At 60.4% G+C, this 41,621-nt stretch carries 41 protein-coding genes, 1 tRNA gene and 2 pseudogenes; 26 read left to right on the forward strand and 18 right to left on the reverse strand.

The features are described from left to right. Window positions 1-505: 505 nt before the first annotated feature. Both AC0L25_RS26455 and AC0L25_RS26460 read left to right on the forward strand, forming a co-directional pair. Window positions 506-1,093, forward strand: coding sequence for a recombinase family protein (locus AC0L25_RS26455; protein WP_473598208.1), 588 nt, complete (start codon window positions 506-508; stop codon window positions 1,091-1,093). Next, window positions 1,024-1,191, forward strand: coding sequence for a recombinase family protein (locus AC0L25_RS26460; RefSeq protein WP_473598209.1), 168 nt, complete (start codon window positions 1,024-1,026; stop codon window positions 1,189-1,191). The genes AC0L25_RS26455 and AC0L25_RS26460 overlap by 70 nt, the downstream gene beginning before the upstream one ends. Window positions 1,192-1,239: 48 nt before the next feature. On the opposite strand, the gene AC0L25_RS26465 is transcribed toward AC0L25_RS26460, so the two are convergent. Continuing rightward, entirely contained in the window at window positions 1,240-1,914 is a 675-nt protein-coding gene (locus AC0L25_RS26465; protein ID WP_473598210.1) for an adenylate/guanylate cyclase domain-containing protein, read from the reverse strand. Between the two features lie 487 nt (window positions 1,915-2,401). Between AC0L25_RS26465 and AC0L25_RS26470 the strand changes: the two genes are divergently transcribed. From AC0L25_RS26470 to AC0L25_RS26480, 3 genes are all read left to right on the forward strand, one after another. Further along, the gene (locus tag AC0L25_RS26470) at window positions 2,402-2,650 is read left to right on the forward strand and encodes a DUF982 domain-containing protein (RefSeq protein ID WP_292184361.1); all 249 of its coding nucleotides are present in this window, start codon (window positions 2,402-2,404) and stop codon (window positions 2,648-2,650) included. Window positions 2,651-3,326: 676 nt separating this feature from the next. Continuing rightward, the gene (locus AC0L25_RS26475) at window positions 3,327-3,713 is read left to right on the forward strand and encodes a hypothetical protein (RefSeq protein ID WP_473598211.1); all 387 of its coding nucleotides are present in this window, start codon (window positions 3,327-3,329) and stop codon (window positions 3,711-3,713) included. Between the two features lie 371 nt (window positions 3,714-4,084). Further along, entirely contained in the window at window positions 4,085-4,267 is a 183-nt protein-coding gene (locus AC0L25_RS26480; RefSeq protein ID WP_473598212.1) for a DUF3606 domain-containing protein, read from the forward strand. 91 nt (window positions 4,268-4,358) lie between these two features. On the opposite strand, the gene AC0L25_RS26485 is transcribed toward AC0L25_RS26480, so the two are convergent. Beyond that, window positions 4,359-4,724, reverse strand: coding sequence for a low affinity iron permease family protein (locus AC0L25_RS26485; protein ID WP_473598213.1), 366 nt, complete (start codon window positions 4,722-4,724; stop codon window positions 4,359-4,361). 198 nt (window positions 4,725-4,922) lie between these two features. On the opposite strand from AC0L25_RS26485, the gene AC0L25_RS26490 reads away from it, so the two are divergent. Further along, complete coding sequence (locus AC0L25_RS26490) at window positions 4,923-5,159, forward strand: pyridoxamine 5'-phosphate oxidase family protein (protein ID WP_473598214.1); 237 nt, start codon at window positions 4,923-4,925, stop codon at window positions 5,157-5,159. 562 nt (window positions 5,160-5,721) lie between these two features. Here the strand turns inward: AC0L25_RS26490 and AC0L25_RS26495 are convergent. The 5 genes from AC0L25_RS26495 to AC0L25_RS26515 all read right to left on the reverse strand — a co-directional run bounded on the left by AC0L25_RS26495 (window position 5,722) and on the right by AC0L25_RS26515 (window position 11,068). After that, window positions 5,722-6,393, reverse strand: coding sequence for a hypothetical protein (locus tag AC0L25_RS26495; RefSeq protein ID WP_473598215.1), 672 nt, complete (start codon window positions 6,391-6,393; stop codon window positions 5,722-5,724). A 286-nt stretch (window positions 6,394-6,679) separates the two neighbouring features. After that, a complete protein-coding gene (locus AC0L25_RS26500) occupies window positions 6,680-7,258 on the reverse strand; it encodes a hypothetical protein (protein WP_473598216.1) in 579 nt (192 codons plus the stop codon). A 205-nt stretch (window positions 7,259-7,463) separates the two neighbouring features. Continuing rightward, complete coding sequence (locus AC0L25_RS26505; RefSeq protein WP_473598217.1) at window positions 7,464-9,647, reverse strand: hypothetical protein; 2,184 nt, start codon at window positions 9,645-9,647, stop codon at window positions 7,464-7,466. Further along, window positions 9,644-10,387, reverse strand: coding sequence for a PP2C family serine/threonine-protein phosphatase (locus tag AC0L25_RS26510; RefSeq protein ID WP_473598218.1), 744 nt, complete (start codon window positions 10,385-10,387; stop codon window positions 9,644-9,646). Before AC0L25_RS26510 ends, AC0L25_RS26505 begins: the two co-directional genes overlap by 4 nt. Window positions 10,388-10,390: 3 nt before the next feature. Further along, window positions 10,391-11,068 (reverse strand): vWA domain-containing protein, encoded by a 678-nt coding sequence (locus AC0L25_RS26515; RefSeq protein ID WP_473598219.1) that lies wholly within the window; start codon window positions 11,066-11,068, stop codon window positions 10,391-10,393. A 327-nt stretch (window positions 11,069-11,395) separates the two neighbouring features. Between AC0L25_RS26515 and AC0L25_RS26520 the strand changes: the two are divergent. The 5 genes and pseudogenes from AC0L25_RS26520 to AC0L25_RS26540 form a co-directional block, all read left to right on the forward strand. Further along, a pseudogene (locus AC0L25_RS26520) lies at window positions 11,396-11,554 on the forward strand (DUF4236 domain-containing protein); the annotation flags it as partial. Window positions 11,555-11,941: 387 nt separating this feature from the next. Beyond that, entirely contained in the window at window positions 11,942-12,733 is a 792-nt protein-coding gene (locus AC0L25_RS26525) for a thermonuclease family protein (RefSeq protein WP_473598244.1), read from the forward strand. Between the two features lie 211 nt (window positions 12,734-12,944). Beyond that, window positions 12,945-14,798 carry a UvrD-helicase domain-containing protein gene (locus AC0L25_RS26530; protein WP_473598220.1) on the forward strand — a complete coding sequence of 618 codons (1,854 nt, stop codon included), beginning with the start codon at window positions 12,945-12,947 and terminating at the stop codon, window positions 14,796-14,798. 273 nt (window positions 14,799-15,071) lie between these two features. Further along, window positions 15,072-15,980, forward strand: coding sequence for a tyrosine-type recombinase/integrase (locus tag AC0L25_RS26535; protein ID WP_473598221.1), 909 nt, complete (start codon window positions 15,072-15,074; stop codon window positions 15,978-15,980). A 3-nt stretch (window positions 15,981-15,983) separates the two neighbouring features. After that, window positions 15,984-17,175, forward strand: a pseudogene (locus AC0L25_RS26540) (IS91 family transposase). A gap of 541 nt (window positions 17,176-17,716) precedes the next feature. Here AC0L25_RS26540 and AC0L25_RS26545 read toward each other — a convergent pair. Next, on the reverse strand, window positions 17,717-18,460 hold the full coding sequence (locus tag AC0L25_RS26545) for a hypothetical protein (RefSeq protein ID WP_473598222.1): 744 nt from the start codon (window positions 18,458-18,460) through the stop codon (window positions 17,717-17,719). Between AC0L25_RS26545 and AC0L25_RS26550 the strand changes: the two genes are divergently transcribed. The 7 genes from AC0L25_RS26550 (at window position 18,452) to AC0L25_RS26580 (ending at window position 27,865) form a co-directional block, all read left to right on the forward strand. Continuing rightward, on the forward strand, window positions 18,452-19,474 hold the full coding sequence (locus AC0L25_RS26550; RefSeq protein WP_473598223.1) for a hypothetical protein: 1,023 nt from the start codon (window positions 18,452-18,454) through the stop codon (window positions 19,472-19,474). The genes AC0L25_RS26545 and AC0L25_RS26550 overlap by 9 nt on opposite strands. A gap of 2 nt (window positions 19,475-19,476) precedes the next feature. Beyond that, window positions 19,477-20,400: a RecB family exonuclease gene (locus AC0L25_RS26555; RefSeq protein WP_473598224.1), complete on the forward strand. Its 924-nt coding sequence runs from the start codon at window positions 19,477-19,479 to the stop codon at window positions 20,398-20,400. Continuing rightward, window positions 20,400-23,702 (forward strand): UvrD-helicase domain-containing protein, encoded by a 3,303-nt coding sequence (locus tag AC0L25_RS26560; protein WP_473598225.1) that lies wholly within the window; start codon window positions 20,400-20,402, stop codon window positions 23,700-23,702. The genes AC0L25_RS26555 and AC0L25_RS26560 overlap by 1 nt, the downstream gene beginning before the upstream one ends. Window positions 23,703-24,195: 493 nt before the next feature. After that, complete coding sequence (gene ligD, locus AC0L25_RS26565) at window positions 24,196-25,254, forward strand: non-homologous end-joining DNA ligase (RefSeq protein WP_473598226.1); 1,059 nt, start codon at window positions 24,196-24,198, stop codon at window positions 25,252-25,254. Next, window positions 25,205-25,693, forward strand: a complete 489-nt coding sequence (gene ligD, locus AC0L25_RS26570; protein WP_473598227.1) for a non-homologous end-joining DNA ligase LigD — start codon at window positions 25,205-25,207, stop codon at window positions 25,691-25,693. The genes ligD (AC0L25_RS26565) and ligD (AC0L25_RS26570) overlap by 50 nt, the downstream gene beginning before the upstream one ends. 10 nt (window positions 25,694-25,703) lie before the next feature. Beyond that, window positions 25,704-26,096, forward strand: a complete 393-nt coding sequence (gene ligD / locus AC0L25_RS26575) for a non-homologous end-joining DNA ligase LigD (protein WP_473598228.1) — start codon at window positions 25,704-25,706, stop codon at window positions 26,094-26,096. Window positions 26,097-26,203: 107 nt separating this feature from the next. Then, window positions 26,204-27,865, forward strand: coding sequence for a PHP domain-containing protein (locus AC0L25_RS26580; protein WP_473598245.1), 1,662 nt, complete (start codon window positions 26,204-26,206; stop codon window positions 27,863-27,865). A 21-nt stretch (window positions 27,866-27,886) separates the two neighbouring features. Here the strand turns inward: AC0L25_RS26580 and AC0L25_RS26585 are convergent, their stop codons facing one another. From AC0L25_RS26585 to AC0L25_RS26595, 3 genes are all read right to left on the reverse strand, one after another. Further along, window positions 27,887-28,525 (reverse strand): hypothetical protein, encoded by a 639-nt coding sequence (locus tag AC0L25_RS26585; RefSeq protein ID WP_128176613.1) that lies wholly within the window; start codon window positions 28,523-28,525, stop codon window positions 27,887-27,889. Window positions 28,526-28,969: 444 nt separating this feature from the next. Continuing rightward, window positions 28,970-29,443 (reverse strand): SRPBCC family protein, encoded by a 474-nt coding sequence (locus AC0L25_RS26590; RefSeq protein WP_473598229.1) that lies wholly within the window; start codon window positions 29,441-29,443, stop codon window positions 28,970-28,972. A 38-nt stretch (window positions 29,444-29,481) separates the two neighbouring features. After that, the gene (locus AC0L25_RS26595) at window positions 29,482-30,345 is read right to left on the reverse strand and encodes an SDR family oxidoreductase (RefSeq protein ID WP_287179009.1); all 864 of its coding nucleotides are present in this window, start codon (window positions 30,343-30,345) and stop codon (window positions 29,482-29,484) included. A gap of 104 nt (window positions 30,346-30,449) precedes the next feature. On the opposite strand from AC0L25_RS26595, the gene AC0L25_RS26600 reads away from it, so the two are divergent. The 3 genes from AC0L25_RS26600 (at window position 30,450) to AC0L25_RS26610 (ending at window position 32,994) form a co-directional block, all read left to right on the forward strand. Continuing rightward, the gene (locus AC0L25_RS26600) at window positions 30,450-31,343 is read left to right on the forward strand and encodes a LysR family transcriptional regulator (RefSeq protein ID WP_473598230.1); all 894 of its coding nucleotides are present in this window, start codon (window positions 30,450-30,452) and stop codon (window positions 31,341-31,343) included. Window positions 31,344-31,894: 551 nt separating this feature from the next. Then, complete coding sequence (locus AC0L25_RS26605) at window positions 31,895-32,473, forward strand: hypothetical protein (RefSeq protein ID WP_473598231.1); 579 nt, start codon at window positions 31,895-31,897, stop codon at window positions 32,471-32,473. Between the two features lie 11 nt (window positions 32,474-32,484). Then, window positions 32,485-32,994: a hypothetical protein gene (locus AC0L25_RS26610; RefSeq protein WP_473598232.1), complete on the forward strand. Its 510-nt coding sequence runs from the start codon at window positions 32,485-32,487 to the stop codon at window positions 32,992-32,994. A 48-nt stretch (window positions 32,995-33,042) separates the two neighbouring features. Here the strand turns inward: AC0L25_RS26610 and AC0L25_RS26615 are convergent, their stop codons facing one another. The 4 genes from AC0L25_RS26615 to AC0L25_RS26630 form a co-directional block, all read right to left on the reverse strand. Then, the gene (locus AC0L25_RS26615; protein ID WP_473598233.1) at window positions 33,043-33,579 is read right to left on the reverse strand and encodes a hypothetical protein; all 537 of its coding nucleotides are present in this window, start codon (window positions 33,577-33,579) and stop codon (window positions 33,043-33,045) included. Next, on the reverse strand, window positions 33,576-34,451 hold the full coding sequence (locus tag AC0L25_RS26620; protein WP_473598234.1) for an SMODS domain-containing nucleotidyltransferase: 876 nt from the start codon (window positions 34,449-34,451) through the stop codon (window positions 33,576-33,578). Before AC0L25_RS26620 ends, AC0L25_RS26615 begins: the two co-directional genes overlap by 4 nt. 65 nt (window positions 34,452-34,516) lie before the next feature. After that, window positions 34,517-34,822 (reverse strand): hypothetical protein, encoded by a 306-nt coding sequence (locus AC0L25_RS26625; protein WP_473598235.1) that lies wholly within the window; start codon window positions 34,820-34,822, stop codon window positions 34,517-34,519. A gap of 10 nt (window positions 34,823-34,832) precedes the next feature. Next, window positions 34,833-35,111, reverse strand: coding sequence for a hypothetical protein (locus AC0L25_RS26630; protein ID WP_473598236.1), 279 nt, complete (start codon window positions 35,109-35,111; stop codon window positions 34,833-34,835). A gap of 360 nt (window positions 35,112-35,471) precedes the next feature. On the opposite strand from AC0L25_RS26630, the gene AC0L25_RS26635 reads away from it, so the two are divergent. The 5 genes from AC0L25_RS26635 to AC0L25_RS26655 are packed head-to-tail and all read left to right on the forward strand — an operon-like array spanning window position 35,472 to window position 37,800. Continuing rightward, window positions 35,472-35,843, forward strand: a complete 372-nt coding sequence (locus tag AC0L25_RS26635; protein WP_473598237.1) for a hypothetical protein — start codon at window positions 35,472-35,474, stop codon at window positions 35,841-35,843. Beyond that, a complete protein-coding gene (locus AC0L25_RS26640) occupies window positions 35,840-36,280 on the forward strand; it encodes a hypothetical protein (protein ID WP_473598238.1) in 441 nt (146 codons plus the stop codon). The genes AC0L25_RS26635 and AC0L25_RS26640 overlap by 4 nt, the downstream gene beginning before the upstream one ends. After that, window positions 36,280-37,062: an ImmA/IrrE family metallo-endopeptidase gene (locus AC0L25_RS26645; protein WP_473598239.1), complete on the forward strand. Its 783-nt coding sequence runs from the start codon at window positions 36,280-36,282 to the stop codon at window positions 37,060-37,062. Before AC0L25_RS26640 ends, AC0L25_RS26645 begins: the two co-directional genes overlap by 1 nt. A 26-nt stretch (window positions 37,063-37,088) precedes the next feature. Continuing rightward, window positions 37,089-37,484 (forward strand): restriction endonuclease, encoded by a 396-nt coding sequence (locus tag AC0L25_RS26650; protein ID WP_473598240.1) that lies wholly within the window; start codon window positions 37,089-37,091, stop codon window positions 37,482-37,484. A gap of 28 nt (window positions 37,485-37,512) precedes the next feature. Next, window positions 37,513-37,800 carry a hypothetical protein gene (locus AC0L25_RS26655; protein ID WP_473598241.1) on the forward strand — a complete coding sequence of 96 codons (288 nt, stop codon included), beginning with the start codon at window positions 37,513-37,515 and terminating at the stop codon, window positions 37,798-37,800. Between the two features lie 487 nt (window positions 37,801-38,287). On the opposite strand, the gene AC0L25_RS26660 is transcribed toward AC0L25_RS26655, so the two are convergent. The 3 genes from AC0L25_RS26660 to AC0L25_RS26670 form a co-directional block, all read right to left on the reverse strand. After that, the gene (locus AC0L25_RS26660) at window positions 38,288-39,184 is read right to left on the reverse strand and encodes a hypothetical protein (protein ID WP_473598242.1); all 897 of its coding nucleotides are present in this window, start codon (window positions 39,182-39,184) and stop codon (window positions 38,288-38,290) included. A gap of 294 nt (window positions 39,185-39,478) precedes the next feature. Next, window positions 39,479-40,684: an RHE_PE00001 family protein gene (locus AC0L25_RS26665; protein ID WP_473598243.1), complete on the reverse strand. Its 1,206-nt coding sequence runs from the start codon at window positions 40,682-40,684 to the stop codon at window positions 39,479-39,481. 554 nt (window positions 40,685-41,238) lie between these two features. Then, window positions 41,239-41,315, reverse strand: a tRNA-Met gene (locus AC0L25_RS26670). Window positions 41,316-41,621 lie beyond the last annotated feature (306 nt).

Genomic DNA, 41,621 nt, shown 5'->3' on the forward strand with positions numbered 1-41,621 from the left:
GTCCGAGAGGCCCTTCAGGATCACGTCCTGCAGTGAGAAGACGAGAACGCCCAGGCAGAGAAAGCCAGTGGCTGCTAGGGACTTGTTCTGCATCGGTACGTCCTAGTGAAGGGGCGCAGCTAGCTTGGCTAGGGCCGAGCTCGATAGGGCCTGCACAGCCGCACCTGTAATCTACACTGACGTGAACGTTTGTCGCGAGATTGCGTTCTGGCCGCAGACTTAGGGCGTGCTCATACGAATTGGAAGTAGCTGCATCCGCGCGGCTGCGCCGCTGTGGCGGGCGCGATAAGGAAGCAACGTGCTGACAAAGGATGGTTATCTGCACTGGAGGCGAAAACTCGGCGTTACTCATGAGTGCCTTCCAACAAGTCTGCGTCATATAGGCGGCGCTCCAGCTCAACCACGTTGCTGCTGAAGCCTAATTCCTGGAAAGAACTTGCTGAACCGTGTCTTGTGAGCACACTGCAAACGGTGGTTTGCAGTTTGAACACCCGGAAACAGCAGCATGACGCGCGCGGTCGCCTACTATCGTGTCTCCACACAGCGGCAAGGGCGTTCAGGCTTAGGCATCGAGGCCCAGCGTGCCGCGGTCGCCCGCTTTGCCGAGGCCGAGGCGATGATCATCCTCCAGGAGTTCACCGAGGTCGAAACAGGAAAGGGCGCGGATGCTCTTGATCGACGGCCGCAACTGACAGCCGCCCTCGCCCTTGCCCGGCAGCTCAAATGCCCGGTCGTGGTGGCCAAGCTCGACCGCCTGTCGCGCGATGTCGCCTTCATTGCCGGACTGATGGTGCAACGGGTGCCGTTCATCGTTGCCGAGCTCGGTGCTGATGCCGATCCGTTCATGCTGCACCTCTACGCCGCGTTGGCAGAAAAAGAACGGCGGCTGATCACGGAACGGACCAAGGCCGCCCTCGCCTCTCGCAAGACCACCGGCATAAAACTCGGTAATCCGACTAAGCCGAAGCTGCAGCCAGAGGTCGGAAAATCTCGATCCGGGAGGCTGACAGATTTGCCCAGACCGTGCTGCCGATCATCGCCTCCATCCAGCAGTCCGGCATCACCAGCCTGGGTGGCCTGGCCATTGCTCTGAACAACCGCGGCGTTCGCACAGCGCGCAATGGCCAATGGCAGGTATCGAACGTGCGCAACATATTGGCGCGGCAAGCTTCTGCGAACCTGCTTTTATAGGCGGGATTTTGCTGAGGTGGCGCCAGGACACCTGCTGGGGGAGCCCTGTCATCGAGCCAATGGATAGGTCTGCGGCGACTTCCGATATGCCTCTTCGCAACGCGGCGAACAAAACCATGGCCCTTCCGGGGCAGCCCGTCGATAGGATGCATAAGGAGCATGCATCTTGCACACCGGATCGATCCAGGCCGGGTCAGGCGAGGGGGCAAGTTCGATCTCATAAATGGGAACTTCGCCAGCTACCGATCGAAGGGCTACTTTTCCGAGATCTCGCACCAGGATGCCTTTGGCGGCAGCGGCATCGGCAATGGATTGAGTCGCAAGCAATTGACCGGGGGACGCAAGCGAAGCGATGCGTGCCGCTATGTTGACGGTCGATCCAAACAGATCAGCCGCCCGGCGAATGACCGGCCCATGGTTCAGCGCGGCCCGCGTCAGCGGCAGGCGCGGTTCTTTTCGGCATGCCTGCAACAGCGCTCCAAGCGCTTGGATCGCGACTTCCGGCTCAGGAAATGAGAGCATTGCCTCGTCACCGATCCATTTGATCGGAGGTTCATAGCCGCTAAGGGCTTCGCGGACCATGCTCTCGAAAATCTCGAGCACTTCGATTGCCGCTGCATCTCCATAAACGTCCGCGATGGCGCTAAAGCCTGCAAGATCGATGAATGCAACCGTAGCCGAAGCGCCGGCGGAACTCTGCGTCTGGCTCAAATCCCTTTCCATGCGAAGTTATTTAACGCCGGTCGCACGGTTTCGCGAATCTCAGACGCCCAGCGAGCGAAGAGGCGTCCATCCCGGCCTCAGCGTGCGCAAAGCTTGTAGCATCGCTCCAACAACCTCCGGCAACGTGCTGGCCATATCGCGGCAGAACGTAGCGTTCATTTTTGCAGAAAACCCGTTGACCTTCCAGTAACTGGAACCGCGGCGTTCGCACGGCGCGCAATGGCCAATGGCAGGTCTCTAACGTGCGCAACATTCTGGGGCCGCAAGCTTCTGCGAATTTTCTTTATAGGCGGGAATCTGCTGACCAGCATGTCCCCGTCGAAGCAGCAGGCCTCCGGGCATAGCAAGCGGTGATCAGCAGGCCCCGTCGGGATGCGGCTACAGGAACATTCTTCACAGAGTGTGAGGCGACCGGAACAAACGTGACGCCACGGAATGGAGGTTTCGACTGTAAGATCACGCGGGGGTTTCGGAAGGAGACCTGTTTATGACCAGCGAACGAGACGTCGGCACGTTTCAAAAGCCCGTGACCGTATGGCTGGCCTCGAACAAAGTCAGTGTGTCGAGCACCCGCGAAGCCGCCGAAATGCTGCTCTACGAGTGGCCCATTGGAGAAACCGCTCGCCGCATCCAGGCACGTATGGCGTGCATGAAGGTGCTCGGCGGCGGCAGCGCCCCTGAGGTAGCCCGAATGGCATTTCTCAGCGCCGCCAAGGAAGCGAAGATCCTGAACTGACATCTGGTACTCCGCCGCGGCATCGAAGGGATTCTCGCCGTTGCCGGCGACCTTCACGAGTTCATCGCCGGCGCTTCGAATTGCGCGGCGAGGTCTTTTTGTTGATGAACTCTTTCTACTCGCCGGCGATGGCGGTTGCGGGTCAGACGATTCCCACGGCCAGGTGAGCCCAGATCATCAGCACGACTAGCACCACGCCGGCTAACAATGTGGGGCGAAGTACCCTCCCATGGACATTGCGTCGAACCAGTGCAATCCCGATCCATGCAGCGGCAAGTAGCGCGGCCGCAGCCGTGAAATCCTCTATACCCCAGTTCATAGCGACGGTCCTGGTTTCTATCGGACTATGCAGCTAGACCTTCTGCAGCGCCAGATGAATGGCTCCTCAACGAGGCCGGCATTTAGTCGATGGCTCCCTCCATCCCGGCAACCTAATCCGCGATCGTGCTCGTTCGCCTTGTAACGGCCCCTGGTTTGCGCCCTGCCCCTATTCGCTTGCCACCGCGGACCATGTTTGATTTCCTGTGGCGGGGTTTGATTGTTTTTCAAAGGGCGCGCCTAATGCGAATCATCATGGAGGAGTCCGTAAAGTCACTCCTGCTCGAGATGTACTTTAACGAACACGATACTTAGCACTGGCACAGGGTTCCTAGTGCAGGCGGAAGCGCATGGGCCGGTGCTGATCACTAATCGGCACAATTTCACAGGGCGGGATCAAAATACCGGACAACCGATTAGTCCGCACGGGGGCATACCGAACCGTGTTAGCGTTTGGCACAATTCCTTCGACGGGCTTGGCAATTGGCACCGTGAGACCTACCCACTTCTCGACCTCGAGGAACAGCCGCTTTGGAACGAACATCCAACATTGGGCGCACACGCTGATATTGTCGCGCTGCGCCTCACGCTGAACCCGCTCAGCGTGGTGCACGCCTATAGCGTTGCCGCACCTACCCCGGAACTTCTGGTCGCACCAGGAGATCCACTAAGCGTCATTGGATTTCCGTTCGGCCTGTCTGAGGGGACATTTCGCGATCTGGGCAACCGGCTTCTTGGCAACTGAGTTAGAAATTGACTACGATCACCGACCGATCTTCTTGGTAGATTGCAGGGCGCGACAAGGCCAATCCGGTTCCCCTATTGTCGCCAGTCGGAGCGGCGGGATGGTGCCACTTACGAACGGGGATACGGCCGCTTTCGCCGGGCCGGTCGCCAATCTTTTGGGGATCTACAGTGGACGGATCAATGAGCAGTCCGACCTCGGCATCGTTTGGAAGAGGTCAGTAATCGCAGAACTCGTTGCGGCACTATAATCTAGGTCATTTCGCCACCTAGCGCGGCGCGGCCAGTGTAAACTGATCAGCACAGAGTTTTTCTGCTTGACGCGATTTGCGGAACTTGACCTGATCGGGCTGCCACCGATGGGAGGAGACCATGGCAGATAACAAAGCAGATCGTGGAAAGCGCGACCGCGATAGGGTTGCCTCGGAGCAACCCTATGAGGTCAGCTATTTCCGAAAGAAGCATGACCTCACGCTGGCGCAGGCCCGCAAGATACTCGACAAATACACGATGAGAGATAAGGCGAATGCGGCTGCTGAGAGGTTGAAAAAGTAAATCCCTCACCCATCAGCTTAAGCCACGACTTTCCGCTTCTGGCCTTGCCGCTGCCGGTGCATTTCGTTGCGCTTGGCCGCCGCTGGCGTAATTAGGCGCCAGAGACCCCCTCGTGCCCGGCTTCTTGATCAGCCGCCGCTGCTTCCAATTCAAGCCGCGCCAAATGGGCTTTGATCTCCTCGGGCTGGGCGTGCTCGAGCCCGACGACATTGTTCCTCGTTTCCTTCAATGCGACAATGATCTCGTCGAGCTTCGCATGGATGGCAGCAGTGTCGCGATAGCCCTGGATCAGGACGACGCCGGTAATCACTATCGCAGCCACTGAGAGCGCATAAGTGATTACGTTTGTGAGCCCGAACGGAACCATCGCAGTGCAGGCTATCATTGCAGCGATTAGCACATAGAAGCCGGGCGGTCGGGATAGAAAGTCGGCTATCACGAAGAGAAATCGGTTCATGCGAATCCCTGTACGATGTGATCCGATTGGGGCCGCATTTCGGGTGCTCGTCAATGGCACCCTTTTTTTTGTTGGCCTACTGCCCATGTTGGTCCTCGGGCCGTCCCGATCTGGGCGGGCGGAACTCCTTTTATTGCAGGTAGGCGCTTGGAACCACGGCAGACACGCGGCGTTTGGCGTTCTCACAGGAGACAAGCCATGCCCGACAACGATGAGGAATTCAAAAGCAAGTTTTGGGATTCGATCCGTTCCGACATGACGGCAATGATCGGCGTCCCGAGCGTCCACCCTCGACCGATGACAGCGCAGTTCGATGGTGACCGCAACGTAATCTACTTCTTCACAGCGAAAGACACCGACTTGGCCGAGGCCGTTGCAGCTGCAAAGGAAGCGACACGAGGCGGGACGCGCAGCAGCAGGTCACGTGCCGCTTGATGCGACCCCTCTCCTTCCAGCCATGAACCAACCAACCGCCGGTTGGTAGACGCGACACAGCCGGCGCGCGTAGGATTTCCTACGATCCGGGCACACCCACTCCCGCCCACCCTGTGCCTGGTGAACGACTGATCGCCCGCCGCGCCGTAAAGTGCGGCGGGCTTTTTGACTTCCGTATTGGAAAACCGGCTCGGGGAGGGCGTTCGGCTTCTGCAGCATCCTCTCCCTGTGAACCAAGCTGCGAGATCGGTGTCGCCTCCCGATCAGCCCGCGTCCTTCCCCTCCGTAGGGGCGGACTTCATCTGTTTGGCCGATGAGCTGGTCGTGGAACGTCTCCACATTCGAAAAAGTGCTGTAAAATTGTAAGTACCGGCGTCGGCCGGCTCGAGTTCATTCCGCCGATGTAGCCCCAGCTGGTGGCAAAGCCGCCGGGGGGCGGTGACTGGTTCACGAGATCAAACTCGACGGGTACCGTTCCCAGATCGTTATCAACAGTCCCGAGGGTATCCGCGTCTGGCACTTGGAAATCTAGACACCTCGGCGGAAGGTGAGCGAGTTGTAATTACCCGGCCACCCCGGCGACGGAGAGCAGACCGTAGATGGCGAGGCCGGACAGCATCGCGGTCATGAAGGCCACGATGAGGCCGACGACGCTCACGTAGGCGGACGAGACCAGCCTGACCGCCCTGCTGGACCCCGCCTCCGTGCGGATGCGCCACTCGCGGATCGGGAAGGTGACCGGGCCGCCGAGGAACTCGAGGTAGCCCCGGAAGATAAGCCGCAGGTGGTACCCGACGATGCCCGGGACCTCGCTCCAGTTGCCGGAGACCCAGCGCAGGCCCTTCCTCGCGCCGTATAGGCCGTAGCCTGCCATCAGGAGCAGGAGCAGCCCGATCCACGCCCAGCCAAGCCAACTGTACGCAGCCGTCGTGATCGGGTTCTTCGCGCCGGTGACCCACAGCCACAGGACGTAGGCTCCCAGCGGCACAAGGATGCACCCAGCCGCGGTGGCGAAGACGACGGACAGGCGTTCTTCGGTGTTCACGGCTCCCCGCCACTCGGTCCCGATCCACGACAGGATCGACCCGATGCCAACGAGGACAAGCCAGATGACGAACACGACGACGGCGACGACGCCGAACCCCTGCAGGCCGCTCAGCATCGCGTCCTTGCCGACCAACAAGACCCCGGCGATGACCGCCAGCAGGATGTTTGTGAGCCCTCTTCCCTCCATGACGCCTTCCCCCTTGACGCATGCACTGTATGCCACGGCGCGGATGAATGGGAACAGGCTCTCCGCGCCTTCCAGTGCGCTTCAAAGATGTGTTTGCTGCGTTTTGGCCGCCCTCTGATGACCAGTTCGGAGCAGCAATGGCTGGTCATCGGGGCAGGCTCCCGATTCAATCGATCTCCCGGTAGGGCGGTCTAGTCACCCACACCTCCTCATAGATATCGCTCCCCTTTGGCTCGGTGGTGTTTCCGTCGGGCAGAATGCCGCCCTTGACGATCAGGTCAAGAACTCATCTTTCGACCATAGACGTTCCAATCAAATTGCCGTTGTGCCGAGCGCCTATGTCCAATGCGGATTGCACTTCCCGATCGATCTGCTCCCGCCGCGCCATGAACCAATTCTTAGCGCCTGGATAGTCAGCCGCCGATACGCCGGAGTCCGAAAAACCTAGCGTATTTTGGGACAAGGCAAGGATACCTTGCTGCCCCAATACAACGAAAAGAGTGACACGTGTTTCGGCGGAATTGTTCTCAAGCCATTTGGCGACCCCGATACCGATCATATTGTTCTGTAGGTCCTTCCTGATTTCCAAAGTCGTGTCAGGCTTTCCGCGTTTCACATAGAGTTCAGCAAATTCATTGACCATTCCACACCGGACGACCATCTCTTCGGCTACTGCCTCCGAAAGCCCGATAAGCCTCAGTCCGGAATAGAGATAGGAAGACGCCGAAGCATGCTTGAGGGCGTTGCGATAGCTCCCGTCAAGGCCTTGCTCAGTCACGATCCGGCGGACGCTCACTTCGAACCAGCCGTAAAAAGCGAGCGGCGGCAAAACGATCAGGAGCGCTAGCGCTAAGAGCTTCCTCATCTTGCGAGGCCGTCAAAACTCATCTTTCGCCTTTCTGGTAAGGGATCATCATTCGGAGTGGTCGCGCGGCGCGCGACCAGGATAAGGGCCAGGATCGACAGCGCGTAGGGCATCGCCCGGCTCCTCAACGCCACCACCTGCCTCAAGCACCAGGCCGCACTGTCGGTCGCTGCACCTCTCAAAACTCCCGGAGATTTCACGCGCGTCAGGGTATGTTCACGATGCCGTCGCAGACGGGGTACCGCGGACACCCCCAGAATGGCTTGCCCGCGTATCTACCCCGACTGGCAATTCGCCGCCGCATGAAGGCTCCGCACTTCGGGCAGAGAACCTGTCCGACCTTTGGTGAAAATGCCCTGTTTCGAGATTGCAGCGTCGCTGGCGAGACAGCCGTCGCAGAGAAGGACGATTGCAGACGAGAGGTGGCAGCAACCATGTCCGGAGTCGAGAGACTCACTGGGAGGACAGACAGACCCACATATTTCGCATCGGCCGCGCTCGCTTCGTAATGCCGATGCGCCTCTGCCAGGGTTTCGTGTGGTCGCCTGACAGCAGTTTCGATCCGTCGAACCGCATCCCGCAGCTGGTCCGCTCCGGTTGCGAGGCGCTTCTGCAAGTCGCCGCGCATTTGCGCAACCTTCATGTCGATTTTCTGCTTCTCGACCTGATCGGAAGGCGTGGGATTCGGATTGAATACGAACCGGGTTTCGTGCGCGGCCTTCCAGCTGAGGAGACGCTGCCGACGGACTTCGCCGATACCCGGGACGCGGGTTACATTCTGGTCTATGTCCGCGGCCGTCTCGTATCCGTATGCAACCAGGGTCTGCGCGAGGCCACGGTTAATTGAAGTGATCTTGTCCTTGTCCACCCGGAAGCGATCCAGGTAGTCGGCAAGCTGCATCTGCTTTCGGTTCGCCTGGTACTCGCCGTGCCATCTCACTTGCAGCTGCGGAAGTTCCTGGTATTCCTGCCTGGCCGTCGTCAGTTCGGCCTTCAGGCTTGCCGGTTCCGTTGACCCTGCATTCTGGTGGAACGTCTTGAGTTCCGCCTCGAAAGCGACCCTGGCTCGATCCAGTGACTGTTTGATTTGATTCTGTTCGGCAGGCGATGCGTTGAACCTGTTGAAGCCGAAAACGGCCAGCGCGATGGAGATATAGAAAACCGGAGGCATGTAGAAGAGCAGAAACGCCGCTGCTCCGAATGCGAGAATGCCGAGGCCCTGCATTGTGCGCCGGGCCGTCGCCGCGTCTTTGGCTGCTTGACTCGCCGTGGCCGATATGGCGGGCAGTTGAGGGATGACTTTCTTCGGATCGGGGAGCGCGACGGCTTCGATCTCCGCCCACACACGGTCGATGTCGAAGTTGATGATGGAGGCGGTGCGGGCGGCGTAGTTCGGCGGAAACAGGACAGTGCCGAACTGGTTGTCCACCGCACACCAGGGGCAACTTCCGGCCGCCCGCGGGAAGTAGTGCTCCTTGTGGGAGGCGCACTGGACCAGAGAGGCTTCCACGGTGTTCAGATGCGCGACCCACTCCTGCGCCGTTGGCCTTCTCAGGCTCGGATCATTGGTGAATGCCTGCTCGAACGCGACCGCGACCGCGTCTGGTAGCATCGTCGGCCGGGGACCGTGCGGCGGCGGCGCCATCCCAGTGTTGCGACGCCTCGAGTAAGCGTAGCGACCCTCGGAGATCGCGCGCTCCAGCGGCATTTCGTCGGAACCCGAGTATTGGCCGGCGAACGGATGTTTGCCGAGAAACAGCAGCTGGAAGATCGCGACAGCCAAGCCGAAAGCGTCGTGGTTTCCGGTTCGCACTATCCCGTCGAGCGAGTGTCCCTGCAGCTCGGGCGCGGTGTATTCTGGAACACCTACCCGGCAGAGATGACTGCGGCCGTCCCGATCCACCTGGAAGCTGTCCGCGTCGATGATCGCAACGAGCGCGCGGTCCGAAATCAGAAACCCCGAGTGGTTAATGTCACCGATGATGCAACCCGCGTCATGGACGGCCGCCACAGCCGTCGCAAGGTTCCGGGCAGTGTGGACGAGGAAACGATAGTCCGCTTGCGGAAAGTTGTGCTTGCGGGCCTTGGGCGAATACAGTTCGTGGAGAGGCTTCGAGCTTCCGACAACACTCATGGTGAAGCCGACGAAATTGCCTCTCGCGTCCGTCGCGACTTCTATTGGGAACGACACCAGCTTCGTGCGGGAAGCAAGCTGGCCCTGGACGATGGCTTCGACTTTCTCGAAGCGCGGGCGGTCTGGCTTGAAATAGACCTTGATAGCCTTCGCAGGGTCGGAAGCAATAAGATAGACCTCGCCTTCGCCGCCCTTTCCGATGCGCTTGCCAAGCGCGACTGGCCTGCCGCCGATGTGGATCAGAGGGGCGTTCATATTTTTATGGCGACGACCAGCGTCTTGTCGTCATCCGTCCGTTCGTCGATTTTCGGCGATCCAAGGTACGCATGCAGTTGCTGGGACAGCTGACGCTGCATTCCGGCCGTCTCGGCCTTGTTCATGGAGCCTGCCATCGTGTCGAAGAAGCTCGACGGCGCGGTCCGGTTCGCGAAGTCAAGCACCAGCCGCTCGATGCCGTCCGAGAACAAGGCGACGGCGTGAGGAGGATCGTCCAGCGTCGACGTGCGCAACCGCGCTCCGCCGTTGTCGGTAACGAAAAACGTCGTCGAAGCGTACTCGCCGGATTCCGGCCACGAGACGCACTCCCACGGGCCGTCTGTATCTGACTGCTTTACGATCGCGCCGTCTCCGACATGGGCGACGAACATCCCGCGAGAATCGGTCATCGCGAACAGCATCGTGCATGCGAAATCGCGCATAGTTAGATCGTGACGAACGGCCGTTGCCGAGATTGAGTTTCTAACGTCGTCGATCCATTCCTCGAACAGGTCGCGATCGGGAACCCTGCCGTGGTCGCGGGCCTTCGCGGTAAGAAGGCGGCACGTCATGACTGCTCCGTATCGCCCGTGGGAGGCGCTCCCTGCGCCGTCTGAAACTGTGGCGATCAGTCTGCCGTACCGGGCTTCAACGCAACGGTAGGCATCCTGGCGGTGCGTACCCGAGCGCTCGTGCGAGGTGCCCTTGCGGGAAGCCGCGATCCATTTCCACTTGGACACGGATCAGCCAGCGACTGCCCAGCCGTCCGGCGCGGTCGGATTCTGCAGGGGAACCTGGTCTCCCGGCTTCGACTGTGAAACCGAGGAAAGTGAAGCCGAAAGCCACCGGAAGAACTCGGCGAAAGCGAGGCCCTTGAGCTTCAGTGGAATCCGGGTAGCGATCTGCCCAAGAACTCCCATGTCCGCTCCTTCCACGCCCACGCAATAGAACATGAATTCCTTCCTGTTCTCGCCCTGGCGAACGGCCTGGGCAGCGGCGTTCCAGGAATCGGTAGGCGCGCCGTCGGTGATCAGGAAGACCCAAGGGCGATAGTACGGCGTTCCGTGAGCCTTGTAGGCGGCCTTACGGTCGCGAAGCATCTGGAGGCCGTGCGTGATGGCCTCGCCCAGAGGCGTAGCCCCGGCTGGCTCGAGATGTGGCGGATAGAAGCCGTCTAAGGTTACGAACTCGGTCACAGTCTGTACGGGACCGAAGGTGACGATGGCGATCTCGACGCGCTTGGCGGCGAGGCTGTCTTCCGCGAGAGCCTGTTTGAAGGCGGTGATGCCCTCGTTCAGCTGACGCAGCGGCTCTCCAGCCATTGAACCGGAATTGTCGAGCAACAGAATACAGGGACAGCGCGGCTCCGTGTTTTCGATCAGATCCGCCCCGCCGAATGGCGTTTGCTCAAATTCGCTCATGTTTGCCCCATGGATGCCGCAACGATATTATTCAATCTATAGTCGCAATGGGTCAAGCGTTCATTGTTGACGAAACCCGGAATGACCGTGATGAGGCACATTGCTGACCGACAGCCGCTGGGCCGAGACCGGACTGGCGGCTATTAGCGGTACAATGGTAACACGCTGACGTTGTTGGTGCGTTCTCATCAAGGCCTTCTTGCCGCGTCCAATACCTCTCGGTCGCCACTCACCAACTGGGCGCCTGTGTTATAGGCGCAGTATTCGCCAAGCGACTCGACTCACCGTCGCTTTCGCCACATCATGTTCTTGGGGAGGCGCCTGGGGATGGCATTCCGATTTCGTAAATCTATAAAGATCGCGCCGGGAGTCCGGATAAATCTCAGCGCGAAAAGTGCGAGCGTGCGGGTTGGACCAAAAGGACTTGGGTATACAGTTAGCACAACAGGCAAAAAGCGCCTTAGTGCGGCCATTCCCGGGACCGGTCTTTCTTATTCGACGGGTATTTCTTCGAAGCGCCAGTCAGTGCCTAGCGCGCCATCGCAACTAGGTACTTCTCAAACCAAGCCGACTTCGAAAGGCCCGATCGCGCTTCTGCTACTTTCCGTTGGCGCAGGACTGGTTTGGTGCAGCGCGCGGTCCAACGAAACCAAGATTACGAACGAGCGCTCCCCGACGAACGGGTCTGTACAGTCAGACCTAAAGCCCGCGACAGGAGAAGCGGGCGATCGAGCCTCCCAAGCCACAGGCGCTTATGCCGGGCCCACCTCTTCCGTTCAAAAGACATTTTATAGCACCGCAAATGTTCGCCTACGGACATCCCCATCGGCTGATTCACCGATTGCGCTCACCGTCCCAGTTGGATCCGCGGTATTGTCGTCAAAGCGCGAAGGGCCTTGGCATTACGCTTCATACGGGAATTATTCGGGCTGGATTCTAGGCGATTATCTCGCGGAGCCTCGTCCTGAACCAGCGGCAACTTCTTCGCCGATAGTACCGCAGGCCTCAGGCGCACTGCCAGCTTCTGACAACAACACAATCTCAGGCCGCGCTACCATCATCGACGGAGACACGATTGATGTTGCCGGCACAAGAGTGCGTTTAAATGGCGTCGATGCGCCGGAGAGTGCTCAGTTCTGCCGGAATTCGAAGGGAAAAAACTACCGCTGCGGTCAGTCAGCCGCGAAAGCGCTTGATGCCTGGCTGGCGAAGTCCCGGCCTGTGACTTGCACATTCGTAGAGTGGGATCGCTATGGCCGCTTCGTCGGTGACTGCTATCGTTCCGACGGCGCGGCGGTGGCAACATGGCTGGTTAGCGCCGGCCACGCGATGGATTGGCCGCTCCATTCGGGCGGCGCCTACGCGAGCAATCAGGACGACGCTCGGCTGGCGAAGCGAGGCATCTGGCAAGGCGAGTTTCAACCGGCGTGGGAATGGCGTGCCGCGCAGCAGGCGGCGCCTAAGCCTGAAACCACGAGTCCAGTTCGACTGCTCTCCGGCTCGTGCGACATCAAGGGCAACATCAGCAACAAGGGCATTCGCATCTACCACCTCCCCGGCCAGCATTTCTATGACGAGACAGTGATCAGCCCAGCCAAGGGCGAGCGAACGTTCTGTTCAGAGGACGAGGCGCGCGCAGCTGGTTGGCGTCGGTCGAAAAGGTGACTATAGCTCCAACGTGCTTGGATTATCGTATAGTCGGAGCCACTGCAGGTCGATCTCCGCTTTTCAGCGTTGCTGGTTCTGTCAACGTCTAGGTGTGAAGCCGTTGGCGCCATCCTTGTCCGATTTGGGCCGGGTCTCGAACTTGACTCTGGCCGGGTTACAGGCGCGAAATCGAACTGGGGGATTTGGAATGAGGCGACCCTTTAGTTCGTTGAGCATCGATCAGCTTGAGGCGATACTGGATAAAGCCACCGCAAGTGGTGATACCAAGGCTATCAAAGCCATCGTGGGTGAAGCCGGCGTTAGGACCACAGCTCGGGCCGCTAGACTTCTGGTCCGTGCGAAATCCGCGTTGGATGTTAAGCAGTCGGACCTCTTCGACCGAAGCCCCCAGACTTCCAAGAAGCGGCCCACCATGGTGCACAAGAAGGTCGCGGCAAAGCCCGGGGAGCACAAACCCACCCCGGAGCAGCAACAGGCAATTGACGCTTTCTTGTCCGGTGGCTCGCTCCGCATCAATGCTTATGCGGGCACAGGCAAAACCTCGACGCTGCAGTTCCTTGCCCACGGGACTCACAGCCGCGGCCAGTACATCGCCTTTAACAAGGCGATTGTCGGGGATGCCCGGGAGAAGTTTCCTCCGACGGTAGATTGCTCGACGACCCATAGCTTAGCGCTGAAGTCACTGCACTCTGACTACAAAAAAACCAAGAACAAGTTCGCCGGGAGGGTAAGCACGAAGCAGCTCGCAGAGATACTTGGATTCAAGAAGACCTGGCGTGTCGACCGCGATCATTCCCTCCAAGCAGTGTCACAAGCATATTTGATCCAGCAGACAGTCAGGCGGTTCGCCCATAGCGGCGACGAGGAAATCTCTGCCGCACACGTCCCCCGTCATGGATCGCTGCTTACGGCCAGTGAAGACACCCTAAAGGCGGTGAACGAGTTTGCGTACAACAATGCCAAGCACGTGTGGCAACGCATGTGCGACCCGAAGGACGCGATTCCGCTGGGTTTTGAGGGATTCCTGAAGCTCTGGGGGCTGTCCAAGCCGCAGATCGCAGCCGACTACATCCTCCTCGATGAGGCACAGGACACCAATCCCGTCGTGCTCGACGTGCTGCGGCGGCAAAACGCCCAGCTTATCTATGTTGGCGACCGCTACCAGCAGATATACGAATGGCGTGGCGCAGTGAATGCGATGGACGCGATCACGACCGATGCCATCGTTAGCCTGACCCAATCGTTCCGGTTCGGCCCGGAAATCGCCGGCGAAGCATCCCGCGTCCTGCGGCGGCTCGGTGAGAGCGTGCCGCTGACCGGCAATCCCGCCATGCGGAGCCGGGTCGGTAGCTGCAATCCCAACGCCATCCTTGCGAGGACCAATGCGAACGTCATGACGGCGCTAATCCAGTGCCTTGACGAGGGTCTCAAGCCGCATCTAGTTGGCGACAACAAAGATCTGAAGGAGCTGCTTTGGGGGGTACGCGACTTGAAAGAGGGGCGTCCAACCGACGTCGCCGACTTCTTCGGTTTCACTAGTTGGGAGTCCGTGGTCGACTTCGCCAAGACCACCGAGGGCGAGCATCTGACCATGTTCGTCAACCTGGTGCAGAGCAAGGGCGAAAGGCGCCTCCTGTGGGCTATCAACCAATCCGTCAGCGAGGAGAAAGCCGAGATCGTCATCTCGACAGCACACAAGGCCAAGGGGCGGGAATGGAAGAATGTTCGACTGATGGACGACTTCCTGAAGACCCGAGAGGCACGGACTCTCGAGGAAAGGGCGGAACGAGAGCGGCAGGACGCTGCCGAACTTAGGCTGTTCTACGTCGCCGTGACTCGCGCCAAGGAAGCAATCGAGATCCCTGTTATGGGCGGCAAAGGTGAGCCACCGCGAACTTCGGCAACCTCAGCAAGGCCCGAGCCGCGGGCGTTGGCCAAGACTGTTGTCGCGCAACCGGTCGACTGGCAAGAGCCGGTTAAGCAAAACAGCCAGGTCCAACCGCCCAATGTCACACAGAAACCAGCGAAGCGTGGCTTCTTCTCCCGTCTATTTGGCGGATAAGGTAAAGAGCCGGGTTACGCCCAAGACTTGGGAGTGAAACTGCCACCCTGCCTGCTCGCTTGAATGTCCGCTTGGGGGTGCGGCTACCATCAGTTCAGCGACCGGCATGGAGGCGCATTGCTTGCCCGGCAGCCGTTGGGCCGGAGAACGAACCCGCTGCGCGGGAGGGCGCCTGCGGTTGAGGTAGAGATCAGGAACCGGTCGTCGCGCCCGCATTGAGCGTCGTTCGGCGGCGGCAGAGCATGACGGGCTTCTTCAACAAGGAGCTTGACCATGCCCTATCCTGTTCTTGATGCACCTATCAGTCCACTTCGTCAGCGGCTGATCGACGACATGAACATGCGGCGTTTCTCACGGGAGACGCAGCGCAACTATCTCCGCGATATCGGACGTCTGGCGACGTTCCTTGGCCGTTCACCAGACACAGCGACCGCGGACGACGTGCGCCGGTTCCAGATCGAGCAGCAGGACGACGGTGTTCCCGTGCCGACGATGAACAGCATCGTGTCGGCGCTGCGCTTCTTCTTCACGCATACGATCGATCGTCCCGATCTGGCGCGCAGGCTTGTCCGGCTGGCGCACCCGCGCACGCTGCCGGTGGTGCTGAGCCGAGACGAGGTCGCCCGGCTTCTCAACGCCACCACCTGCCTCAAGCATCAGGCCGCGCTGTCGGTCGCTTATGGCGCGGGCCTGCGCGTGGCGGAGGTGTCGTTGCTGAAGGTCGCCGACGTCGATAGTGAGCGCATGCTGCTACGTGTCGAGCGCGGCAAGGGCGGCCGATACCGGAACGCCATGCTGTCGCAAGACCTGCTCTTGTTGCTGCGCCAGTGGTGGAAGGTCGGACGCCAGCAGGGCGTGATGCACCGCGACGGCTGGCTGTTTCCGGGGCAGCATGCGATGAAGCCCATCAGCACCCGCCAGCTCTATCGCGTGGTCGTCGAGGCAGCGCAGGCGGCCGACATCGCCAAGCGCGTCGGGCCGCACACGCTGCGCCACAGCTTCGCCACCCACCTGCTGGAGGACGGCACCGATATCCGGATCATCCAGGTCCTGCTCGGGCACGCCAAGCTAAATAGCACCGCCTTCTACACCAAGGTTGCAACCCGCACGGTGCGCACGGTCACGAGCCCGCTCGACAAGCTCGGCCTGTTCAAGGAGGCAGAGATCTCGCCCGATGGCTGAGCCGTGCGCGCCTCCGTCGAGGTTGCCGACATCTTCCGCACTGCCGGGCCCGCCTACCGGGCCGCCCATGCAGGGCATCTGACACTGCAGCAGCTCAAGGTCATGTCGGCGATCGAACACTGCCGCACCGCGGCCCTTGGCGGTCACGTGGAGGCCTGCGAGGACTGCGGCCACTGGCGCATCGCCTACAACTCCTGCCGCAACCGGCACTGTCCAAAGTGCCAGGGTGCCGCGGCGCGGACATGGCTTGCCGAGCGCGAGGCCGACCTGCTGCCGGTCGGCTACTTCCACGTCGTCTTCACGCTGCCAGCCGAGGTCGCCGACATCGCCTTCCACAACAAGGCGGCGGTCTACGACCTGCTGTTCAAGGCGGCGTCGGAGACGATGCTGACCATCGCGGCCGATCCGAAGCATCTCGGCGCACGCATCGGCATCACCGCCGTGCTCCACACATGGGGTTCGGCGATGCTGCACCATCCGCATGTCCACATGATCGTGCCGGGTGGCGGCATCGCGCCGGACGGGAGCCGCTGGGTCTCGTCGCGTCCCGCCTTCCTGCTGCCGGTGCGGGTGCTCGGCAAGCTGTTCCGCCGGCTGTTCCTCTCCCGGTTGGTCGCGCTGCACGACGCTGGCCGGCTCGCCTTCTTCGGCGCAATTGCTCATCTCGCGGAACGGCGGGCATGCCTGCGCCAGCTGTCGCCGATCCGGAAGAAGCGCTGGGTGGTCTACGCCAAGGCGCCCTTCGCCGGCCCGGAAGCGGTGCTCGCCTACCTGTCGCGCTACACCCACCGGGTGGCGGTCTCGAACAGCCGCCTCATCCGCCTCGACGAGAGCGGCGTCACCTTCCGCTACAAGGACTATCGTCGCGAAGGCGCCGACCGGCAGCAGCTCATGACGCTCGCTACCGACGAGTTCATCCGCCGCTTTCTGCTGCATGTCCTGCCGCGTGGCTTCCATCGCATCCGGCATTACGGCCTGCTTGCCGGTTCTGCTCGCAAGGCCAGCCTCGCGCTTGCTCGTGAACTCCTGAACGTCGCCGCACCGTCCGACGATGACACCAGGCGAACCGGAAGACTTTCGCCCGCCATGCCCCTGCTGTGGCGGACGCATGATCGTGATCGAGGTGTTCGAACGATGGAGGCAGCCGCGCGGACCGCCACACGGTTCCCCGTCGACCGGGAGCAGCACGCCATGACCCGGCATGGAAAGGTTCAGCCTTCAGCTGCAGGCACTCAGCCTCCGGCAACGGATCGACGCACGTCTATGGTGATCATCGAGGCCGACAGAGCCGCGCCCAGCCGCCAACCGGTCGGACAACATCGCGCGGAGGCGCAACGAAGCGGTCTGTCCGCATCAATCCCGGCGCTTCCCAGCGGCGGTCGCGCCATCGCCGACATCTGCCGAAATCCGAAATCCCCATAGCCATCGCCTGTGGCCCGCGGGTTCCTTCCTCGGGGACTTTCGTACGCCTGCCGGCGCCCGAAACTCTTCACGATAGCTGCCAATCCGCTATTTGATCGTAACTACCGCAAGCCGCCGCTGCAGAACAAATCATCTGACACCTCTGCCCGCATAAGCGGGCCGAAAGTTGATATAACTGACCGTGCTGGAGGCGACTCCCGCACCACTGCCAGGAATGGCGCAATGGCGGTTAGCAGGCAATCTGAAGGTGGCCAGGTGCTTTTGTACAGGGCAGCCTTGCAGTTCAGGGTCCCTGATCTACCATACGTCAGAATCTACCGTCGGACGACCGGCTTATAGCGCCGCAACAAGTGTCCCTTGTCACCATGAAACGTCACACCGTCGTCGTTGAGGGCAACTTGGCCTTTCGCATGCAGCGTGTCGCCGCCGCGCAAACGGGTGACCACGGCCTCGATGTCGCCACGGTCCCACTGCTCGCGGCGCGCCTTGCGGGTGGTTTCAGCCGACCAGCCGATCACGCAACCCTTGTGCCGATCGTTGCTCGAGCACTCGCAGAGATTACTTTTGAAGAACTCGAAAAGGTCAAGGCAAGGCCTGGCATGGCGCGGGCTGTCCTCTCCAGTCTGGAGCGCGTGTGGGCCGCTGACATTCGCCTTGACGATCCGCTCGAACCAAGCGCCCGGCTGAGCGACCTTGGCCACATCGAAGCCTTTCTGCGCGAGCATCTTCCAATCGGCGCGCTGTTGCCCGGGGATCTGCGCGATCGAGCGCTTGCGCGCATCGTTCATGCGCGCACTGTCGTCGGCCCTCTCCATCTCCACCGTATTATTTCCGTCGACCCGCTCTGGCGGCCGCTCGTCAAAGCCCTGGCCTCGGTCGTCGAAATCACGTGGGATCCCCCAGGCACGCGCGACCGGAGCTGGTTTCCCGGTACGATCCTCGGAAGGGCCCTGCAGCCCCCCGAACATCTGACTTGTGAGGTTTGCGCCGACCCACGCGCGGAGGTGGTTGAAGCGCTTCGCTGGGCGCGCGCGTTGTTGAGCGATGGCATGACCCAAGCCGGCGACATCGCGATCGCCAGTGCTGATTTGAGCGTGTGGGATGATCACATGATGGTCCTGGCGGCGGACGCTGATCTCCCGATCCATTTCGCCGGCGGCGTTTCAGCCCTGAGCACGCGCGCCGGCCAGACCTGCGCAGCGCTCGCCGATGCGATGATCAACGGCCCGTCGCAGGATCGCATTCGTCGTCTGTCCCTGCTCTCTCCTTACCTGTCGGAGGCGCTTCCGGCTGATTGGATGAAAGGAATCCCCACCGATGCGGGTCTGTTTGAGCCGGAGCATTGGGCGCGAAGTCTGCAGACACTCTCCCCTACCGATGGGTCCACGATCGCAACGATCGTAATGCCGGTGCTTTATGACCTTGTGGACGGCGCAAAAGCTGCGGCCAAACTCGGAAAGTTGCTCCTGCGCGGCGGCAGCCTTGGGCTCTGGCAGGAGGCGCTTCGTTTGGCGCCGGCGGCAGCAATGGAGATGACCCTAACGTCGTTGCGCATTGCGGATGAGAGCGACCCTGCCAACAATGTGGTCTGGGCACGGGCGGCGGACCTGGTTGGTGCGCCACGCGAGCACATGCGTCTGCTTGGGCTTTCGAGCAGAAGTTGGCCGCGTAGCGACAATGCGGACCCGCTCCTGCCCGAGCATGTGCTCAACGAGCGCGCGTTGGTGGACCTGCCCCGGCTCGAACGCGATCGGCTGGCCTTTGAGATCCTGACCGGCCACCCAGATTCGAAGGTTACCCTGTCGCGCAGCAGGCGATCGGCCGAAGGCGCGTTGCTCGCCAAGAGCGGATTGCTGCAGCATCGGGTTGCCGAGCGTCCCCTTTCCCGGACGAGAACGCCGGAGCATGCGTTCAGCGGGGTGATCGTCTGCTGGCTCGCGCCGAGGATGCGCTTGCTTTGCCGCGCATACAGAGCGTCATTTCGTGCTGGACCAACTGGACGCGCAAGCTTGAGACAACGCCACATGACGGCGGGTTCCGTAAGGATCATCCGGCTGTTCTGCGCGCTCTGAGCTTGCCGCAATCCGCTACCTCGCTACGGCGGCTCTTGCGTGATCCCTTGGGCTATGTGTGGCTAAGAGTGTTGGGGATGACCGCGCCTGAGCTCGCGGTTCAGCCGCTGCAACTCGATGCGATGACCTTCGGTGAGCTCGTGCATGAATTGCTGCGCCTCGCGGTCGAGCGTATCCCCAGCCTTGTCAGCGCAACGCCGGGAGAAATCGATCGCGCGCTTGAGGCAGCAGCCGACAGCATCGCGAAGCACTGGCCGCTGACCCGGGCAGTACCACCGAGGTTGCTCTGGCTGGATACGATCGAAGAGGCACGGCGACGGGCCCGCCGCGGACTGACGGTCGATGACCGCTTCGGTCCTGGTACCTACGGCTTTAGCGAGGTGCCGTTCGGCACGCCTGAATCGCAGTCAGAGCGTTCCGATCCCTGGCGCGAAGACCAAGAGGTCCTGATCGGCCGTTTCGGCATCCTCTTGAAGGGCCGCATCGACCGCGTCGACGTGAAGCCCGACCGCCGTGGCGTCCGGATGTCCGACTACAAGACAGGCAAGACCCCGCGCGATCTGCGCGACGTCATCCTCGGCGGCGGAGCAGAAGTTCAGCGCGCACTCTACGCCGTTACGATCAAACAGCTCATCCCCGAGGCAAGCACGATCATTTCACGCCTCGTCTACCTTGACACCATGGAACCTCCGGCGCGTCTTGAAGGCGACGTGCTCGAGCAGGCGGAGCAGACGCTGCTGCGCTTCATCGATATCGCGGTCGAAGGGCTCAGAGCTGGAGTCGCCTATCCTGGACCAGATGCGTTCGCTGGCTACAACCAACTCAAGTTAGCGCTGCCTGCGGCGCTCGACCGCTACAAGGGGCGCAAGGATGAGGGTTTCAACGCCGCGCAGCACAAGCTCGCGCCTCTTTGGAGGGAGCGGTGATGCTGAGCGATGCCCTCGAGCGCAGTCGCGTTCTCACGGAACTAGACAAGACATTGCTGGTCGAAGCGGCTGCGGGCACGGGCAAGACGTCGCTGATTGCTGGCCGCGTCGTCATGCTGATGTTGTACGGTGCGCCGCCCCGCAGGATCGCTGCGATTACGTTTACCGAACTGGCCGCCAGTGAGCTGTCGCTGCGCATTCGCGAATACGCAACCCAGCTGCTGGCAGGAGAAGTCCCAAAGGTCTTGCGCGGCGCTGTAACCCTTGATCTGCTCAACGAAAGGAAGGCTGTCCTCAGGGCGGCGATCGATGCCTTTGACGAGTTAACCGCATGTACGATTCACGCGTTCTGCCAGCAGATTATCATGGCCTATGCCGTCGAAACGGGACTCGACCCCGGGTCGCGAATGATGGATGGGCCTGCGGCAGACGCAATGTTCGAGAGCGTCATCTCCAAATGGCTGTTCGAGCGTCTCTCGCTGCAAACAAGGGAGGGCGAGGATCCGGTCGCGGTCCTCTCCAGGTTTGAGCCCTTGAAGGTCGTCAAGGACAGCTTCGATCTTGCCAAGCTCAAGCTTGAGCATCCGGGGGCCGGCACGGTTTCGGTCGACTTCTCGCTGCGCAAGGATATCGAATTTGTCGAGAGCGTCGGTGCGTTCCGACGCTGGCAAGCGGACTATCCCAAGGAACGCCGCACCGCGACCCTGGTTGGAGAGTTCGAAACCCTCGCCACATTCTACGAGAACTGCTTCGAGACGCAGCCGAGCTTTGCTCGGCTATGGGAACTTGCCGACCCGCCGCGTACTGCCTCGATGAAATGGGACGAGTTCGCTTTTAAGAAGCAGCGCAATCTCAGCTATTGGAAATCGGCCTATGGCAAGGACAAAGGACCAGAACTCGACCAGCAGGCCGAGACGTATTCCCATAACTGTGAGACGCAATTTGCAGAACTCCTCGGCCAGATCGGCGATGCCATGGTCGATCAGATGTCACGTGCCCTCGGCCCGGTCATCGACCTCTATGTTGAGCGCAAGGGCGACGCGGCTGTCCTCGATTTCGACGACCTTTTGCTGCGCGCACATGCCCTTGTGACCAAGAATGATGTCGTGCGCGAGGCTGTCGGTCGGCGCTTTGCGCATATTCTGGTTGATGAATTTCAGGACACCGATCCCGCCCAGGCCAGCATCCTGTTTTCGATCGCGGCGCGCGCCATGCCCGATCGCTGGCAAGATGCGGACCTTCGTGATGGGGCGCTGTTTGTGGTCGGCGATCCCAAACAATCTATCTACGCCTTTCGTGGTGCCGACATCGACAGCTACAATCAGGCGAAGCGGACGATTGCACGCTTGGGGGACGACCGCGTCGTCCACATAGGGGCCAACTTTCGCTGCCAGCCAGGCATCATTGACTACGTGAACGCCGCCTTCCAACCGGTTCTTGATGCCGACGGTCAGCCAAGCTATGGCGCACTCACCGCCACACGCGAAGGCGCCTTCCATGGCCTGCCTTCCGCGTCCCACGTGACCATTGGCGACGGTCGAACGGCGAGCATGCCCGAGCAGCGCGACGTCGAGGCGGCCGACATTGCGCGGATATGTTCCAAACTCGTTGGCTCAATCGAGATCGAAGACGAGCACGATGGCAGGCGCCGCCTCCTTGAAGCGGGCGACATTGCCCTGCTTGCTCCAACCGGCACTGACCTTTGGCGCTACGAACGAGCACTCGAGACGCTCGGGCTTGCCGTCGCGTCGCAGGCCGGCAAGACGCTGTTGCTCCAGCAGGAGACCCAGGACGTACTGACGCTGCTGCGTACGCTGGCGGATTCGCGCGACCGGCTTGCCTTCGGTGCCTTCATGCGCGGACCCATGGTAGGTCTCACCGATGAAGAGTTGCTCGACGTCGCCGAAGAAATCCATCAGGCCGGACCAGACGCCTCGCCGACTGGCCTCTTTGACATCACGACGCCGCCGGCTCTGGTGTCCCATCCCATCGCCAGCTTCATCCTCGAGATCCTGCAAAAACTTCGCGCGCGGGTGAACGTCACCACGCCGCGCATTTTGTTGGCCGAGGCCATCGAGCAGCTTCAACTGCGCGTCGCACTGTCTGCGCGCAGCGGCAATAACCGGGCCGCGCGCTCACTTGCCAATCTTGATCGGATCGTTGAACTGGCGCGGCCATTTGATGTCCGGGGGCTCCGGTCTTTCGTCCGTCATCTCCAGCTCGATTGGGACCGTCGCGCCTCGCGGCAGGAGGGCCGGATCGACGCGTCGAAGGACGCCATCGAGATCGTGACCATTCACAGCGCCAAAGGCCTTGAGTGGCCGGTGGTGATCCCCATCAACATGGGCACTCGTGCAAGACCCTCCGAGCGTTTCGTTCATCGTCAATCCGACAACACCCTGCACTGGATCATCGGCGGCGTCTGTTCCTCTGCACTCAAGCGTGCTCGGGAGGAGCAAGCGCGGCGTCAGGCGCTGGAAAATCAACGAATGTGGTATGTTGCCTCCACGCGCGCCCGCGACCTGTTGGTCGTTCCCAATCTTTCGTCGGCCAAGCCAGGCGCTTGGTCGAAACTGCTCGACCTGAGATTCGACCTTCTTGAGGAATTAAAGTTCAACCAGCTCGAGCCACGCACGACCACCAGTTTCGACACGGCCGCGTTGCCTCAGGACGCAGATACTTTCGCACGGCAAGCCGCCATCGTTCAGGCAGCCTCGCCGTCACTGCGCTGGGTCAATCCCAGTGCTCACGATGCGGATCGTGCCGAAATCCTCGCACCGACCATGGCGACGGAACCAAGCGGCGCGTTCGAATATATCGAGCCCATTGGCGCCGGCAGGACTCGCGGGCTGGTTCTCCATAAGCTATTGGAGGAACTTCTGACGGGCGAACTCTCACCTCAGGATGACGTTTCCGCACGCGCTGGACGTCTTCTCAACGAACTTCTTGCCATCGACCCCGAGGAGGAATCTCTCCCGACTCCAGGCGAACTCGCGACGACCGCACTGGAGACCTACCAGCTGCCGTATGTGCAACGTCTCTTGCCTGTGCTTGTGCCGGAACTGTCTATCTGGGGAGAGACAGAGGCCGGCGATCTTCTCGCAGGCCGCGTCGATGCGATCGCAATCGAGGATGGCAAAGTCCTAGAAGTCCTGGACTGGAAGAGCGATCGCGACACCAGCCTGCACCGCGCTGCGTATGTCCAGCAATTGCAGCGCTATCTCCAGGCAATCTCTGCGCCACGCGGCGCGATCGTTTATATGACCACCGGCGAAATCGTGTCTGTCCTGCCCCCGCATTGAAACTCAACGGCCCGCGGACGGCAATTTTCGTTTACCCGAAAGCAGAAAGCGACCCAACGGCATGACTTTTGTCAGCATTTCCAGCTCGGCAAAACGGCCAGGTCCAACCGTCGCCTCGCCAGCACGCTTGGGTGTCTGCTTTTGGGATAAGGTTGACGCCGGCTCAGCGACCGAGATTAGGCGCAAAGCTGACAGGCCGTTTAGGGGACCGGAACCGGAATGTCGGGCTTCTAAAGCCAATGGCAGAAAGCGGATACGCTGTGGCGGCATTTGAGGGCACGTTCCTGCTCTTGATTATTGCCAGTTAACTGTGCGCGCAAATCGGGAAAATGGAAGGGCCGGAGGCAGGAGCACGGCCTCAGGCCGAGGCGCTATCAAGCGGGTCGGCAATGATCGCGAAAAGCTCAATACGGCCTGCAGCGAAACTAAAGAAGTAGTCGCGCGTTGGACGCGGATAACGCTATTTCGTCTCTGGAGTATGGTTTAGGTCAGAGTGGTCAAGCCAACGTCGCGTAAGGCAATCAATGGGTCGAGCGCTAGTCAAGCGAAGTCGCCCGCTCGTGACGAGGTCACTTTAGCGCCGCCCGCTTTCCGGCCGGTCCAGCTCGCAACGCTCGTGGACACGGTCCCTGCCGGCGATCGTTGGATCCATGAGATGAAATACGACGGCTATCGTATTCTCGTTGCCGTCGGCGGTGGCGAGGCGCGAGCCTACACACGATCTGGTCTGGACTGGTCTAGCCGTTTTCCCTCGATCCTCTCCGAGGCTCGCAAGCTCAAGGTGCGCTCCGCCCTGATTGACGGCGAGGCCGTGGTTGTCGATGCGGAAGGAAGATCTAACTTCCAGGCGCTTCAGAATGCATTGAAGGGTGCCCCGGCGACTATCGACTTTTATGCGTTCGATCTGCTGCAGCTCGACGGCGAAGATCTGACAAGGCTTCCTCTTCTTGAGCGCAAGGCGAAGCTGGAGGCGATCTTGCCTGCGAAAAATCCGGTCCTTCGTTACTCCGACCATATCCTCGGCCGCGGAGAAGAGCTGCTCGATCGCTTCTGCGCAGCCGGCCTTGAGGGCGTCATCTCAAAGCTCGCGGATTCGAGTTATGTGGCGGCCCGCGGCGCAAGCTGGCTGAAGATCAAATGCATCAGGCGGCAGGAATTTGTGATTGTCGGCTGGACGCCGTCCGACAAGGTCCGCGCGTTTCGGTCCTTGATCCTTGGCGTTCATGACGGCGGCAAGCTGCGTTACGCCGGGAAAGTCGGCACCGGCTTCGATACCGCTGAACTTCTTCGTCTCTTGATGATCATGGCGCCGCTTGAGCAGAAGGCCGCGACCGTCGACGCACCACGCGCCGAAGTGCGCGGCGCACACTGGCTCCGTCCGAAACTGGTCGCTGAGATTGCCTTCACCGAAATGACAAATGAAGGGACGTTACGACATCCGAGCTATCTTGGTCTCCGCGAAGACAAGAAGCCGGAGGCGGTCGTGCTCGAGACGGAACGTCATGCAGCCGATCTCGCCGCGTCTGCGACAACCGGAATTCGCAATAAGTAACCGTGACCGCGTCATCTATCCGGAGTCCAACATTACCAAGGGACAGCTCGCCGACCATTACGCAGCGGTCGCGGCGATCATGCTTCCTTGGGTTGGCAGCCGGCCGATCAGTCTGGTTCGATGTCCACAGGGCCGCGCGAAGAAGTGCTTCTTCCAAAAACACGACGCCGGCAGCTTTGGCGACAAAGTCCACCATGTCGGCATCACGGAGAAGGACGGGCACGAGGAACCATATCTCTATGTCGACGATGCCGACGGACTGATGACTTGCGTCCAGATGGGAACGATTGAGCTGCATGGATGGGGGGCTCGGATCGAGGATGTCGAAAAGGCCGACCGCCTCGTGTTTGACCTCGACCCCGACGAAGGCCTCGATTTTGAGGCCGTCCGCGCCGCTGCCTTTCAGTTCCGCGCTATCCTTAAATCGCTTGGGGCTTAAGACTTTCCCGATGCTGACGGGAGGCAAAGGAGTGCACGTCATCGCGCCCCTCACCCCTGGCGCCGAGTGGCCAGAGGTGAAGGACTTCGCGTCTCGCCTGGCGCAGGCGGTCGCCCAGAGCGATCCGGCCCATTTCACGGCCGTGTTGTCAAAGGCGCGCCGCAAGGGTCGCATCTTTGTGGACTATCTACGCAATCAGCGCGGGGCGACCGCGATCATGCCCTACAGCGCAAGATCACGTCCGGGCGCCCCTGTCGCGGCACCGATTATGTGGGCAGAGATGAAGACAATAGATGCGCCCTCTCATTTCCACGTGGGCGATGCTCCTGAATTAAAGAAACGCGCAGCCTCCAAAGCTCTGGCGGGATGGGGTCGCGCTGACCAATCCTTGCCCAATCTGTAGCGTCCGACGCGGGAAGAGGCAGTAAAGCCGGGATTTAAAGGGCAACGCGGCGCTCATGGCCTTGCCTGATTGGAACCTGCGGAGATCGGCCTCGTTTGGCTGAAGCCATGGCAAAAATCGATCCGAGGACCGTCGCCAGTCTTTTGAGGGAATACGCGCAACGGGCGTCTATGCGCGACGACAATCCCTATCGCACAAAGGCATACTTGCGCGCGGCAGACAGTCTGACGGCGCTGTCGCAGCCGCTTGATCGGATCATCGCCACCGGCGCCCTCACCAAGATCCCGGGGATCGGTGACGCGATCGCAGACATCGTGACCAAGCTTTACCAAACCGGCACGCACCCAAGCCTTGAGAAGCTGCGCGAGGATGTTCCAGCGGGCGTGATGGAGCTGTTTGCCATACCCGGGCTTCGTCCCGATAAGATACTGAAGCTTCATCAGCTGCTCGGCGTAAACTCGCTGGCGGAGCTCGAGGCCGCAGCAAGAGAAGACCGCATACGCCCAGTCAAAGGTCTCGGCGCCGCGCTTCAGACAAAACTCCTGCAGAGCCTGGCCATCGTGCGAAGCGGCGAAACGCAACTTCACCTGCACAAGGCCGCCGCTCTTCTCGAACATGCGGTCATATCGGTGAAGCAAGAGCATCCAGAGTTTTCGCGCGTCGAAATTGCAGGTGACTTCCGGCGCGGTTGCGAGCTCGTTTCCGACTTCGCCCTGGTAGCGCAGGGCAGAAAGTCGACTGGAATCGAGGATACGACCCTCAGGCTTGTTGTCACGGACAGGAAGCACTTTGGCGCAAACCTGCTCGAAGCAACCGGTTCGGCAGACCACCTTGAGCAACTGAAGACGTTCGCGGCCGACAAGGGATTCACCCTAAACGCCGACGGGCTTCATCGCGGGAGAAAGCTGATCGCGTCAGCGACAGAAGAAGAAATCTACCAAGCTCTAGACTTGCAGTTTATCGAGCCTGAATTGCGCGAAGGCAGGGACGAGATTGAGCGAGCGGCAAAGCAGAAGCTACCCGCCCTCATTCGGGATGAAGATCTGCATGGCATCCTGCATTCTCACACGACCGCATCCGATGGCACCGAAACGCTTGAGGCAATGGCTGAAGCCACGCGCAAGCGCGGTTTCGAATACTATGGTGTCGCCGATCATTCGCAGTCCGCTCACTACGCAGGCGGCCTTTCGTTGCAGGAGATTGCTGAACAGCACCGCGAAGCTGACCGGCTGAACAAGGCATACAATGGAAAATTTCGCATACTGAAGGGCATCGAGGCCGACATCCTGGCGGATGGCTCGCTCGATTACCCGAATCATATCTTGGAACAGTTCGATTTCGTCGTCGCGAGCGTGCACAGCCTCTTCAAGTTGCCCAAGAAGGAACAGACGGAGCGTATCATTGAGGCGATCGGAAATCCTCGGACGACAATCCTCGGGCACATGACCGGTCGCCAGCTGTTGCGCCGGCCCGGTTATGATCTCGACGTCGACAAAGCCCTCAAAGCGTGTGCAAAACACGGCGTCGCTGTCGAAATCAACGCACATCCTTGGCGACTCGACCTCGACTGGCGCTGGCATCAAAAAGCACTCGATCAGGGCTGCATCTTCAGCATCAATCCGGACGCTCATTCGATCCGCGAGCTCGACCACATGCATTGGGGTGTCGAGATGGCGCGCAAGGGCGGTGTCCCTGCGAAGCGGGTCCTGAACGCGATGCGTTTGACGGCCCTCCTTGCGCATCTCACACGGCGCAGGCAAACGTCCTAACCTGCTTGTGCGTCCGGCCTATCAGCGCAGGAGTCCGTCATTCTCAAAATCTTCCCAGCCGCGCAAACTGGAGTGCGAGTTCTCATCGGGGCCATAGCCAGCTGAAGCTGCAGTTCCGCGACCGCTTCTTTGAGCACGTTTCATAGCGGCCTTCCCCGCGGCTCGCCGCCTATTCTCTGCAGCTGTCGCTGCGTCCTGTTCGCGCCAGACCATAACCAGGTCGCGGTCAAGCACATCCTCCACGTGCTGCGGGTCGAACACGTGAAAGGTGATGTTCCTTGCCCGCCCGCGGAGTTTCACCGTTTTCGTCCCGGCGCTCTGCAAGCGACCATCTTTCAGCCAGCGGTGCCGTTCGGCCGTCGAGATCGTCAGAATGTCCTCGATTTCACGGGGGATTACGGGCAGGTCTTCGATATTCTGCAGTGCTTTGGATACGATCCCGAATACCACCTGCACATCATTCTCGGCGCCCTCAGACAGGCGCAGGGTAAGCACGCGGGACTCGATATGGAGCAGTTTCCTGAACTCCATTGGAAGGCGGGCGCGTATTTCGAGAAAAATACCCCTCGCTCTGACGGACGATCCAAGCGTTGCAGCCGGGGTTAAAGGCCACTCTCCAATCAGCTTCGCTGTTGCATTGATTTTTCGGCGCGTGGACATGCCCCTTTATATAGGTCACCGATTGTCGGCAGCGATGAGCCGATCGCAAAGCCAACATGAGTTCTAATCCACCAGCGGTCTGAACCACGGATGCCCTAAAGGCGCAACCACGTTTGTTAGCGGCCGCTTGCAACTTCGGCTAACGGGAAGCGGCAGAGTTCATCTCAAAGTGCGTTGCCGCCTGGCGGCTTTTTGGGGGCCGATACCAGACTGTCCGGTCCCGGTTCAGACGTGCAATAAGCTGTCGTTCGGCGACCTCCCTCCCATCCGGTCGTTTCGTCCCATCTGTCAGTGTTCGGAAGTGGCTGTTCATCCAGGAGGCGCTGGCGCAATATCCTGACGCGTCATCGCGAACGTCGTCACGATCGCGATAGGCGCTCTTCATGTAAGGAGGGCGGGCCTGCCTCCTGGAAATGAGACAGGCCACCTGGTGCTCAACCCGTCTTAGAGCGAACCACCCGCCAGCAACTCGCGGGTGCGTTTCAGCGTCGAGAGGAGGGCGGCCTTGTAGCCCTGGTCGCTGTCGAACTGCGCCTGCTCGGCCTGCTCCTCGGGGCCGTTCGGCTCTTTGCCGCGCAGGCCGATGTAGCAGTAGAACCGAAGTTGCAGTTCGCCGGCATCATCCTCGAACAATTCGTTGATGATCGCGCCTTCGCGAGGACCGGTCGCCTGGAAGAAGGTAACCTTCCTCTGCGGCTCGAGGGTGATGATTTCGCGGAGGTCGGCGCCGGCGATGGTGGCCTCGCGCACGAGGTGGGTCAAGCTCTCCTCCAAGACGTCGCAGCGTGTACAAAGGCCGGGCGGGAGAAACGGGCGCGCATCGCGCGCCTTCAGCTCGAGGCCCTTCCAAGCCTGCTCGCGGGTGAGCTTGGTTTCGCCGTGCGGGTTCACCGGAACGGTGGCGGTCGAATAGATCATGGTATGTCTCCTGGATGGGATGTTTGTCGCCCCGGCGATCAAGCCGCGATCTGGGCGGCGTAATCGCGATAGGAGCGCAGCGGACGACCCAGCAGGTTGGTCAGCCGGTCAACGTCACCGGCGTCCGGGACCATGCCGTCCATCTGGAAGCGCTCGGCCATCAGGCGCATGTCGAGCGCCATCCAGCTTGGCATGAATGCCCTCAGGTTCTGCTCGAACCCCGCGGTGTCATCGCCCGGATAGGCGATCTGATGGCCGAGGACGTCGGTCCAAATGGCAGCAGCACCTGCGCCCGTCAGCGTGTCCGGACCGACCAGATTGATGCGGTTGAGCGGGAGCGGCGTGGACGACTGCTCGCGGCGGATCAGCTCGATGGCGGCAATCTCGCCGACATCACGCGCGTCGATCATGGCGAGGCCCTTGTTGCCGATTGGCATCGGGTAGATGCCGTAACTGCCGATGATGTCCTTGATCGTGACGTCATTGTCCATGAAGTAGGCCGGGCGCAGGATGGTGGCGCTGAGCCCCATCTGCTCGATCATCCGCTCGACGCCGTACTTGCCGGCGAAGTGCGGCACGTTCACGTAGACGTCGCTGTGGATCACCGAGAGATAGACGATCCGCTCGATCTTGGCCTCGCGGGCGAGGTTGAGCGCAATCAGCGCCTGGGTGTATTCGTCCGCGACCACGCCGTTGAGCAGGAACAGCGTGGAGACGCCGGTGAAAGCGCTGCGCAACGAGTCGACGTCGAGCAGGTCACCCTGAACGACACTGACGGAGCCGGGGAAGTCTCCCTTCGAAGGGTCACGCACCAGTGCGCGCACGTCGGCGCCACGCTTCACGAGTTGTTCGACGACGTTGCGGCCGACATTGCCGGTTGCTCCGGTTACCAGAATAGTCATTGGGGTCACTCCTTGGTTGAGCCGTTTGGCTGTCCCGAAATTAGTGATCCACAGACACGCTAATAGACGCTATATCTAGACGGACCGTCTCATTGGTGGAACGAATGGATCTTCTTGCCCTCGCCGACTTCAACCTGGTTGCCCGTCATGGCGGGTTCGGAAAAGCCTCGCGAGCCGCGGGGCGCCCGAAGGCGACGCTGTCCCGTCGGGTGGCGGAACTGGAGGCCAGCCTCGACTTGCGGCTGTTCGAGCGCGGGACCCGCGCACTGAAACTGACAGAGGAAGGACGCGCGCTGTTTGAGCGGACGGGCCAGTTGCTCACAGAACTCAACGAGACGACTGCAGCGATCGCCTTGGGTGGACACAATCCGCGGGGTAGATTGCGGATAAGTGCGCCTTTGCTCTTTTCTCAGATCGCGATGGGAAAGCTCGCCGCTGGTTTTGCGCTGAAATATCCTGAGGTTCGGCTTGACGTCACCACCGAGGACCGGTCTGTCGACATGATCGAGGAAGCCTATGATCTGGTGATCCGGGTCAACCCGGAGCCGGATGAAAGCCTTGTCGGACGGGTCTTTCTTCACGATCGGCTGGTGGTCGTGGCCAGCCCGGACCTAACGCCAGCTGCGGACGGCTCGGCGGTACCGGCCGTCGTGCGCGGGCCGGTTCGCCAAAGCGATATCTGGAACGTGACGACGCCGACGGGCAAATCGAGGATCTTGGTCAATCCGATCCTGAGCCTGTCATCACTCGTCATGGTCCGCGATGCAGTGCGAAGGGGGGTGGGCGCCGGGCGTCTTCCCTTTTCGCTGGTAAGTCACGACCTCGCTACCGGCAGGCTGGTGCATTGGGGTGACGTGGAAGGACCCGACATCGCGCTGTGGACACTCTATCCAACACGTCGATTGCTGAGCGCCCGCGTGTCGGCGTTTCTCGACTTCTTGAGAGAAGCCTTTCCGCAGGGGACCCCGGACGAACTGGCCGCGTATGTGGGAGGATGAAGCGAGGTTTGCCGAGCGCTTCAGCGTCGAGGGCGGTTCGCGACACGCCCACGTCTGGTCTGCTGACTACGCGTTCTGAAAGCTGACGGGGCGCTAACCACCCCATTTCAGCCGCCTGCCACCCCTTGAGTGGACGGCAGCTTTCAGGAGTCACTGAGGGGTCCTGGATGGCCGAAATCGGCGCAGAGCTGCCGTTCAGACTCTGAAGTGTGGGCGTCGCCTTCGCGTCACGGGCTGCCGTTGGGCGGCCGCGAAGGAAAGGAGTAGTGAAAGGGGTCAGATCTTCTCTTTGGACCGGTTGTGATGGGGCGACCCCGACAGGTCGCGTTGCGTTCCGCCCTGCAATCTTATGCGACTTTGCTCGTATCGGGCCGGCGACTCGGCGCCCTTGTCGGATGACCGTCGTGCCTACAAACAGTCTACGTCTTTCTGCTGTAGTGCTTCAATGCACCCTTCTATCCCTGACCCGAACATTGGGCGGTTCACACATCATGAGACCTACTTTGCCGGGCCCCCAAAACCCTGCATGATAAGGCGGAAGGGGGTGGCCGATGAAACGATACCAATATGCTCTGCTCTTAATCCAATCCATCAGCGTGTACGCTGGCGTGGCGAGCGCGGAAAACCCAGCGCGGGAAAAATGCACTTGCGACACACAGGTCGACGGCGAACCGAACAATGGCGCCTGGGTCAAAAATGCGACCTCTTGCTGGTCGACAGAAATTAAGGACCGTCAATGGTGTGACATAACGGTTCAAAGTCTGGAGGGAACCCAAGCACACGCTGCAACCGTGATCCAGCTGATCGATCGCAAAGACGATGCCGCAGCGCTAGGTGCAGCGCTCCAGGAGCGGTTCCGCGCATTCTTGGCCACAGCCGCCGACTCACAGCTCCCGTTCAAAGTCGATTTGGCACATGACATCGTTCCCGGACTGTTGAGCGCGAACCAAGGTATCCTCATCCAGTGCGTCAACGCTCTTCGAGATCGAATGTTTGGAAAAGGCGGCGTTGTTCTGGAAGGTGAAGGCGGCCTCCGATGCAGCGTCGGAGAGTCGAGTGGCTGGCTGCGCCTTGAATTCCAGATCGATGATGTCTGGCTTGCCTACATGATTGCTCCTCCTCCCACATGAGGCTATCTATAGTGGCACGGCTCAAGAAAAACGGATGGGCTCTCCTGCTTTTTGTCGCGGGTGTAGTCGGTACAATATGGGTGACTGACGCTTATAGTTGGCTCGTTGGACAATTCGGGCGTTCTTCGCCCTTCAAGATCGATTTTCAGGCAACGCGGCGTTGTTCTGGAGGGGAAATAATAGACTTGAAGCGACACTTTGCTGATCAGTCGCTAAAGCTCGAATGGGGAGCCGATCGTCTGATTATCTGCGATCCAGACGCATTGCAAACTAACGTCGCCGATGCTCCGAGAGATATTGCGAACGCATTTCCTGGATGCTTGAATTACAGGAATGGTGTCCTGCAAATGTTGCGATCTAGCGACACCGTCTGCGCGTTGCCATCCGGCGGTGCTTACGTCTGTGACGGTGAGGCTGCCGCTAGCTATCCGGGATCGAGCGCCTTGGGCGCTGAGACCAATGCAATTGCACAGTGCACTGATCAGCTACTTGCGCAATTTGGATTCGATACCAATCGATGAGCGCGAGACTAGGTCCAGATTGTCAGGAAAAACCCAAGTTTTAGCTATTCAAGCAGTTCCTCCGCGTGCTTTGGCACCGGTGTTTATGTCGTCCTCACCGAAGGCGTAGTGCCCACCCTTAATTTTCTTTTGTGCGGTCCGAAAGCACCATTCTGGCGCGGTATAGGACTCACTGTTGGCGGCTTCGAGCCGGTCTCGGGCCGTTCTGTATTCGGTCTCGAAATCCTCAAAAGGTTTCAGCGGCCCGACCTTCTCCAGATCGGCGAACAGTATCTCGAGATTCTTGTATTCCCCGGCGAGGCGCGCGGCCGTCGGCAGATGCTCATCGAGCTTGAGGGCGGCATACACGGCAGGCACCAGACCCGCCACCAGGGCGAGGATCGCCGTCACCGTTGCATATGCCCCGTCGCCCTTGAGGAGATCCCAGCCCGCCACGGCTCCGAAGATGATCGGGAGCACGACAAAGGCAATTCGCACCTTGCGCAGCATGCGCAACCAGATCAGTAGCGTCGTCGCGCTGAAGAGGCAGCGTTCGCGCTGTTCGGCGCATTGGGCTTTGAGGGCGTTGGCGAGTTCTGCGGTCATGTCAGGGGAATATCCGTACCGAAAATCTTCTGCCACTCCTCACCTGCCGTATAGGGCAGATTGTCGGCCTCGCTTTGGGTTGCCTTCGCGGCCCAGTCATACGCGGATTGCGCCTTCGACTTCCAAGCATCGCCGAGCGACAGGCTTTCCCAGGTGCCGGGAACGTAGAGTGTTCCCCACGCCTGGTTGACCAGCCACGCGAAAAAATCGCGTGTCATCCAGTCGTAATAGGTCTTCGATTTTCCGGCATGCTCCCATTGGTCGAGGAATCTGACTGCCAGCAATTCGAGATAGAAGGATTTTAGCGGCACCGAGCAGTGGGCCTGCCAGCATTTCAGCATGCGTACGAGGTCGAGCGTGTTGTTATTCGTTTTGCCGTTGGAATCGTTGATGTGCTTGATCTCGGCATCCGGATCGAACGTCTTATAGCTGCCGCCGTTAGCCGTGATCGGAATCCAGTATTGCCCACTGGTCAGGACGAAGGCGGGCAGCAGTTCGACGGCGTAGCTCTGGAAAGGCACCAGAACGACCGGGCCGTCACCGCGAATGTCGGTCTTCGGGAAACTGGCCACCAGGACGTTTTTCACCTCCTGGAGAAGCTGCGACTGCTTGTTGCCGGTCTTGCCCTGAAACCGCTCATAGACCGAGCTCGGCAGCTTGAAGAGCACATCGACATCGCGCGGGGGCCGTATCCGCGTGAGCTTGCCCCATGAGCCGACATACAAGCTGTTGTTCGTGCCGGAGGTGGAGGAGTAGTATTTCCAGTTCAGGGTGCTGCCCACGCTTTCACGCTTCGTCGCGCCGTCTACCTTCTGCGCATCCGTCAATCGGATATTGCTCAGGAACGTGGTAAAGCGTTCGGATACACCCATGACTAAATAGTCCCCTGCCCTTTAAACAATCGATCATTGGAAGAATAAAATCTCGCGGCTATCTTCTATCTTGCCGTGACGTGCCCCGCAAAGGCGTCGGGCACGCCGCCGGTCAGTTGATGGTGTATTCGCGCGAGGGGATCGCGTTCAGCCGAACCCCCCGACATGAAGTTGGCGATGTCCTTGCGCCCGTAGAAGGTCGGGGTACCACGGCCGTCCTGAGCCATAAGGACCACCGGCACGCCGAAGACGGGCGTGAAGCTCTGGATAGCATCGGCCGCCTCCGCCCGGTTCTGCACGACATGTGGCTTGACGACCACGACCGCGAAGGTCTGGCCCTGTTCGCGGATAACAGCACCTTGAACACGCATATTTGCTTCCTTACGCCGCCAGCTTCGAAACGCGGCTCTTGATCCAGTCCCAGGCTTCCTGCGGGAGCCAGCCCGAATAGTCCCGGGTGACGCCGATCACGAGCACGAAGTCGTTCTTGTCCACGTGAGGCGCGAGGCGGTCCCAGATGCCCGAAGCATTGAGCGAGGTATCGACGAGCCAGGTGGAGCCCAGAAAGTGCCACCAGCTCCCGCAATTCTTGATAGCTTCATGCAAAGCGTCGTAATTCTGACCCGGACGCTTCAGGTCGTAGTTGATCGCGTAGATCATTTTTGCTCTCCTTGACCGGTTTCGACGCGATCAGGCGAAGCCGGGATGCGTCCTGACTCCCTATGCGGAAACCGGAGGCCATCGCGGACATCGAGGGCATCATGTCCGCGCGGCGGGATTCTTCCCGCATAGGGATAGTAAAAGGAGATGCATCCGGTGAATTCGGGCCAGGTCGCCGCCACGCGGAGCCGTTACGAGATCGCATCTGCGATCCGCGCCCTCACGCCTGCCGATTGGGCGCGCCTGAAAAGGGTCGCGCACTATTATTCATCGGGCCGCCCGATCGCCGCCATAGACCTTCTGCAGGAAGCTTTCGTTCGCGCGATCGACAGCCGGGCCTGCCCAGCCCATGTGGATGTCGTGAAGTTTCTTGCCGAGGCCATGCGCAGCATAGCGGATGGCGAAGTCGAAAAAGTCGAGCACCGGCTTGTTCTGGTCTCGGTCGCGAAGACCGGGGATCACCAGGCGGCCGCTCTCAACCATCCGGACCCGGTGGAAAATGCCGAAGCCCGGATCATCAGCGAGCAAGGAGCGGCCGCAATTCGCTACGCCATGCTAGCACTTTTTGACGATGACCCGCTGGCGCGGGACATCCTGGAAGGAACGATGGAGGACATGACAGCGGAAGAACTGCGCGAGCTGACGGGTCTCGACAAGACCGCCTACGACAGCAAGCGCAAGCTGATCCGCCGCAGGATCGACAAAGCCTATCCCCAGGGATGGAAGAAATGACCGGAACCAACAAAAAGTGGCGCGCCGCGCTGGACCGGCTGGCCGATGCCTTCGTCGATGACATCCTAAACGCATCGGACGAGGACATTCTGGCCGAGTTCCGGGAGAGCCACGGCGATCCGGACCGCCATGCGGTCGAGATGCGCGAAGCCTTCGAGACGAGCATCATCGCCGCCAACAAGCGCCGCCTTGCCGCGGCCAAAGCCGGCGTGTCCGCCGCGCGCACCGGCGGCACCACAACGATTGCCCCCGCTGACATAGCCGACGCGCGCAGGCGCCTTCGCGCCGTGCTCGATGCACCAAACCTGCCCCCGCGACTCACCCTTGCCGCGCGCAAGGAGAATGAGCTTTCGGATTCCGACATCGCCGGCATGCTCGACGATCTGTGCGAACTCGGCGTCATTCCGCGCGACGGCGACGAGGGCGGAAAGTCCTGATGCCGCTGACGCATGCCGAGCGCCTCCTCCAGGAACTGGGGATCACTGAGCCCCACGAAATCGACCTCGAAGCCATTGCCTACCATGCCGGCGCGCGCGTGCGTTTCCGGCCGCTCGACGGCTGCGAAGCGCGTATCATCGGCAACGGCGACACCGCGATCATCACTGTGAACGCGCATAGCCATTATCCGCGAAAGCGCTTCTCGATCGCCCACGAGCTGGGCCACTGGCACCATCATCGCGGCAAATGCCTTGTGTGTCGTGCTGAGGAGTACCGGCCCCGCGACGCGCTTTCGCCGGAGCGTGCGGCCGACGGCTACGCCGCCGACCTTCTCATGCCGCACTACCTATTCCGGCCGCTTGCCCGCCAGCTGGGCAGGCCCACCTTCAAGGCGGTCCGCTCGCTCGCCGACGCCTTCACGACCAGCCAAACCGCCACGGCAATCCGCTTTGTCGAGAGCGATCATTCCCCGGCCCTTCTCGTCTGTCATAGCTCCAGAGGGCGCAAATGGTTCACCCGCGGGCCAAGCGTGCCGGAGAAATGGTTTCCGCAAGACGCGCTCGATGCTGACAGTTTCGCGTTCGGCGTTCTTTTCGGCGGTAAGCCTGACGATCCCATGCCGCGCCGTATCGGTGCAGAGGCCTGGTTTGACCGTTGGGACGCACAGAGCTTCGAGGTGCATGAGCAGACCTACCGCACCGGCCCCGATGAGATACTGACCCTTGTTCTCATCAGTGACCCGAAGATGCTGGACGAACGCCAGGAACGGCGCTGGCGCTAGCTGCTGAATTGGGGAAATCTGCCAGAATGACGCCGAAGGAATATGAACAGGCCGTTCTTGAGCGGTTCAGCACGCTATCCCCGCCGCCCCGATTCACGGTGAAGCACAACGTCCGTCTGGGCGGGCGCAAGACCAAGGCGCGCCGCCAAGTCGATGTGTGTGTTTTCGAGACGGGGAATCCGAAACCCGCTTTGTTGATCGAGGCCAAGCGACACAAGCGCCCGATCGACACCGTGCATGCGGGTGCTACGATCGCCCTGGTGCGCGACGTGGGCGCGGTTCCGGCCGTCATGGTGGCGACCGCCGGCTTCTCGCGCGCCGCCAGGAATTACCTTGCCGCCGAGAGCATCGGGCATCTCACGATTACGCTGACCGAAGCACAGCTGGGTACCACTGGTCGAACAGGCCTTCGCTGTAGATAATGAATTCAGGGAGGTTTCCGGCCATCTGGTGGAGGCATTGCGCACCGGCAATGCTGACCTATTGCTTGACGAAACCGGCCTGCCTTATGAGGAATGTCTTGCGGTTTTCGCGGCTGGCCTATCCCTTTTTCCGGACACCATGGCGCATGTGCTTAAGAAGTTGGCGCGCGAGCATTTTGATGACGCCGTGCGCTTCAACGCCGTGCAATTGCTTAACGACGCCGATGAACTCGCGTCGGACGACATCGCAATTCTCCTTGCAGGCGAAAACGATCCCGACACCAGGGAGCTACTGCACGAATTGCTGGGCAACTAGAGATCCAATCGCTCGCGATCATGGGGCGACCAAGTGATAGGTGACATCGATGCCTGGGAGGGTGACAGGCTGATTATCTCGGCGGAGGTGAAGCACTTCGTCGTCAGCATGGACCAGGTGGCCACGTTCGAATATTTCTCCCATGAGATCCGTCAGCGCGCCGCCTTAGGCATGATCGTAGCGGAAGGCTTCCAGAACGGCGTCCGAGGGGGCTGCAGGTCCAGTCCTTCCACTTACCAATGCCGCAGCACGTTCTAGCGTCTCACCTGGCGAGAGTAAGACGGTTCTTTGACCACTGCATTGCGGTCATATCCTCCTCGGCATAGCCATCGTCTTCGGGTGCACCTAATGCTACGCCGCAATCGCGCGGTCGTCAGAAACCAATTTTGGAGATGCGGTGCCCATCTGCTGAGCTGCAAACAACTTATCCTACTTTCGGCCGCTTGAACGCGACTTGTCATAGAAAATATCCGCGTCTCGCGCCTGGCTATGCACCATCCGACCGTTTGGCCGATTGCAGCAGCTTATCGCGGGCATCGGCGATTTCCTGTTTTGCATCGGCAGGAAGAAGAATGTTGGCGATCGTCCAGTCGGCCAGCGTTGCCACCTGCACGCTGTCATTCGCCTCGAGTGTGCCTTGCTCGGCATAGACGATGATGCGGCGGTAAAGGACTGGATTGTCTGCCGATGAATGGCTTGGGAGCCCACCATGATCATAGTCGGGAGCAGCGAAGGGCAGATTGTGCCTAAAGGCGGCGGTCTTCACTTCGTCGGTCGCCTTGTCGCCGGTCAGGACGGAGAGGCGCGACCCCAAGCGGTTTGGCTGATACCTTGGGCTGTTCGACAAGATCGTGGCATTTGACTTGACGGCTGGAGCGCCTTTTCGGCCTTGGAAATAGTCGGCCTCAAGGTTGATGCAAACTCGGCGAATCTCAAACACCAGCCTGTCGAATTTGTAAATGTCGTCGGGGCGCTGGGAAAAGCCGAACATGTTGTAGCGGTTGTTCGGATCGCCGAGCCTGTTCAGCCGTTCGACAAATTTCGCGGTGCTTTCCGGCTGCCAGCGCGAAATCTGCAGGTCGGCGGGCTTCTTGAGGTCTTTTAAAATCAGAGGGCCGGCATATTTCCGTACCTCGGCGAACAACCGCTCAATGTTATGGCCATATTCCTTGCCTTTCGTGGTCGGCGAGATGGCGGAGCGATCATTGAAGAGCAGGCTGGCTTTCAGGTATTTTTCAAAAGCATGCAGCCCGTTCCAATAGAAATCGAGATACAGCCTGTTCAGGAAGCACCAGCGGGCGACCACATAAGTCTGATCCGCCGTCTTCATGAACAGTTCTCGGATAATGTCGTTCTTCGAGGCGTGTAAATCGGCATCGTTCATGGCTGCTTCCCCGCATACTTGGTGATACGCTCTCGATACGCATATTCAACGAGATCTCGTAGCAGCTCCAGCGGGCCAGCTTGGGCAAGGCGTCAAAGGGATAACCGTGCGCGAGATCGTTGCAAATCTGATTGAGGGCGGGCTTGTGATCGCCTGAGAGGCGACCTTTGACCATGTAGTGCAGCATGTCGAACGGCGTAACGCTATTTGGTGGTTTCTTTCCCGTCGCAATTGCTTCGTCTTGTCGGCGAACGAGGAGCGTCACCGAGCGCGGTCATACCAACCAACTCGCCGTCACAAAATACCCCATGCCCGGTAGCGCCCCCGGCCCGTCACTTCCCGGATGCCGAGCTCGATGACGAGGTCGAGCGCGGCGCGTTGGCTGACCTTGAGCTCGGTCGCGATCAGTCCGGCCGACACCACCGGCCGCGCCAATACCAGTTCGATCAACGCCGGCAGGCTCGAGTTTTTTCGCCGCTTCCTCAGCCGGCGCTCCATCTGACCCTTGCCCATCACCAGCCTATCATGCTCCTTGAGCCCGGCCGCGGCGGCCTCGGCGAAGGCGTCGAGAACGGCCAGCAACCGGGTGGTCCGGTCGCGCGCGCGCCGCCGGTCCCGCGGAACCGTCCGCAGTCCAACATTAAAGGCAAAAAGATACGAGCCGACCTTGCCGCGCTCCCTGAGCAGCGCGGCAACCAGCAGCGTGCCGAGCCAATGTTGGTGCTGCAGCGGTTCGATGTCCTGCCATGCCTCCCAGGCGATCGCCGCGGCCAGCACCGCCGGCATGTTTTCGCCGCGGAGCCGGTCGACGACGGCGAGCCAGTCGGCCAGCCGCTGGTGCTCGTCCCAGTCGAGATCGCGGATCAGCGGCCCGAGACTGTTCGGCAGGGCCTCCCGTGCTGTCGCCCCCTGTCCAGCCGTGTCGACCCCCGGGCTGTCCGCCGCGCGCGGCGCGAAATTTTCGCCCGCCAGCAGCCGGCTGGAGCGGGCCAGCACGGCGTCGATCTCGGCCATTTCTTGCGCCAGGGCATCGGTTTGTTCAGTCTCATCGACAAGCCCGCTGTCGCCGGCGTCGTCGTCCGGTCCGGCTGCCGTCGCGGCATCGGGTCCGGAGCCAGCCCGTGCCACGTCCGCCCCGTTTCCGCCGCCCTGCCCTTCACGGCCGCGCAACGCCGAAATGCCAACGCGAGAAAGCGCCCAGTCGGGTGGGTGCAAAAGAATGCGGCGGCGTGCGCGCAGCACGGCGTGCGCCCGGGTGAGCTCGTGGGTCGGGGTGCGGATGTCCATATGGGCGTCGTGCAGGACGAGGTCTTCGGTGTGCACCAGCTCGCCATCGAGCCACAGCGCGGCGGCCGCATCGGAAAAATTTTGGCGTTCGACAAAGCCGTCGCGGACCGGACTCTTTTGCACGCGCTCGTCGAGGCGGGCCAAAAGGTCTTCGGCGCGGGCGAGCGGCCCGATCAGGGTGTTCAGGCGCAAATTGGAAACATCGTAAGTCATTGATGTTGTTGTAGCTGATTTGCGCAACAGAAGCTATTCCGACATTTACTTCCGTCACAGGCGATCATCCTGCGGACAAAGCTCACTATCGATAATGACCTCCTATCGATACTTAGACATACAATCGAACATCCCAATACTATTTCGCCGGCTCTCTCCCGCGAGACCCATCAAGAACAAGACTGCATTTTTCCAATCTTCGCCTTTGGTACCCCAGACTCGTGAGTTGCTGCTATGCCGCATCCCGTCGATAGTAGAAGAAGGCACGGATGATAGTGGGTGTTGCGATCTCTCGCTACCACCTCAAAACCCCACTTTCTCGTAGGCTCTAGCGATGTAGCGGTCCTGCGCCGCCACCTACCACGACATGCCTCCGAATTTCGGATCGATGATCGATGATGCGTGGCCGGAGGTGGGCGAGCATCTGCGTAGTGCAGAGTTGCCGCGAACCCGTTTTCCGATCTCTACATCCCGCATCGGACTCACGCAATCCAGACGTTACACGAAAAAACCGCCCCGGTTAGACCGGGACGGTTAGGGTATTATGACAGAAGTGGTTGCGGGGACAGGATTTGAACCTGTGACCTTCAGGTTATGAGCCTGACGAGCTACCGGGCTGCTCCACCCCGCGTCAACTAGACGGCGAATGCCGGCCGGGCAGCCCGGACTTTTTGTTTTGTCCGTCCTCGAGGCCTTCGGCCTTTTGCGGGCGGACGGGGCGCTGCTCCACCCCGCGTCAACTTTTCAAGCAAGTCAGCGCTTTAGTTAGGTACAAGTTCCGCCAAATGAAAGGGCCGCTTGCGCGGCCCGGGCTCCCGATTGGCGGGCCTGTTGGTAAGGAGAAGATTTGGATTTTTGCGACGTGCGTTTTGCAGACCTGGCAGCGACCTACTCTCCCGCGTCTTGAGACGAAGTACCATCAGCGCTGGAGCGTTTC

Source organism: Mesorhizobium sp. WSM4813 (assembly GCF_055811555.1).

Coding starts and splice junctions, on each gene's coding strand:
- AC0L25_RS26560 (WP_473598225.1), top strand. CDS start 20,400: ATGCTGAGCGATGCCCTCGAGCGCAGTCGCGTTCTCACGGAACTAGAC.
- AC0L25_RS26495 (WP_473598215.1), bottom strand. CDS start 6,393: ATGGAGGGAAGAGGGCTCACAAACATCCTGCTGGCGGTCATCGCCGGG.
- AC0L25_RS26640 (WP_473598238.1), top strand. CDS start 35,840: ATGACCGGAACCAACAAAAAGTGGCGCGCCGCGCTGGACCGGCTGGCC.
- AC0L25_RS26470 (WP_292184361.1), top strand. CDS start 2,402: ATGACCAGCGAACGAGACGTCGGCACGTTTCAAAAGCCCGTGACCGTA.
- AC0L25_RS26625 (WP_473598235.1), bottom strand. CDS start 34,822: ATGCGTGTTCAAGGTGCTGTTATCCGCGAACAGGGCCAGACCTTCGCG.
- AC0L25_RS26650 (WP_473598240.1), top strand. CDS start 37,089: ATGACGCCGAAGGAATATGAACAGGCCGTTCTTGAGCGGTTCAGCACG.
- AC0L25_RS26630 (WP_473598236.1), bottom strand. CDS start 35,111: ATGATCTACGCGATCAACTACGACCTGAAGCGTCCGGGTCAGAATTAC.
- AC0L25_RS26485 (WP_473598213.1), bottom strand. CDS start 4,724: ATGAACCGATTTCTCTTCGTGATAGCCGACTTTCTATCCCGACCGCCC.
- AC0L25_RS26455 (WP_473598208.1), top strand. CDS start 506: ATGACGCGCGCGGTCGCCTACTATCGTGTCTCCACACAGCGGCAAGGG.
- AC0L25_RS26620 (WP_473598234.1), bottom strand. CDS start 34,451: ATGGGTGTATCCGAACGCTTTACCACGTTCCTGAGCAATATCCGATTG.
- AC0L25_RS26465 (WP_473598210.1), bottom strand. CDS start 1,914: ATGGAAAGGGATTTGAGCCAGACGCAGAGTTCCGCCGGCGCTTCGGCT.
- AC0L25_RS26590 (WP_473598229.1), bottom strand. CDS start 29,443: ATGATCTATTCGACCGCCACCGTTCCGGTGAACCCGCACGGCGAAACC.
- AC0L25_RS26595 (WP_287179009.1), bottom strand. CDS start 30,345: ATGACTATTCTGGTAACCGGAGCAACCGGCAATGTCGGCCGCAACGTC.
- AC0L25_RS26615 (WP_473598233.1), bottom strand. CDS start 33,579: ATGACCGCAGAACTCGCCAACGCCCTCAAAGCCCAATGCGCCGAACAG.
- AC0L25_RS26585 (WP_128176613.1), bottom strand. CDS start 28,525: ATGTCCACGCGCCGAAAAATCAATGCAACAGCGAAGCTGATTGGAGAG.
- ligD (WP_473598228.1), top strand. CDS start 25,704: ATGCTGACGGGAGGCAAAGGAGTGCACGTCATCGCGCCCCTCACCCCT.
- AC0L25_RS26645 (WP_473598239.1), top strand. CDS start 36,280: ATGCCGCTGACGCATGCCGAGCGCCTCCTCCAGGAACTGGGGATCACT.
- AC0L25_RS26480 (WP_473598212.1), top strand. CDS start 4,085: ATGGCAGATAACAAAGCAGATCGTGGAAAGCGCGACCGCGATAGGGTT.
- AC0L25_RS26665 (WP_473598243.1), bottom strand. CDS start 40,684: ATGACTTACGATGTTTCCAATTTGCGCCTGAACACCCTGATCGGGCCG.
- AC0L25_RS26505 (WP_473598217.1), bottom strand. CDS start 9,647: ATGAACGCCCCTCTGATCCACATCGGCGGCAGGCCAGTCGCGCTTGGC.
- ligD (WP_473598227.1), top strand. CDS start 25,205: ATGCAGCCGATCTCGCCGCGTCTGCGACAACCGGAATTCGCAATAAGT.
- AC0L25_RS26580 (WP_473598245.1), top strand. CDS start 26,204: ATGGCAAAAATCGATCCGAGGACCGTCGCCAGTCTTTTGAGGGAATAC.
- AC0L25_RS26490 (WP_473598214.1), top strand. CDS start 4,923: ATGCCCGACAACGATGAGGAATTCAAAAGCAAGTTTTGGGATTCGATC.
- AC0L25_RS26500 (WP_473598216.1), bottom strand. CDS start 7,258: ATGAGGAAGCTCTTAGCGCTAGCGCTCCTGATCGTTTTGCCGCCGCTC.
- AC0L25_RS26600 (WP_473598230.1), top strand. CDS start 30,450: ATGGATCTTCTTGCCCTCGCCGACTTCAACCTGGTTGCCCGTCATGGC.
- AC0L25_RS26660 (WP_473598242.1), bottom strand. CDS start 39,184: ATGAACGATGCCGATTTACACGCCTCGAAGAACGACATTATCCGAGAA.
- AC0L25_RS26535 (WP_473598221.1), top strand. CDS start 15,072: ATGCCCTATCCTGTTCTTGATGCACCTATCAGTCCACTTCGTCAGCGG.
- AC0L25_RS26550 (WP_473598223.1), top strand. CDS start 18,452: ATGACCCAAGCCGGCGACATCGCGATCGCCAGTGCTGATTTGAGCGTG.
- AC0L25_RS26605 (WP_473598231.1), top strand. CDS start 31,895: ATGAAACGATACCAATATGCTCTGCTCTTAATCCAATCCATCAGCGTG.
- AC0L25_RS26515 (WP_473598219.1), bottom strand. CDS start 11,068: ATGAGCGAATTTGAGCAAACGCCATTCGGCGGGGCGGATCTGATCGAA.